Origin of the sequence: Actinophytocola xanthii (genome assembly GCF_001921205.1) — a bacterium.
Taxonomy (GTDB): domain Bacteria; phylum Actinomycetota; class Actinomycetes; order Mycobacteriales; family Pseudonocardiaceae; genus Actinophytocola; species Actinophytocola xanthii.
In genome coordinates, this window is record NZ_MSIE01000054.1 from 1 (window position 1) to 57,671 (window position 57,671).

The 57,671-nt window shown below is 71.9% G+C and carries 46 protein-coding genes (1 of these 46 running past the window's edge); 28 read left to right on the forward strand and 18 right to left on the reverse strand.

From position 1 onward, the window contains the following. Window positions 1-1,199: FG-GAP repeat domain-containing protein (locus tag BU204_RS26685; RefSeq protein WP_075128515.1), on the reverse strand; the 1,199-nt coding region annotated here is incomplete at its 3' end. A gap of 165 nt (window positions 1,200-1,364) precedes the next feature. Here BU204_RS26685 and dhaK point away from each other — a divergent pair. The 7 genes from dhaK to BU204_RS26720 all read left to right on the forward strand — a co-directional run bounded on the left by dhaK (window position 1,365) and on the right by BU204_RS26720 (window position 7,428). Next, entirely contained in the window at window positions 1,365-2,366 is a 1,002-nt protein-coding gene (gene dhaK / locus BU204_RS26690; RefSeq protein ID WP_075128516.1) for a dihydroxyacetone kinase subunit DhaK, read from the forward strand. After that, window positions 2,366-2,995: a dihydroxyacetone kinase subunit DhaL gene (dhaL, locus tag BU204_RS26695; protein ID WP_075128565.1), complete on the forward strand. Its 630-nt coding sequence runs from the start codon at window positions 2,366-2,368 to the stop codon at window positions 2,993-2,995. Before dhaK ends, dhaL begins: the two co-directional genes overlap by 1 nt. After that, window positions 2,992-3,690, forward strand: coding sequence for a dihydroxyacetone kinase phosphoryl donor subunit DhaM (gene dhaM / locus BU204_RS26700; RefSeq protein ID WP_075128517.1), 699 nt, complete (start codon window positions 2,992-2,994; stop codon window positions 3,688-3,690). Before dhaL ends, dhaM begins: the two co-directional genes overlap by 4 nt. 45 nt (window positions 3,691-3,735) lie before the next feature. Beyond that, complete coding sequence (locus tag BU204_RS26705; protein WP_075128518.1) at window positions 3,736-5,685, forward strand: Xaa-Pro dipeptidyl-peptidase; 1,950 nt, start codon at window positions 3,736-3,738, stop codon at window positions 5,683-5,685. 54 nt (window positions 5,686-5,739) lie between these two features. Then, complete coding sequence (locus BU204_RS26710; protein WP_075128519.1) at window positions 5,740-6,636, forward strand: DUF3800 domain-containing protein; 897 nt, start codon at window positions 5,740-5,742, stop codon at window positions 6,634-6,636. 95 nt (window positions 6,637-6,731) lie between these two features. Next, window positions 6,732-7,031 (forward strand): hypothetical protein, encoded by a 300-nt coding sequence (locus BU204_RS26715; RefSeq protein ID WP_075128520.1) that lies wholly within the window; start codon window positions 6,732-6,734, stop codon window positions 7,029-7,031. A 7-nt stretch (window positions 7,032-7,038) separates the two neighbouring features. Next, a complete protein-coding gene (locus BU204_RS26720) occupies window positions 7,039-7,428 on the forward strand; it encodes a MerR family transcriptional regulator (RefSeq protein WP_075128521.1) in 390 nt (129 codons plus the stop codon). Between the two features lie 6 nt (window positions 7,429-7,434). On the opposite strand, the gene BU204_RS26725 is transcribed toward BU204_RS26720, so the two are convergent. Continuing rightward, window positions 7,435-9,342, reverse strand: a complete 1,908-nt coding sequence (locus BU204_RS26725; protein ID WP_075128522.1) for an ATP-binding protein — start codon at window positions 9,340-9,342, stop codon at window positions 7,435-7,437. A 259-nt stretch (window positions 9,343-9,601) separates the two neighbouring features. Between BU204_RS26725 and BU204_RS26730 the strand changes: the two genes are divergently transcribed. The 9 genes from BU204_RS26730 (at window position 9,602) to BU204_RS42005 (ending at window position 20,565) form a co-directional block, all read left to right on the forward strand. Further along, complete coding sequence (locus BU204_RS26730; RefSeq protein ID WP_075128523.1) at window positions 9,602-11,413, forward strand: MBL fold metallo-hydrolase; 1,812 nt, start codon at window positions 9,602-9,604, stop codon at window positions 11,411-11,413. After that, window positions 11,410-13,080 carry an alpha-amylase family protein gene (locus BU204_RS26735; protein ID WP_075128524.1) on the forward strand — a complete coding sequence of 557 codons (1,671 nt, stop codon included), beginning with the start codon at window positions 11,410-11,412 and terminating at the stop codon, window positions 13,078-13,080. The genes BU204_RS26730 and BU204_RS26735 overlap by 4 nt, the downstream gene beginning before the upstream one ends. Window positions 13,081-13,161: 81 nt before the next feature. Continuing rightward, window positions 13,162-14,511: an extracellular solute-binding protein gene (locus BU204_RS26740; protein WP_075128525.1), complete on the forward strand. Its 1,350-nt coding sequence runs from the start codon at window positions 13,162-13,164 to the stop codon at window positions 14,509-14,511. A 4-nt stretch (window positions 14,512-14,515) separates the two neighbouring features. Beyond that, entirely contained in the window at window positions 14,516-15,469 is a 954-nt protein-coding gene (locus tag BU204_RS26745) for a carbohydrate ABC transporter permease (RefSeq protein WP_075128526.1), read from the forward strand. Then, window positions 15,469-16,377, forward strand: coding sequence for a carbohydrate ABC transporter permease (locus tag BU204_RS26750; protein ID WP_083661667.1), 909 nt, complete (start codon window positions 15,469-15,471; stop codon window positions 16,375-16,377). Before BU204_RS26745 ends, BU204_RS26750 begins: the two co-directional genes overlap by 1 nt. After that, window positions 16,374-17,330 carry an ROK family protein gene (locus BU204_RS26755; protein ID WP_075128527.1) on the forward strand — a complete coding sequence of 319 codons (957 nt, stop codon included), beginning with the start codon at window positions 16,374-16,376 and terminating at the stop codon, window positions 17,328-17,330. The genes BU204_RS26750 and BU204_RS26755 overlap by 4 nt, the downstream gene beginning before the upstream one ends. Further along, window positions 17,327-17,893 (forward strand): D-sedoheptulose-7-phosphate isomerase, encoded by a 567-nt coding sequence (locus BU204_RS26760; RefSeq protein WP_075128528.1) that lies wholly within the window; start codon window positions 17,327-17,329, stop codon window positions 17,891-17,893. The genes BU204_RS26755 and BU204_RS26760 overlap by 4 nt, the downstream gene beginning before the upstream one ends. 9 nt (window positions 17,894-17,902) lie before the next feature. After that, window positions 17,903-20,446, forward strand: a complete 2,544-nt coding sequence (locus tag BU204_RS26765) for an alpha-mannosidase (protein ID WP_075128529.1) — start codon at window positions 17,903-17,905, stop codon at window positions 20,444-20,446. Beyond that, window positions 20,443-20,565, forward strand: coding sequence for a hypothetical protein (locus BU204_RS42005; RefSeq protein WP_269844663.1), 123 nt, complete (start codon window positions 20,443-20,445; stop codon window positions 20,563-20,565). Before BU204_RS26765 ends, BU204_RS42005 begins: the two co-directional genes overlap by 4 nt. 3 nt (window positions 20,566-20,568) lie before the next feature. On the opposite strand, the gene BU204_RS26770 is transcribed toward BU204_RS42005, so the two are convergent. The 3 genes from BU204_RS26770 to BU204_RS26780 are packed head-to-tail and all read right to left on the reverse strand — an operon-like array spanning window position 20,569 to window position 23,858. After that, window positions 20,569-21,645 (reverse strand): LacI family DNA-binding transcriptional regulator, encoded by a 1,077-nt coding sequence (locus BU204_RS26770; RefSeq protein ID WP_198943008.1) that lies wholly within the window; start codon window positions 21,643-21,645, stop codon window positions 20,569-20,571. A 3-nt stretch (window positions 21,646-21,648) separates the two neighbouring features. After that, the gene (locus BU204_RS26775) at window positions 21,649-22,503 is read right to left on the reverse strand and encodes a hypothetical protein (RefSeq protein WP_075128530.1); all 855 of its coding nucleotides are present in this window, start codon (window positions 22,501-22,503) and stop codon (window positions 21,649-21,651) included. After that, on the reverse strand, window positions 22,500-23,858 hold the full coding sequence (locus tag BU204_RS26780; RefSeq protein ID WP_075128531.1) for an FGGY-family carbohydrate kinase: 1,359 nt from the start codon (window positions 23,856-23,858) through the stop codon (window positions 22,500-22,502). Before BU204_RS26780 ends, BU204_RS26775 begins: the two co-directional genes overlap by 4 nt. Window positions 23,859-23,999: 141 nt before the next feature. Between BU204_RS26780 and BU204_RS26785 the strand changes: the two genes are divergently transcribed. Together BU204_RS26785 and BU204_RS26790 are read left to right on the forward strand one after the other, a co-directional pair. Further along, window positions 24,000-24,419, forward strand: coding sequence for a DUF6098 family protein (locus BU204_RS26785; protein ID WP_075128532.1), 420 nt, complete (start codon window positions 24,000-24,002; stop codon window positions 24,417-24,419). Window positions 24,420-24,453: 34 nt separating this feature from the next. Further along, window positions 24,454-25,950, forward strand: coding sequence for an FAD-dependent oxidoreductase (locus tag BU204_RS26790; RefSeq protein ID WP_075128568.1), 1,497 nt, complete (start codon window positions 24,454-24,456; stop codon window positions 25,948-25,950). Here the strand turns inward: BU204_RS26790 and BU204_RS26795 are convergent. The 4 genes from BU204_RS26795 to BU204_RS26810 form a co-directional block, all read right to left on the reverse strand. After that, window positions 25,931-28,597, reverse strand: coding sequence for an ATP-binding protein (locus tag BU204_RS26795; RefSeq protein WP_075128533.1), 2,667 nt, complete (start codon window positions 28,595-28,597; stop codon window positions 25,931-25,933). The genes BU204_RS26790 and BU204_RS26795 overlap by 20 nt on opposite strands. Window positions 28,598-28,663: 66 nt before the next feature. After that, window positions 28,664-29,896, reverse strand: a complete 1,233-nt coding sequence (locus tag BU204_RS26800; protein WP_075128534.1) for an ATP-grasp domain-containing protein — start codon at window positions 29,894-29,896, stop codon at window positions 28,664-28,666. A gap of 14 nt (window positions 29,897-29,910) precedes the next feature. Then, window positions 29,911-30,636, reverse strand: a complete 726-nt coding sequence (locus tag BU204_RS26805) for an esterase family protein (protein ID WP_075128535.1) — start codon at window positions 30,634-30,636, stop codon at window positions 29,911-29,913. Continuing rightward, window positions 30,636-31,661 carry an alpha/beta hydrolase gene (locus BU204_RS26810; RefSeq protein WP_198943009.1) on the reverse strand — a complete coding sequence of 342 codons (1,026 nt, stop codon included), beginning with the start codon at window positions 31,659-31,661 and terminating at the stop codon, window positions 30,636-30,638. Before BU204_RS26810 ends, BU204_RS26805 begins: the two co-directional genes overlap by 1 nt. A 594-nt stretch (window positions 31,662-32,255) precedes the next feature. On the opposite strand from BU204_RS26810, the gene BU204_RS26815 reads away from it, so the two are divergent. The 3 genes from BU204_RS26815 to BU204_RS26825 all read left to right on the forward strand — a co-directional run bounded on the left by BU204_RS26815 (window position 32,256) and on the right by BU204_RS26825 (window position 39,519). Further along, complete coding sequence (locus BU204_RS26815; protein ID WP_408608048.1) at window positions 32,256-33,290, forward strand: multicopper oxidase domain-containing protein; 1,035 nt, start codon at window positions 32,256-32,258, stop codon at window positions 33,288-33,290. A gap of 51 nt (window positions 33,291-33,341) precedes the next feature. After that, on the forward strand, window positions 33,342-37,310 hold the full coding sequence (locus tag BU204_RS26820) for a ThuA domain-containing protein (protein WP_075128537.1): 3,969 nt from the start codon (window positions 33,342-33,344) through the stop codon (window positions 37,308-37,310). Between the two features lie 76 nt (window positions 37,311-37,386). Continuing rightward, window positions 37,387-39,519, forward strand: a complete 2,133-nt coding sequence (locus BU204_RS26825; protein WP_075128538.1) for an OmpL47-type beta-barrel domain-containing protein — start codon at window positions 37,387-37,389, stop codon at window positions 39,517-39,519. A 50-nt stretch (window positions 39,520-39,569) separates the two neighbouring features. Here BU204_RS26825 and clpX read toward each other — a convergent pair whose 3' ends face one another. Together clpX and BU204_RS26835 are read right to left on the reverse strand one after the other, a co-directional pair. Next, window positions 39,570-40,724: an ATP-dependent Clp protease ATP-binding subunit ClpX gene (clpX, locus tag BU204_RS26830; protein ID WP_075128539.1), complete on the reverse strand. Its 1,155-nt coding sequence runs from the start codon at window positions 40,722-40,724 to the stop codon at window positions 39,570-39,572. Further along, window positions 40,725-41,918, reverse strand: coding sequence for a cytochrome P450 (locus tag BU204_RS26835; protein WP_075128570.1), 1,194 nt, complete (start codon window positions 41,916-41,918; stop codon window positions 40,725-40,727). Window positions 41,919-41,974: 56 nt separating this feature from the next. On the opposite strand from BU204_RS26835, the gene BU204_RS26840 reads away from it, so the two are divergent. Further along, on the forward strand, window positions 41,975-43,045 hold the full coding sequence (locus BU204_RS26840) for a TetR/AcrR family transcriptional regulator (protein ID WP_075128540.1): 1,071 nt from the start codon (window positions 41,975-41,977) through the stop codon (window positions 43,043-43,045). On the opposite strand, the gene BU204_RS26845 is transcribed toward BU204_RS26840, so the two are convergent. Then, window positions 43,016-43,360 (reverse strand): hypothetical protein, encoded by a 345-nt coding sequence (locus tag BU204_RS26845; protein WP_075128541.1) that lies wholly within the window; start codon window positions 43,358-43,360, stop codon window positions 43,016-43,018. The genes BU204_RS26840 and BU204_RS26845 overlap by 30 nt on opposite strands. Before the next feature lie 177 nt (window positions 43,361-43,537). Between BU204_RS26845 and BU204_RS26850 the strand changes: the two genes are divergently transcribed. From BU204_RS26850 to BU204_RS26860, 3 genes are all read left to right on the forward strand, one after another. Beyond that, window positions 43,538-44,242 carry a Crp/Fnr family transcriptional regulator gene (locus tag BU204_RS26850; RefSeq protein WP_075128542.1) on the forward strand — a complete coding sequence of 235 codons (705 nt, stop codon included), beginning with the start codon at window positions 43,538-43,540 and terminating at the stop codon, window positions 44,240-44,242. Between the two features lie 70 nt (window positions 44,243-44,312). Continuing rightward, the gene (locus tag BU204_RS26855) at window positions 44,313-44,510 is read left to right on the forward strand and encodes a hypothetical protein (protein WP_075128571.1); all 198 of its coding nucleotides are present in this window, start codon (window positions 44,313-44,315) and stop codon (window positions 44,508-44,510) included. Continuing rightward, the gene (locus BU204_RS26860; protein WP_075128543.1) at window positions 44,510-46,333 is read left to right on the forward strand and encodes an HEXXH motif domain-containing protein; all 1,824 of its coding nucleotides are present in this window, start codon (window positions 44,510-44,512) and stop codon (window positions 46,331-46,333) included. The genes BU204_RS26855 and BU204_RS26860 overlap by 1 nt, the downstream gene beginning before the upstream one ends. Window positions 46,334-46,349: 16 nt before the next feature. Here BU204_RS26860 and fxsT read toward each other — a convergent pair whose 3' ends face one another. From fxsT to BU204_RS40265, 3 genes are read right to left on the reverse strand one after another with little or no spacing between them, the layout of a single operon-like run. After that, the gene (gene fxsT / locus BU204_RS26865) at window positions 46,350-50,795 is read right to left on the reverse strand and encodes an FxSxx-COOH system tetratricopeptide repeat protein (protein ID WP_143229763.1); all 4,446 of its coding nucleotides are present in this window, start codon (window positions 50,793-50,795) and stop codon (window positions 46,350-46,352) included. A gap of 1 nt (window position 50,796) precedes the next feature. Then, complete coding sequence (locus BU204_RS26870; RefSeq protein ID WP_075128544.1) at window positions 50,797-51,885, reverse strand: AAA family ATPase; 1,089 nt, start codon at window positions 51,883-51,885, stop codon at window positions 50,797-50,799. Between the two features lie 13 nt (window positions 51,886-51,898). Continuing rightward, entirely contained in the window at window positions 51,899-53,752 is a 1,854-nt protein-coding gene (locus BU204_RS40265; protein ID WP_158073517.1) for a VMAP-C domain-containing protein, read from the reverse strand. Window positions 53,753-54,013: 261 nt separating this feature from the next. Between BU204_RS40265 and BU204_RS40920 the strand changes: the two genes are divergently transcribed. From BU204_RS40920 to BU204_RS26890, 3 genes are all read left to right on the forward strand, one after another. Next, the gene (locus BU204_RS40920; RefSeq protein ID WP_075128545.1) at window positions 54,014-55,513 is read left to right on the forward strand and encodes an RNA polymerase sigma factor; all 1,500 of its coding nucleotides are present in this window, start codon (window positions 54,014-54,016) and stop codon (window positions 55,511-55,513) included. 93 nt (window positions 55,514-55,606) lie between these two features. Beyond that, the gene (locus BU204_RS40270; RefSeq protein ID WP_075128546.1) at window positions 55,607-56,146 is read left to right on the forward strand and encodes a hypothetical protein; all 540 of its coding nucleotides are present in this window, start codon (window positions 55,607-55,609) and stop codon (window positions 56,144-56,146) included. Between the two features lie 56 nt (window positions 56,147-56,202). Beyond that, window positions 56,203-56,835 carry a response regulator transcription factor gene (locus BU204_RS26890; RefSeq protein ID WP_075128574.1) on the forward strand — a complete coding sequence of 211 codons (633 nt, stop codon included), beginning with the start codon at window positions 56,203-56,205 and terminating at the stop codon, window positions 56,833-56,835. Here the strand turns inward: BU204_RS26890 and BU204_RS40275 are convergent. From BU204_RS40275 to BU204_RS26900, 3 genes are all read right to left on the reverse strand, one after another. Continuing rightward, on the reverse strand, window positions 56,832-57,179 hold the full coding sequence (locus BU204_RS40275) for a hypothetical protein (RefSeq protein WP_075128547.1): 348 nt from the start codon (window positions 57,177-57,179) through the stop codon (window positions 56,832-56,834). The two genes, BU204_RS26890 and BU204_RS40275, sit on opposite strands and share 4 nt — an antisense overlap. Before the next feature lie 146 nt (window positions 57,180-57,325). After that, window positions 57,326-57,460, reverse strand: coding sequence for an LPFR motif small protein (locus BU204_RS42010; protein ID WP_269844664.1), 135 nt, complete (start codon window positions 57,458-57,460; stop codon window positions 57,326-57,328). Between the two features lie 198 nt (window positions 57,461-57,658). Then, window positions 57,659-57,671: the end of a D-arabinono-1,4-lactone oxidase gene (locus BU204_RS26900; protein WP_075128548.1), read on the reverse strand. It continues 1,208 nt past the right edge of the window; the window shows 13 of its 1,221 coding nt (coding positions 1,209-1,221); its start codon lies beyond the right edge, outside the window — the gene reads right to left on this strand; the stop codon is at window positions 57,659-57,661.

Consider the following 57,671-nt stretch of genomic DNA (forward strand, 5'->3'; position numbering starts at 1 on the left):
GCGTTGCCGTAGTCGTAGAAGACGCCCAGGTCGGCCCGTCCGTCCCCGGTGAAGTCCCCGGCCACCGGCTTGGATCGGGTCTGGTCCCACGCTCCGACACCCGAGTCCCACGCCATGGTCGGCGCGGTGAAGCCGCCGGTGGTTCTGGCGGTCCAGGTCCAGAGGGCGGTGCGGGCGTTGCCGTAGTCGTAGAACACGGCGAGGTCGGTGCGTCTGTCGCCGGTGAAGTCTCCGGCGACGGGCTTGGATCGGGTCTGGTCCCAGGCTCCGACACCCGAGTCCCACGCCATGGTCGGCGCGGTGAAGCCGCCGGTGGTCTTGGCGGTCCAGGTCCAGAGGGCGGTGCGTGCGTTGCCGTAGTCGTAGAACACGGCGAGGTCGGTGCGTCTGTCGCCGGTGAAGTCTCCGGCGACGGGCTTGGATCGGGTCTGGTCCCAGGCTCCGACACCCGAGTCCCACGCCATGGTCGGCGCGGTGAAGCCGCCGGTGGTCTTGGCGGTCCAGGTCCAGAGGGCGGTGCGGGCGTTGCCGTAGTCGTAGAACACGGCGAGGTCGGTGCGTCTGTCGCCGGTGAAGTCTCCGGCGACGGGCTTGGATCGGGTCTGGTCCCAGGCTCCGACACCCGAGTCCCACGCCATGGTCGGCGCGGTGAAGCCGCCGGTGGTCTTGGCGGTCCAGGTCCAGAGGGCGGTGCGTGCGTTGCCGTAGTCGTAGAACACGGCGAGGTCGGTGCGTCTGTCGCCGGTGAAGTCTCCGGCGACGGGCTTGGATCGGGTCTGGTCCCAGGCTCCGACACCCGAGTCCCACGCCATGGTCGGCGCGGTGAAGCCGCCGGTGGTCTTGGCGGTCCAGGTCCAGAGGGCGGTGCGTGCGTTGCCGTAGTCGTAGAACACGGCGAGGTCGGTGCGTCTGTCGCCGGTGAAGTCTCCGGCGACGGGCTTGGATCGGGTCTGGTCCCAGGCGCCGGGGCCCGAGTCCCACACCATGGTCGGCGCGGTGAAGCCGCCGGTGGTCTTGGCGGTCCAGGTCCAGAGGCCGGTGCGGGCGTTGCCGTAGTCGTAGAGTCCCGCCACGTCGTGGAACCCGTCGCCGTTGAAGTCGCCACGAGCACCGGGTACCGACGCCTGGGCGACCGACAGCCCGGCCGCCGAGAGCGTCAGCGCGGCGAGCACCGCGAGGGCGCGGTTCAGAGTCGTCATGCTGGGCTGTCGTGCTGGAGGCCCGTACCGCGAGGGGCACGATGTCACCCGGACGGGTCTTACTGGCGGTCGCGGCCACGATCGTGGCATCGTGTCCGGGCACGGCCTGAGGCGGCCCACCACGGTCAACCTCGGCGCACTCGCAGGTCAGGACGGTGGTTTGGCGTGAAGAAGATCATCAATGACCCGTCCACAGTGGTCGCCGAGTCGTTGCGGGGGCTGGAGCTGGCGCACTCCGACCTGCTCACGGTGGTGCCCGAGCCGGCGGTCGTTGTCCGGGTGGACGCACCGGTGCGGGGCAAGGTGGCCGTGGTGTCCGGTGGGGGATCGGGGCACGAGCCGATGCACGGCGGGCTGGTCGGGCCGGGCATGCTCGACGCGGCCTGCCCGGGACCGGTGTTCACCTCACCCACGCCCGACCAGGTCCAGGCCGCGATCGAACGCGTCGACGGGGGCGCCGGGGTCCTGCTGATCGTGAAGAACTACACCGGGGACGTGCTGAACTTCGAGACGGCCGCCGAGCTCGCTCAGGCCGAGGACGTCGAGGTCGCCACGATCGTGATCGACGACGACGTGGCGGTGAAGGACTCGCTCTACACGGCGGGCCGGCGCGGTGTCGGCGGCACCGTCCTGCTCGAGAAGATCGTGGGGGCGGCCGCCGAGCGCGGGGACGACCTGGCCGCCTGCGTCGCGCTCGCCGAGCGGGTGGTCGCCGGGGTCCGGTCGATGGGCATGGCCCTCGCCGCGCCGACGGTCCCGCATGTGGGTGAGCCGAGCTTCGACCTGGGCGAGGACGAGATGGAGGTCGGCATCGGCATCCATGGCGAGCCCGGTCGGGCGCGGCTGCCGGTGGACAACGCCGAGGGGATCGTGGCCCGCCTCCTGGAGCCGATCCTGGAGGACCTCCCGTTCACCGAAGGCGACCGGGTGCTGCTGTTCACGAACTCGATGGGGGGAACCCCGCTGCTGGAGCTCTACCTGGCCCACGGGATCGCCGAGCGGCTGCTGGCGGATCGGGGCATCGTCGTCGAGCGGCGGCTGGTGGGCCCGTTCGTGACGAGCCTGGAGATGCAGGGCATGAGCCTGACGCTGCTGAGGCTCGACGACGAGCTGACCGAGCTGTGGGACGCACCGGTCCGCACGGCGGCGTTGCGGTGGGGGAGCTGATGGGCTGCACGGCCGCCGACGTCGCGGCGGCGGTGCGCGCGGCGGCCGAGGTCGTCGCCGAGCACCGGGACGAGCTGGTCGAGCTGGACCGCGCCATCGGCGACGGCGACCACGGGGAGAACCTCCGGCGCGGGTTCAACGCCGTCGTGTCCGCCCTGGACACGTCCACACCGGACACTCCGGGCGCGGTGCTCAAGCTGGTGGCCAAGACACTGATCTCCACTGTGGGCGGTGCGGCAGGCCCCCTGTACGGCACGGCGTTCCTGCGCGCGGCCACCGCGCTCGGCGACGCCGCAGAGCTGGGGCCCGCGGAGGTGACGACCGCGATCGAGGCGGCGCTGGGTGGCGTCGTGGCGCGCGGCAAGGCAGCCGTGGGGGACAAGACGATGGTCGATGCCCTGGACCCGGCGGTCCGGGCGGCGACGGCGACGTCCGGCTCGGTCGCCGAGGTCCTCGCGGCCGCGGCGGCGGGGGCGCAGGCCGGTGCGGCGTCGACCGTGCCGTTGGTCGCGCGCAAGGGGCGGGCCTCGTACCTGGGTGAGCGCAGCGCCGACCACCTCGACCCGGGCGCCCGCTCGACGGCACTGCTGCTCGCGTCCTTCGCGAGGTCGGCCGGGGCGGGCCAGTGAGCCTCGTCGGCCTCGTCGTCGTGTCGCACAGTGCGCGGCTGGCCGAAGGCGTGGTCGAGGTGGCCGCGCAGATGGCCCCCGACGTCGCCGTGCTGGCCGCGGGCGGCACCGCCGACGGCGGTATCGGCACCGACCTCGATGCGGTGTCCGCCGCGCTGACCAGCGCCGACGCCGGCGCCGGAGTGGTGCTGCTCTACGACCTGGGCAGCGCCCGCATGGTCGCCGAGATGGCGGTGGAACTCCTTGCCGACCCGGACCGGGCCGCGCTGGTCGACGCGCCGCTGGTGGAGGGGGCGGTGGCGGCCGCCGTCGCCGCGCAGGGCGGTGGCGACCTGACCGGCGTCGCGGCGGCCGCCCGCACCGCACTGACGACGACGGACGGCCCGTCGGCGGCGGCGGAGCTGCAACAGGCTCCACGCACCGAGGAGGTCCCGGTGCTGGGGCGGTTCCGGCTGACCAACGATATCGGGCTGCATGCTCGGCCCGCGGCCCTCCTCGCCCGAACGCTGGCCGGTCTGGATGCCTCGGTGACCGTTCGGTTCGGCGGCCGGGCCGCCGACGCCACCAGCGTGCTCGCGCTGATGTCGCTCGGCGCGCGTGGCGGGGACGAGATCGAGGTGTCGGCGGTAGGCCCGCGCGCGCAGGAGGCGCTCGGCCGGGTGGCGGAACTGGTGGAACGCGACTTCGACGACTGACCGCCGGGTATTTTCACACCGGCCGGCTCGTCGTAGGTTCGGTCCATGACCTCGCCTTCCCGGCGCCGCGGGGCTCTCGCCAGGGCGTTGATCGGTGCCGCCGGTCTGCTGCTCGCCCCGCCGGCCGCGGCCGAGTCGCGGGTGCCGCCACACGTCCAGGGGACCCGCACGGTCCCCGTGTACGACTACGCCGGCGCCATCCGCGAGAGCGTGTGGGTCAGCACCGGGCTGGACAACGACGGCGACGGGGTCGGCGACCGCGTCGCCGTCGACCTGGTCCGGCCGCGGGAGACGGCGCGCGCCGGCGTCCGCATCCCGGTCATCATGGATGCCTCGCCGTACTACCAGTGCTGCGGACGCGGCAACGAGAGCGAGCGCAAGCAGTACGCGGCGGACGGCACCGTCACGAAGTTCCCGCTGTTCTACGACAACTACTTCGTCCCCCGCGGGTACGCCTTCGCCGCGGTCGACTTCGCCGGCACCAGTCGCTCCACCGGCTGCGGCGACGTCGGCGGGCGCGAGGAGATCCTCGGCGTCAGGGCAGTCGTCGACTGGCTCAACGGACGGGGCCGGGCCACCTACGCCGACGGCACCCCCGCCCGGGCGACCTGGACCACCGGCCAGGTCGGCATGATCGGCAAGTCCTGGGACGGCTCGGTCGCCAACGGGGTCGCCGCGACCGGCGTCGAGGGGTTGGAGACGATCGTGCCGATCTCGGCGATCTCCAGCTGGTACGACTACTACCGCCACAACGGCGCGCTCTACACCACCGACTTCGGCCCGGCCTGGCTGTCCGGCTACGTCGACGGTCGCCCGGACCCGGTGTGCCAGCCGGTGCGCGACGCCCTGCTCGCCGGATCGGACAACGCGACCGGGAGCTACAACGCGTTCTGGGCCGAGCGGAACTTCCTGCCCGACGCGCGCAGGGTCCGGGCGAGCGTGTTCGTCGCCCACGGGCTGAACGACCTCAACGTCGAGACCAAGCACTTCGCCCGGTGGTGGGAGGCGTTGGGCCGAGGCGGCGTCCCGCGCAAGCTCTGGCTCGGCCAGCCCGGCCACGTCGACCCGTTCGACTTCCGGCGGGCCGAGTGGGTCTCGACGCTGCACCGCTGGTTCGACTACTGGCTTCAGGACCTACCCAACTCCGTCATGCGCGAACCGGCGGTGACGATCGAGCGGGAACCGGACGTCTGGGTGAACGAGCGGAGCTGGCCGGCCCGGGGCACGGCGCCGGTGCCGGTGTCGCTCGGGGCGGGCGACGGCACGACCGGCACGCTCGGTCCGCGTCCCGGCCGCGGCACGACGACCCTTGTGGACGCCCCGGAACTCACCGAGAGCGCCGCTGTCGCACAGCCCGACGCCGACGTGCCCGGGCGGCGGGTCTTCCTGTCCGCGCCGCTGGACCGCGACCTGCGGATCAGTGGGACAGCGACGGTGACCCTGCGGGTCCGGGTGTCCCAACCGAACACCCAGCTCTCCGCGCGGCTGGTCGACTACGGGACCGCGGCCAGGATCAACTCGCTCGCCCCCGGCGAGGGCGTCCGCACGCTCGACACCGAGTCGTGCTGGGGCGTGTCCACCGCGGCCGACGACGCCTGTTACCGCGAGACCGAGAAGAACGTGGTGACCTCCGACTACGGGGTCCTCACCCGGGGCTGGGTCGACGCCGCCCACCGCGACTCGCTCACCCGGCCGACCCCGTTGACCCCTGGGCGCTGGTACACGGTGACCTGGCCGCTGATGCCGCACGACACCGTGCTCCCGGCCGGCCGCACCCTGGGCCTGGTGCTCACCCTGTCCGACAACCAGTTCACCGTGCCCGGGAGCCCGGGCGCGACCGTGGACGTGGACCTGCGCCACAGCCGCCTCGACCTGCCGGTCACGCTCCCGCCGGGACTCGGTGCCCTGCCGGAGCCGCGGGTCGTGCCGCGGGTGTCCACCCGGGAGGCACCGGCCGTGCTCGACCGCGGGAAGGAGTGGACCGAGTTCCGTTGACCCGCCGGGAAAATGTCGCCTGACAACGGCCTCCGGCCGACGTAGCGTTGGGCGGTGCTCCCCGAGGTCGCCTGCGACGAGTCCGGCTCGGAAGGGGAGAAGCTCGTCGGTGGGGTGACCGACGTGTTCGTCCACGCGAGCGTCGACCTCGAGATCGACGACGCCGAGGCGGTCGTGCGGGAGGTCCGTGACCGGATCCGCTCGCCCGCGGTGGAGTACAAGGCGAACCACCTGCTCCGGGAGAAGCACCGCGACGTCCTGCTGTGGTTCCTCGCCGCCGACGGACCGGTGTACCGGCACGCGGCCGTCGAGGTGATCGACAAGACCGCGTTCCTCGTCGAGCGGATGGTCGAGCTGCTGGTGGGCGCCGCGGACGTCGGCATGGCGGCGGTGTTGTACGACCGGGGACCGGTGGTGTTCGGCCCGAACAGGTGGGTCGCGTTCCTGGCGGCGTTCAACGACCTCGTCCGCGCCAGGAACCGGCGTGACGAGGACGTCTCGGCCGACTCGTTCTTCCGAACCGTCGACCACCTCCTGCGCTTTGACGTGCCGGCCGACCTGGCGGCGGCGCTGGACGTGCTGGGGCAGGGCCGGGAACGGGCCGAGGCGTACCGGTCCAGGGACCCGCGCGCGGTCTCCGCGTTCGACCCGATGGTCCCGGCCATCGTCGCCACCGTCGCCCGCTGGAGCGACGGCGAGGCCCTCGCCCTCGTCCACGACGAGCAGCTCTCGCTCACCGAGGCACGCATCGACCAGCTCAAGCGGCTCTGCGGCGGCCGCCTGGCCAGCCTCCGCCTGGTCGACTCCCGCCACGACGCCCGGGTCCAGATCGCCGACTTCCTCGCCGGCGTCACCCGCCGCATCGCCTCCCACGCCCGAGCCGGCGCCGGCGACGACGAGCTCGTCGACCTGCTGACTCCCTACGCCCGCTCTCCACAGCCAGAAGGGTGACGCCGGTCGGCCGGCTCCTCCCACCCCGACCGGGGGATCGCAGGCGGAACAGCGGACTTGCAACCGGTACTCGGGTACGGGGTTACCTTCTGTTCATGGTGGAGATCGCGTGCTCGCTGACCGGCGGTGAGCCCGCCCTGCGGCGGCGGGTGGGCCAGTGGCGGGCGGTGGCCGGCGGGGCGACCGCACGCTGCGCCGTGTCTGGCGGGGTGGCGTTGACCTACCGCCCCGACCAGGCCGCGGCGGTGGAGCTGGCCCGCCTCGCCGCGGCCGAGGTCGCCTGCTGCCCGTTCTTCGTGTTCACGCTGACCGTGGACGCGACGGGGGTGCGGTTCACCGCGACCGCTCCGCCCGAGGGGCAGGAGCTGTTGGCCGCGGTCCTCGGGGAGGGGTGAGGCCGAGGTGCGTACTGGTGAGGTGGCCGCGCTGGCCGGGGTGAACGTGCAGACGCTGCGGTACTACGAACGGCGCGGGCTGATCGCCGAGCCGGTGCGCGGTCCCGGCGGGCACCGCGACTATCCCGGCGACACGGTCTCGCTGCTCGGCCTGATCAAGACGGCCCAGGGCCTCGGGTTCACCCTCGACGAGGTGGCCGGGCTGCTCGGCGCCGCCCGGCGCGGGCGGCCGGGGGACCGCCTGCGCGAGCGCGTGGTCGCCAAGCTGGCCGAGGTCGACCGGCGGCTCGCCGAGCTGGCCGCGGTGCGGGAGACGCTGGCCAGGCTCGTCGACGCCGAGTGCGACAGCCTGACCGACTGCACGCGCCCCGACTGCCCGCTGTCCGCCGCGCCGTGAAAGCCGTCAGCCGTGCTGGGCGGCCAGGTGCTCGGTCAGCCGGCGGACGGCCTCGGTGAGGCGGCGGAAGTAGGTGGCCTTGCTCATCGACAGGGCGCGGGCGGTCGCGGCGGAGGTCGGTCCCGACTCGACGAAGCGCTGCCAGAGCACCGCCCGCAGCTCCTCCTCGCGCGGGCTCGAGCCGAACGCCGCGCCGATCCCGTCGCGCAGCGTCGAGCGGACCGACTCGGCCCGCTGCTCGACGCCGATCCCCACCGCCAGCGGGTGCTCGGCCAGCGCGGCGGCGACGCCGAAGGACTCCAGCGCGGCCCGCACCTGCTCCACGCTCAGCGCCGGTGGCACGCCCATCTCGCGGTACACCTGGTCGCGCTGGTGCCCCCGCAGGCCGTCGGGACCGTAGTCGATCCAGTACGCGCACAGGGGACGTCCGTCGATCGTGCGGTCCAGCTCCGGGATCACCGTGCCGCCGACCGCGAGGCAGAACTCGTGCAGGCGCTCGTTGTGCTGGAACAGCGGGACTATCGCGTGCCGCGGGTTGGCCACGTCGGCCCGCATCGCGACCGCGATGTTCAGCATCGCCAGCGCGGCCCACGAGTCGGTGGTGAGGTCGATGCTGTCGCGCCAGATCACCACCTCGGTCGAGGCACAGGTCTCGGCGGCGAAGCGCAGGCAGTCACGGCCGAAGGGGTCCTCGGCGAGGGCGGCCCTGGGAGCCGAGCCGGGCGTGAGCCACACGGCGTGCCCGACCGGCGTGCCGGCCCCGTCCCGGGCGACGACCACGTTGCGCGGGGAGAGCCGGTGGTAGGGCTCGGTCCAGGACCACCACCGCGGGTAGCCGCGCTCGTCCATCGCGGCGGCCAGGACCTCGGTGTCGCCGGGCCGGATGCGGTCGGCGTGGTAACGGGAGCTGCCGTCCCAGCAGTAGGTCCAGCGCAGGACGGGGTTGCGCACCAGGTGCGCGAGGTCGGTGAGCACCGACCGGTCACCGAGCGTCCCGCGCCGGTAGAGGTGGTCGGTGATCCGCCGGCGCAGCTCCCGCTCCCTGGCCGGCCGGCTGCCAAGCAGGCTGGTCCGCATGGGCTTGCGCACGGCGTCGTGCAGGGTGACGGCGTCGCCGACGCGGTCCACGAACGGCAGCGCGGCGAGCCACTCGAACGCGGTCTCGGCGTCGGCGCCCGGTTCCAACGCGTCGGCCAGGAGCTCCATCGTCGTCCGCCGGGCGATGGCGCACGTGGCCAGCGCGTCGAAGTGGGTCGTGCCCCAGCGCACCGCCGTCGTCAGCCTGACCAGCGTGGCGACCAGGCGGGGCTCGGGCGTGATCCGGCCGTGCCGCTGCCAGGCGGTCGCCGCGAGCACGAGCGCCAGCGGTGACCCCGCGGCCCACTGGGCGATCTCCCGCGCCGGCTCGGGCGGCACACCGTGCACCCCGAGCAGCTCGACCGCGCTCGGCGTGTCCAGCGCGGCCAGCTCCAGCACGAACGAGACGCGGGCCCAGCCGCCGGCCATCCATCCCGAGTCCGGACGGTCCCGCCCCGCGATGACCACGACGGCGTCGCCGGGCATCCGGGGCACCACGTCGTCGCGCAGCTCCCTGGCTCCTGCGGCGATCCGCTCGAAACCGTCGAGGAACACCACGGTGGCGGGGGCGACGTCGGCCAGCGCCGCGGCGATCGCGGCCGGCAGCGGCTCGATGGAACGGGCGTCGATCCACCGCGTCGGCCGGCCGGCCGCGGTGGCGGCGGCCGACCAGGCGCGCAGCAGCTGGGTCTTGCCGATGCCGCCGGGCCCGTGCACCAGCAGCACGTTCCGGTCCAGGTCGCGGCAGAGGACCCGGTCGAACAGGGCGAGTTCGGCCGACCGCCCGACCAGCCCGGCGGTGCGCCCGGCCACCCGGTCACCGATCGTCACGTCCATCAGCTCGTCCCGTCCTCAGGTTCCCCGCGCCCGTCCTCCCGGCCAGGTGCCTGGCCAGCTCGAGTCGTCTCGAATCACCCGGCCTGAAGGGGATAATGTCGTGTCCTACTGCTGTCAGGGAAGCGCATACAGTAAGAAATTCTCCGATATGCGTGCACGAGCTCACAGCCGCCGCGCCGGAGTGACATGTCACTGATCGTCTACTGAGGACGAGAAATGCGCACTTCCTGTGCCCACTGGGTTGTGGCAACGTTGCCACATGGAGATAGCCCCCGGCGTCCACCGGTTCCGGGACACCTGCAACGTCTACGTGCTGGTCCGCGACCGGGACGCGCTGCTGGTCGACTTCGGCGATGGTGCCGTGCTCGACCACCTCGCCGAGCTCGGCGCCGACCGGGTCACCGACGTCCTGGTCACCCACCACCACCGCGACCAGGTGCAGGGCCTGGCCAGGGCCGTCGCCCACGGGGCCCGGATCTGGGTGCCACCGGCCGAGCGGGACCTGTTCGACCGGGTCGACGCGCACTGGCAGCAACGGGTCCTGACCAACTACTACGACCTGCGCCAGGACCGGTTCTCGCTGATTGAACCGGTCCCGGTCACCGGCACCGTTCCGGAGTACCGCACCCGGCGCTTCGGCGGGTTCGACGTCACCACGGTGCCCACCCCCGGCCACACCCTCGGCTCGGTGTCCTACCTGGTGGACGTCGCGGGTCGGCGCCTCGCGTTCACCGGTGACCTCATCCACAGCCCGGGCAAGGTCTGGTCGCTCGCCGCGACCCAGTGGTCCTACAGCGCGGTGGAGGGCGTCCACGCGACGGTGCTGTCGCTCTACGAGCTCGCCGAGCACGCGCCCGACCTCGTCCTGCCCTCGCACGGCGAGCCGATCGCCGAGCCGGTGCCGGCGTTCGACCTGCTCGAGCGGCGGCTGCGGGCCTTCGCCGACTCCCGGCGGGACACGCCCTGGAACGCCCGCGGGCAGTGGGACCACCCCTTCGAGGAGCTGAGCCCGCACCTGTTGCGCAATGTGAGCAGCTTCGCCACCAGCTACGCCCTGCTCTCCGACACCGGGGCCGCGCTGTTGATCGACTTCGGTCTCGACATGATCGTCAACCTGCCGACCGGCGACGACCGCTCCTCGCGCCGCCCCTGGCTGCCGTCGCTGCGGGTGCTGCGCCGCGACTTCGGCGTCGACCGCGTCGAGGTGGCGGTGCCCACCCACTACCACGACGACCACGTCGCGGGGTTCAACCTGCTGCGGGAGGTGGCCGGCACCAGGGTGTGGGCGGAACGGTCCATCGCCGACGTGCTCGCGGTGCCGACGCGGTACGACCTCCCCTGTCTGTGGTACGACCCGATCCCGGTCGACCGGGTGCTCGAGGCCGGTCGACCGGTGCGCTGGCACGAGTACGAGCTGACCCTCTATCCGCTGCCCGGGCACACTCTCTACGCGGTCGCCATCGCCTTCGAGGTCGACGGTCGACGGGTGGTGGCCACCGGCGACCAGCAGACCACCACCTGGCAGCCGGGGGAGCGGGCCGAGGTGCTGAACCTGCAGTACAAGAACCGCTTCCGGATCGACGACTTCACCGCGAGCGCGGCGCTCTACCGCAGGCTCCGTCCGGAGCTGATGATCAGCGGGCACTGGGCGCCCCGCCTGGTCGACGACGCCTACCTCCACCTGCTCGCCGAGAAGGGCGCTGAGCTGGCCAGACTGCACCGGGAGCTGCTGCCGCTGGCGGAGGTGGACTTCGAGGCGGAGGGCGTGGGCGCCTGGATCCGGCCCTACCAGGCGACCACGGGCCGGGGGGAGCCGTTCGCGGTGGAGGTGGAGGCCCGCAATCCCTTTGCCGGTAAAGAGGAGTTGACCGTGCGCCTGGTGGTACCCCACGGGTGGCGGGTCGAACCGGCGGTGTCCACCGCTCCCGTGCCCGGGCGGGCCACCGAAACGTTCGAGTTCGTGGTGACCCCGGGCGGTGAGCGCTGTCGTCGTGCCCGCCTGGCCGCCGATCTCACTGTCGGCGCGACCAGGTTCGGCCAGCACGCGGAGGCATTGGTGGACGTACGGTGAGCTACTCGATCGAAATCGACGAGCGGCGCCTGGTGGCCGCGGTCGGCGACGCCCACGGCCTGTGGTTCCGGCTCCGCCTTCTGTCCTCATTGGACACGATGCACGGCCCGGACGAGACGCTCGGGGATCCCGAGGTGCGCCAGGTGGCCAACCGCGTGGAGGTGCGTGCCGCCAGCTCCCGGTGGCACGAACGCACGACGGTCCTCGAGCTGTTCGACGACCGGATCGAGCTGCGGACCACGGTGCGGGGGATAGGCCGCCTGCTGACCGCGCACCTGCTGGGCGGCCACCGCCCGCCAAGCGGCTTCCTGCCCACAGGTTCGGCGCTGCATACCGTTTTCTCGCCCAACCCGGACCATCCGCGCCGGGTGGAGCGGCCGGCCGGCGAACCGGCGGTGATCGGTGTCGTCGGTGACGGCGCCGAGCCCGGCGTCGGACGGTGGCTGTTCGCGCCGGCGCCCTGGTGCCTCGCAGGGCGCCGCGAGCGCGGGGACTGGGTCGCGCTCGGGCTCGCCGCACCGGTGGACGAGCAGAACTTCACCTCGATGCACTACACCGGGGGCACGGACGGGTTCTCGGTGCGCTTGGACTACGAGGGACACACCATTGTGGACGGCGAGTTCAGCACGCCGACACTGGTCATCCAGTTCGGGCACGAGGACGCTCAGGCGGCGTTGCGGGCGCATCGCGACCTGCTCGTGGAGCGTGATCTGGCCCCCGAGCCCGGATCGGTCCGGCGGGAGTGGCTCGAGCCGATGTTCTGTGGCTGGGGCGCCCAGCACCACCTGGCCCAGCGCACCGACAGGTCCACCAAGGACTTCTGCACCCAGGTGAACTACGACCGGTTCCTCGGTCACCTCGCCGAGCACGGAGTGGTGCCAGGCACGGTCGTCGTCGACGACAAGTGGGCGCAGCGGTACGCGACCTGCTTCCCCGACCGGGCGAAGTGGCCCGACCTGGCCGGCTGGATCTCGCGGCGGCACGAGGCGGACCAGCGGGTACTGCTGTGGTGGAAGGCATGGGACCCCGAAGGGGCGCCGCCAGAGGCCTGTGTGACCGCACCGGACGGCACGCCGGTCGCGATCGACCCCGAGCACCCGACCGGCCGCGCCGTGGTGACCGACGCGGTGGAACGGATGATCGGCGAGTTGGGCGCGGACGGTCTCAAGGTCGACTTCCTGGCCCGGACGCCGAGCGGGACCTCCCTGCTGCACGCCGGAAGCAGGTGGGGCGCCGCGCTCCTGCACGAGCTGCTCGCGCTGGTCTACGACACCGCCAAGCGGGTCAGGCGGGACGCGCTGATCGTGACCCACACGCCCAACCCGGCCTTCGCCGACGTCACCGACATGATCCGGCTGAACGACATCCGGATGCTCGACGCCGTGGACCCGGAGGGGCCGGTCGTCGAGCACATGCGCTACCGGGCGTCGGTCGTCGCCGCGGCCTGCCCTGGCGTGCCGGTCGACACCGACGGCTGGTGCCTGCCCAACCGCGCCGAATGGGTGTCCTACCTGCGGATACAGCCCGAGCTGGGGGTGCCCGCGCTCTACTACGCCACGCACGTCGACCTGAGCGGCGAGGAGCTGAGCGGCGCCGACCTGCGCGAGGTCGCCGGGGTGTGGGCGGCGTACCGGCGCACCCTTGACGAAGCCCCACCGGCGGCCTAGGTTGTGGCAACGATTCCACATGGGATCGTTGCCACATGCCGACCGGAATCCTTTCCCCTCGATGACGCGGAGGAACTTCGGATGTCCAAGCGATACTCACGGTCCGTCGCCGTCGCGGCGGCGGCCGCGCTCGTCCTGACCGGATGTGGCGGCGTCGGCGGTGGCGACGACGAACCCGCCGAGGGCGGTGCGGTCACCCTGACCACCATGGGCTTCGGCGTCGGCGACGAGATCGCCTCGACGCGGGTCGACCTCGCCGACAAGACGGTCGGTGGCAAGGCCAAGATCGGCAACAATGCCTTCGACGCGCAGCAGTTCCTGTCCGCGGTCGCCTCCAACAACCCGCCTGACCTGGTTTACATGGACCGCCAGCTGCTGGGCACCTACGCCGCGAGGGGCACCCTCGAGCCCCTGGAGAGCTGTGTGGAGTCCGAGCAGATCGACCTCGACCAGTACCGCGATCCCGCGCTCGCGGAGGTCACTCTCGACGACAAGCTCTACGGGCTGCCCGAGTTCTACAACAACCGCGTCCTGATGGTCAACGACGCCTCGGTGCAGAGCGCCGGCCTCACCCCGGACGCCATCGACCCCGGCGACCGCGACCTGCTCTCGCAGTCGGCCACGAAGCTGACCAAGAAGAACGGCAGCGACCTCGCCCGGATCGGCTTCGACCCGAAGATCCCGGAGTTCCTTCCGATCTGGGCCAAGGCCAACGGTGTGGACATGCTCTCCGAGGACGGGAAGACGGCCAACCTCGACGACCCGAAGCTCGTCGCCGCGCTGGAGTACGCGGTCGGCCTGATCCAGGCACAGGGCGGCTGGGGCTCGTTCAAGGCCTTCCGCGACTCGTTCGACTTCTTCGGCGAGGAGAACCCGTTCGCCGCCGACCAGCTGGCCTCCTTCCCCATGGAGGACTGGTACCTCAACGTGCTGGCCGACGTCTCGCCCGACCTCAAGTTCACCGTCGCCCCGTTCACCGACGAGCAGGGCCAGCCGGTCGACTGGGTCACCGGCACGGCGTGGGCGATCCCGGCGGCGAGCGAGCACAAGGAGCAGGCCTGCAAGTGGATCAAGACGATGACCGACTCGGAGACCTGGATCGCCGCCGCTGAGGCACGGCGGGACAAGCGCGATGCCGAGAACAAGCCGTTCTCCGGCGTCTACACCGGCAACGAGGTGGCCGACGAGAAGATCTTCGGCGAGATCGTGGACCTTGCCGACACGCCGGTGTACGACAAGGCGGTCAAGAACGTGCTCGAGGCCCAGGAGTCGGCGTTCTCGATGCCGTCCTCCCCGGCCGGCTCGGAGTTCCGCACCGCCTGGCAGGACGCGGTGAACAGGGTCCTGTCCGGACAGCAGGCACCGGCCGCCGCGATGGCGCAGGCGCAGCAGGAGGCCCAGGCGGCGCTCGACAACGCGACCGGGAACTAGGTCGATGCCGGCGCCGGCCAACGACAGGAAGGCCCGGACCCGGCGGTGGTTCGCCGGGTTCCGGGAGCGGGAGACGTGGGCTGCCTACGCCTTCCTGTCGCCGTGGATCATCGGGTTCCTGGTCTTCATGGGCGGGCCGATGGTCATCAGCTTCGTCCTCTCGCTGACCGACTACGACGCGATCGGCGACACGCGGAACGTCGGGTGGGCGAACTACGAGAAGCTGTTGTCGGACCCGAAGATCCGCACCAGCCTCGCCAACACGATGATCTACACGGTGCTGGCCGTGCCAGCGACGATGATCGTGTCGCTGACCCTCGCCTCCATGCTGCACCGGGTCGGCCGCCGCTCCGCGGGCGTGTTCCGCACGCTGTTCTACCTCCCCGAGGTGACCCCGAAGGTCGCCGTCGGCGTGCTGTTCCTGCTGCTGTTCAACGGTCAGGTCGGCCTCGTCAACGGCGCGCTCGGCCTGGTCGGCATCGATGGTCCACAGTGGAGTACCGATCCGAACTGGGTGAAGCCGGGCTTGGTGCTGATGGACATCTGGTCGGTCGGCGGCACCGTGATCATCTATCTCGCCGCGCTGAACAACGTGCCGCGGGACCTCTACGAGGCCGCTGCGCTGGACGGGGTGTCGGCCTGGCAGCGGTTCCGGCACATCACGCTGCCGATGATCTCCGGCGCGCTGTTCTTCACGCTGATCGTCCAGACCATCTACAAGCTACAGACGTTCGACGAGGCGTACACGGCGTTCTACGGCAGCGCCGCCTCGGCCCAGTACTCCAACGACGCGGCGCTGTTCTACCTCGTCTACCTGTTCCAGCAGGCGTTCCAGTTCCTCCACATGGGGTTCGCCTCGGCCATGGCCTGGCTGCTGTTCGTGGTCATCATGATCATCACGATCATCCAGGTCAGGGTGAGCAACCGGTTCGTCTACTACGAGGGTGGTGACCGCTGATGGCCACCACGAGCACCCCGTCGAGGACCGCGGTCCCGCCGGTGCCGCCGTCGGGGGAACCCCTGCCCGGCTCGGGATCCCGGCGGCGCCGGACCCGGGTGCTGTTCTGGATCGGCCTCACGGTCGCCTCCGTGCTGTTCCTGTACCCGTTCCTCTGGCTGCTCGGCGCCTCGCTCAAGCCCCGTACCCAGGTCTTCGACAACGCGCTGATCCCCAAGAGCTGGGCGTGGAACAACTACGTCAAGATCTGGGACGCGGTCCCGGTCTTCGACTGGTTCGTCAACAGCGTCACCGTCGCGATCGCCGCGGCGCTCGCCGCGACGATCTCCAGCGCGCTGGTGGCGTTCGGGTTCGCGTACTTCCGGTTCCCCGGGCGCAACGCGTGGTTCGGGCTGGTGCTCGGCACGATGATGCTGCCGACGGCGGTCACGATGATCCCGGTCTACCTCATCTGGAACAACATCGGTCTCGCCACGACGCAGGTCCCGCTCTGGGCCAACAACCTGTTCGGCAGCGCGTTCTACATCTTCCTGCTGCGGCAGTTCTTCCTCGGCCTGCCGCGCGACCTGTTCGAGGCGGCCCGGATCGACGGGGCGAGCTACTGGGCGCTGTTCTGGCGGATCGCGCTGCCGCTGTGCCGCCCCGCGTTGATCGTGACGTTCGTGTTCGAGCTGCGGGCGAGCTGGTCGGATCTCCTCAAACCGCTGATCTACCTCCGCGACGTCGAGCTGTTCACCCTCCCGCGCGGGCTCAAGGCGATCTCCGACCAGTTCGGGCAGGCCGGTGAGCAACAGTGGGAGATCGTGCTCGCCGGCAGCGTGATCACCACCCTGCCGATGGTGATCGTGTTCTTCCTGGCCCAGCGCCACTTCGTCTACGGCATCGCCACACAGGGGCGCAAGGGATGACCTCTGCCGTGCTGGCACTGGACATCGGGGGGACCAAGCTCGCCGCGGGGCTCGTCGCGCCAGACGGCCGGGTGCGCTCGTTCCTGGTCGCGCCGACCCCGGTCGGGGTCCGCCTGGTGCTCGAGGCCTTGTTCGCCCTCGGCCGCAGGGCGGCGACCCAGGGCGGTGTGGACCTGCCGGACGTAGACGCGGTCGGCATCGCCTGCGGCGGTCCGCTCGACGCGGCCCGCGGCGTGTTGCTCTGCCCACCGCACCTGCCGGGCTGGCGGGACGTGCCGGTGGCCCGGCTGGCCGAGGAGGCCTTCGGGGTACCGGCCGTGCTCGACAACGACGGCACCGCGGCCGCCGCGGCCGAACACCGGTTCGGCGCCGGCGTCGGCACCCGGCAGATGGTCTACCTGACGCTGTCGACCGGCGTCGGCGGCGGCGTCGTGGTCGACGGGCGGGTCTACCGCGGTGCCACCGGGAACGGCGCGGAGCTGGGGCACGTTGTCGTGGACTGGCGCGGCCGGTCCTGCCGGGGCTGCGGAGGCCGAGGGTGCCTGGAGGCCTACGTCTCCGGCACGTCGATCGCCGAGCGGGCGCGGGAGTCCCTCGAGCCGGCGAGCACGCTCGCCGCGGTGGGCTCGTTCACCGCGGCCGACGTGGCGGCCCACGCGGCGGCCGGTGACGGGTTCGCCGGCCGGGTCTGGCGACGGACCACCGAGGCGCTCGGCACGGGGCTCACCTCGATCGTCAACATGCTCGAGCCGGAGCTGGTGGTGCTTGGGGGCGGGGTCACCCGCGCCGGTGAGGCACTGATCGGTCCGGCCAGGCAGGCCGTGCGCATGGCGGCGATGACGCCGGGCGGGCGGGCGGTGCGGATCGAACGGGCGGCGCTCGGCGACCGCGTGGGCGTGGTGGGTGCGGCCGCGGTGGCGCTGCGCTCCCCGGTGGGGAAAGGGCTGGCGTGAGCCTGGGCGAGCAGTTGGCGGACCACCTCGACGTCGCCGAGCGGGCACGGGCGCTGTTGCCCGAGCTGTCGGCGGTGGCCGACCGCCTCATCGAGGTCTACCGGTGTGACGGACGGCTGTTCACCTTCGGCAACGGCGGCAGCGCGGCCGACGCCCAGCACCTCGCGGCCGAGCTGATCGGCCGCTACAAGCGCACCCGCCGCCCGCTGCCGGCACTCGCGCTGACCGTCGACCCCTCGGTGCTGACCTGCGTGGCCAACGACTACGGCTACGACGACGTGTTCGCCAGGCAGGTCGTCGGGTTCGTCCGGCCGGGGGACATGGTCGCCGCCTTCTCCACCAGCGGCCGGTCGGAGAACGTCGTCCGAGGGCTCGAGGCGGCCCGCAAGCAGGGCGCCATAACCGTCTACTTCGGAGGGTCCGGCGGTGGTCCGGCGGCTGCGTACGCGGACCACGCGCTCGTCGTCGACTCGGCCGAGACCGCACGGATCCAGGAGATGCACCTGCTGCTCCTGCACCTGCTCTCCGAGCGGGTCGACGCGTGGGCCGCTGGCGAGGACTGAGGAGGAGGCGTGGGGACACCCGCCGAGCAGCGGCTGCTGCACATGATCGGGAACGCGCACATCGACCCCGTCTGGCTGTGGCAGTGGCCGGAGGGCTACCAGGAGGTGCGGGCCACCTTCGCCTCGGCGATCGACCGGATGACCGAGTACCCGGAGTTCGTGTTCACCAGCGACTCGGTGCTGTACCTGGCCTGGGTCGAGGAGCACGACCCTGAGCTGTTCACCGAGATCGCGCGGCGGATCGCGGACGGCCGCTGGCAGGTCGTCGGCGGTTGGTGGGTGGAACCGGACTGCAACCTGCCCGGTGGCGAGTCGTTCGTCCGCCAGGCCCTGTACTCCCAGCGCTACCTGATGGACCGGTTCGGCATCACCGCGACCGTCGGCTGCAACGTCGACCCGTTCGGCCACAACGCGTCCCTGCCGCAGATCCTGCGTCGCTCCGGCATCGACGCCTACCTGTTCATGCGACCGGGCCCGCACGAGATGGCGCTGCCCGGGCCGTACTTCTGGTGGGAGTCGCCGGACGGGTCCCGTGTCCTGGCCTACCGGATCCCGCACGAGTACTGCAGCTCCGGTGCGGACCTCGGGTACCAGATCGACAAGTCGCTGGCCCAGCTGCCGCCGGACGCGCCGGAGCTGATGGTGTTCTACGGCGTGGGGAATCACGGCGGCGGGCCGACGAAGGCGAACCTGGAGAGCATCCGACGGCTCGACGCGACGGGCGGGCTGCCGCGGTTGCGCTGCGGCTCCCCGCGAGACTTCTTCGACCGGCTCGTCGCCTCCGGGCGTCCGGTGCCGACCCACGCCGGTGAGCTCCAGCACCACGCGGTCGGCTGCTACTCCGCGCACTCGGGCGTCAAGCGGTGGAATCGGCGCGCGGAGAACCTGCTCGCCAGGGCGGAGAAGTGGGCAACCGTCGCCTCGGTCGTCACCGGCGCGCGCTACCCGGCCGCGGAGCTCGAGCAGGCGTGGAAGCTGGTGCTGTTCAACCAGTTCCACGACACGCTCGGCGGCGCGGCAATCGAACCGGCCTATGAGGACAGCCGGGACCAGTTCGGGCACGCGGTCTCGTTGGCCGGTGAGGCCTTCAACCGCGCCGTGCAGTCGATGACCAGGCGGATCGACATCGCACCCGAGCCCGAGATGACCCCGCTCGTCGTGGTGAACCCGCACCCCTGGCGGCTGGTGGCCGACGTCGAGTTCGAGTTCGGCGGTTTCCCCGCCCCGTCGGCCAGAGCCGTCGACGACCGGGGGGAGCCGGTCGCGGTGCAGCGCACCCGGTCTCTCGCGACGGTCAGCGGCTGGCGGCGCCGCATCGCGCTCGCCGCGGACGTGCCGCCGCTCGGTTACCGGGTCTACCGGATCCACCCCGACGGCGACCGGGTGGCCGACCCCGCGCTGGCCGTCACGGACACCCGGCTGGAGAACGACTTCCTCGCCCTGGAGGTCGACCCGGAGACCGGGTGGCTGCGGTCACTGCTCGACAAGGTGTCCGGAGTGGACCTCGCCGGGGGCGCGGCGCATGCCGTCGTCGTCGATGACACCTCGGACACCTGGGGCCACCGGGTGCGGGCCTACGACCGGGCGATCGGCACCTTCACCCCGCGGTCGGTGCGCGTGGTCGAGCAGGGGCCGGTGCGCGCGGTGCTGCGGGTGGTCAGCGTCTACGGCGGGTCCACGCTGACCGAGGAGTACGTCCTCGGTGCCCGCCACCGCCACGTCGACGTCCGGATCACGCTCGACTGGCAGGAGCGCCAGAAGCTGCTCAAGCTGCGGTTCCCCACCCCGCTGACCGGGGTGCGGGCGACCTTCGAGATCCCCTACGGCCACCTGGAGCGACCGGCCGACGGGAGCGAGGAGGCCGCGCAGGCCTGGGTCGACGTGTCCGGCGAGCTGCCGGACGGCAGGCCGGCCGGGCTCGCGGTGCTCAACGACGGCAAGTACGGCCACGACGTGCTGGACGGCGACATCGGCATCACGGCTGCACGCAGCCCCGTCTACGCCTGGCACGAGCCCAAGGAGCTCGAGCCGGACGAGCGGTACAGCTTCCAGGACCAGGGGCGCCAGGAGTTCACCTACCGTCTGGTCCCGCATGCCGGCGACTGGCGGGACGCCGACGTGGTGCGCCTTGCCGCCGAGCTGAACCAGCCGGCCTTTCCCCTGCTGGAGTCCTACCACGACGGTGACCTGCCCCAGGCGCGGTCGTTCATGTCGGTCAGCGGCGGGGACGTGCTGGCCTCGGTGCTCAAGGTCGCCGAGGACGACCCGGGCGCGGTGGTGGTGCGTGCCTACGAGACGGCCGGCCGCGGTGGCGAGGCCACGATCGAGGTGCTGGGCCGCTCGGTGACCGCCCGGTTCGGCCCGGCGGAGATCAGGACGTTCCGGGTGCCGACCGACCCCGGGGCACCCGTCGTCGAGACCGACCTCGTGGAGTGGGAGGACCGGCCACGGGGGCAGACCGCACGCACCGAGGAGCCGCGCCGCGACGCCCCGCCCGTCGCGGCGGGACCGGAGGAGCCGCCGCACGTCTCCCGGGCCGGGATCGAGACGTGAACGAGCCGCCTCCGGCCCGGATGAGCGTGGTCCGGATGAGCGTGCTGTCGGCGGGCCTCGAGGCCCACCCCTGGTGCGTCGGCGTCCTGCTGCCGGCCCGCGAGGCGCGGCTCGGCTGAGCCTCAGCTCGCCAGGGGGCGAGTGGAGCCCCGGCGTTCGAACCGCGGTTCCAGCCAGACGGTGCGGGGTTCCCCGCGCAGCTCCCCGGACAGGCGGGCCAGCAGCAGCTCCGCGGCCCTTGCGCCCATGTCGACCACCGGCTGGGACACCGCGCTGACGCCCGGTTGCACCATCGTCATCCACGGCAGGTCGTCGAAGGCGACCAGCGAGATGTCGTCGGGGACCCGCCTCCCGCCGCGGCGCAGCTCCTGCCAGACCGCCTCGGCCATCAGGTTGTTCGCCGCGAACACCGCGGTGACCTCGGGGTGCGCGGCCAGCAGCGCGGCGGTGGCCGCCGCCGCGCTGCCCTCGCCGAAGCCGACCCGCACCACCAGCTCGGGGTCGAACCCGACCTCGTGGTCCCGCAATGCCTGCTGGTAGCCGGCCAGCCGGCCCACACCCGTCGTCCATTCCAGCTCGTCGATGACGAACGCGATCCGGCGGTGGCCCAGCTCCAGCAGGTGCGCGGTCGCCATGCGGGCGCCGTGCTCGGAGTCCACGAGCACGGCGTCGCACCGGTCGTGCGCCATCTGGCGGTCCACCTCCACCACGTGCACGCCCTGTGTGGTCAGCAGCGCCGCCGCCTCGGGCGACAGCGGGGTGACGATCGTGCCCGGAACCCGCATCGCCAGCAGCGTGCGCACTCCGGCCAGCTCGCGGTCGGTGTCGCCGTCGTCGTTCACCAGCACCATCTGGTAGCCGGCGGCGCAGAGCACCTGCTCGATGCCGGCGGCGAGGTCGGCGTAGAACTGGTTGCGCAGATCGGAGATCACCACCCCGACCAGCCGGTTGGTGCGCCGCTTGAGGCTCCTGGCGAACTCGTCCGGCACGTAGCCGAGGCGGTCGGCGGCGGCGAGCACCCGCGCCTTGACCGGTGCCGCCGCGTAGCCCTGGCCGGTGAGCGCCCGGGACGCCGTGGACGGCGACACGCCGGCGGCCCTGGCGACATCGCCGATGGTCGGCCGGCGCCGCGGCGGGCTGTCCTCCCCGCCGGCTCGCTCACGGCCCGGCGCGCTCACCGCCGGCTGGACCTCGTCCACGTCTCAGGCCGCTTCCTGCCAGGGTCGCGCCGTGGTGTCGACGACCTCGGCGAGCGCGCGGAGCCGGTCCACCGCGCGGGTCCGCAGCAGCGGCACCGGGTCGGGCAGGGTGTCGCTCCACACCGCGCGCCCGGCGAGGAACCCGGAGGCACCCGCCGCGCACGCGGTGCGCACCGCGCCGGGGAAGTCGGCGATCGAGACGCCCTGCGAGAGCACCACCCACGGCACCGGGAGCGCGGCCGTGACCCGCTCGCAGAGGCGCCCGACCTCCACCGGGTCACCTTTGCCGTGCCGGGGGACCTGTGCCTTGTAGAGGGTCGGGCGCAGCGCGCCCAACTCGGTCGCCGCCTCCAGCAGCAGCTCGTCGAAGTCCTCGCCAGGCGCGGGGCGCGCCACGCCCTCGAGGATCGAGACCAACCCCGCGCTCGCGCAGCGGTCGACGAACTCGGCCGCCATCGCCAGCCGAGCGTCACGGTCCTCGCGCCGCCAGAGCAGCAGCAGCTTCAACGCGCTTGCGCCGGTCGTCCTGGCCCACCCCGGGTCGATGCCCTTGTCGATCTCGGTGCGTGCCACCGGCCCGCCGCCCGGCGGGTGGACCAGCGTGTCCGCGGCGAGGATGAGCCCGCACGGCAGCCCGCGCGCGGCGACCTGCTCGAACCCGTAGGTCCGGTCGATGAGGAAACCGCTTGCGTGCGGCCCCAGCTCGTCGGCCACGGCCAGCTTGAACCGGACGAGGTCGGCGTCGGCCGCCGGCTCGCCGGTGCGCTCGGCGAACATCGTGCGCAGGCTCTCGCGCTGGTCCATGGCCACCATGGCCAGGCCGCCGGAGGGTCGGGACAGGTCTGCCAGGTTCGTCATGCCGCCTCCTGTGCCCGGGACAGGAAGTCCCGGTAGATCGGGTCGTACCGGTCGGCGAGAACGTCGTCGCGGGGGAGGGGGGTGCGCTCGAGCACGGGTGCCGGCAGCCCGACCGCGCGTCCGGCCAGCAGTGCGGCGCCGGTGCAGGCCGCCTCGCCCGCCGTGCACAGGCTGGTCGGACCCGGCATCACGTGTGCCTTGATGTCCACCAGTGCCCGGCCGCGGCTGGGTCCACCCAGGACGGTGAGCGTGCCGAGCCCGCTGCCGGCGTGGTCGGCTTGGCGCTCGGCCATCCACCGGACGTGGAAGCACGCGCCTTCGAGGACCGCGACGAGCATGTCGGCCAGGCCGTGTTCGCGGCCGAGGCCGTGCACCGAGAGCCGGCGGTCCGGGTCGGGGTCGGGAGCGGCGCGGCCGGAGAGGTAGGGGAGGACGACGATGCCGGTCGGACGGCGCACGGCGTCGGCGAGCCGCTCGAGCGTGTCGTAGTCGCCCGCGGTCAGCGAGCGCAGCCACTCCACCAGCCGGCCGCTGTGCGGGAACCCGGAGACCATGGCCCAGGCGGCGCCGTCCGCGGAGCGGTTCCAGGACATGCCCGTGCCCGCGGCCTCCGCGCCGGGGGGTTCGGCGGTCGTGGTGACCACGGCCTCCGCGGTGCCCAGGGAGTCGACGACCGCACCCGGGGCGCGGGCACCCGCGGCGTGTGCGGCCACCAGGTGGTCGTGGCCGGCCACGACCACCGGGATGCCGGCCGCCGTTTCGGCCTGGACCAGCCCGGGTAGCTGGGCCGGGCGGATCCCGGCCAGCGCCAGCAGGTCCTCGTCCCACCGGTCGGCGCGCTGGTCGAAGGCGCCGGTCCGGCCGGCGAGCGTCCGGTCGGTCAGCGGTGAGCCGCACAGGGCCGTGGCGACCAGGTCCGGCACGCTCGTCCAGCAGCGCATCCGGTCGAGGGAGTCTGGCTCGTTGTGGCGCAACCACAGCCAGGTCGCGAGCGGCGTCTTGGCCGCGACGTCGACGCCGCTCGTGGTGAAGATCGGGGTTCGGCCCACGCGGCGGGCGAGCCAGCGCGCCTGCTCCTCGGCCCGGTCGTCGTGCCACCAGAGCAGGGGGCGCAGCGGGCGGAGCTCGGCGTCCAGCGGCACCCCGCCCTCGGCAACGCCGGTTACGCCGATGGCGAGCGGCGGCCCCGCCTCCTCGACGCAGTCGCGCAGGTCCTCCAGCACGCCGGCGACCAGCTCCCCGGCATCGGCGGGGGTGGGTCGGCGACGCTGGACGACGGGGGTACCGTCCACGGTGTACAGGCCGACCTTGCAGTTGGTCGTCCCGACGTCCACCCCCGCGAGCCGTTGCGCCACGCCTCCTGGTCCCCTTCCGACCGGTGTGGCAACGTTGTCACACCCTCGTCGGCCATCCTCGCCACTCGTACCGCCGCTGGTCAAGTGGCGACCGGAGTGACCTGTTGTTTCACCGGGAATGCCGGGGGCATACCCGGGGCCATGGACGCCCTGGGGATACCGACGCTGCACCGCCTGGACGAGCTCGCGGACCTGATCGAGCAGGGAGTGGACCTGTACCTGAGGTACTCGCCGGGTCCCGCCGCGGACACCCAGCACCCGAGTAAGGACCACGAGAGCGGCCTGCTCATGCCCGGCCTGTCAGCCAACCCGCTGAAGGTGCCGCGCTGGTGGTCGCTGCCGCCGGAGGACTGGCTGGCCCGCCGGATCTGCCAGTACCTGCGCGAGCTCGCCGAGGGTGCCCGACCCTGGGTGCTGACCGGCCGGGTCGTCGACTTCGGACCCGACAACGAGCCGCTGCTCGACGAGATCCAACCGGTCGCCTGGCTGTCCAGCGAGCTGGTCAGGAACGCTCAGCGGCGCTACCACGAGCGGCTCGACGCCGGCCGCGCCACGCACTGAGTTTCAGGTTCGACCGGTGGGGCACCCGCTCGGCATGGACTCTCGCTCCTTGTGGGTGGCGACCGCCCAGGCACCGGACCGTTCGGCCGCGCTCCCCTCGAAGGCGGACGTGGTGGTGTTGGGGGCCGGCATCGCCGGTTTGACGACGGCGTACCTGCTGGCCGAGGCCGGTCGGACGGTGACGGTCATCGAGGCCGACCGGGTGGCGGCCGGGGTGTCGGGCCACACGACCGCGAAGCTGACCTCCCAGCACGGGTTGCGCTACGACCAGCTGACCAGGAGCAAGGGCCGGGCCGCCGCGGCGAGCTACGGCGCGAGCCAGCTCGCGGCGCTGGAGTGGGTTCTCCGGGTCGCCGCGGAGCAGGGCATCGAGTGCGCCCTGGAGCGAGTGGACAGCTACGTCTACTCGACCAGGCCCGACCAGCGCGACACCCTGCGTGCCGAGGCCGAGGCGGCGCTGAACGCCGGCCTCCCCGCGTCCTATGTGGACATGGTGGACATTCCGGTCAGCGCGGTGGGCGCGGTGCGCTTCGCCGACCAGGCCCAGTTCCACCCCCGCCAGTGGCTGCTCGGCCTGGCGGCCCTCGTGGAGTCGCGCGGTGGCCGCATCGTCGAGGGCGTGCGCGCGACGAACGTGACCGAGGCCAACCCCATGCGCGTGCACACGACGGCCGGCACCATCCAGGCCGAGGCGGTCGTCGTGACGACTCACTACCCGATCCTCGACCGGGGCGTGTTCTTCGCCCGCCTGGAGCCGACGCGCGATCTCGTGGTGGCCGGCCCCGCGCCCAAGGAGGTGACCGGGACCTACCTCGACGCCGACACCCACTACTCGGTCCGCGCTGCGACGGCGGGCGGCCGGCGCTACTTCGTCGTCGGCGGCGAGGCCTACCGCGTCGGCGCCCGGCTCGACGTGAACGCGAAGTACGAGAAGCTGGCCGAGTGGGCGGCCACCCACCTCGGCCTGACCAGCATCACCCACCGCTGGTCGGCCCACGACATGTCCACACTGGATGGAGTGCCCTACGTCGGCCGCTACCACCCCGGCGCGAAACGCCTCTTCGTCGCGACCGGCTTCGGCCAGTGGGGCATGACCGGCGGTACCGCGGCCGGGCTGTTGCTCCGCGACCTGGTCCTCGGCGAGAAGAACGACCTGGCGTCGCTCTACGACCCCAACCGCGTGTCGCTGCGCTCGGTCCCCTCGTTCGTCTCCGCCAACGCGACGGTCGCCAAGCACCTGGCCGGCGACCACGCCCGCGCCCTGCGCAGCGCGGACGCGTCGACGCTGGAACCGGGGTCCGCGCGGGTGGCCCGACGGGGGGCGGCGATGGTCGCGTCGTACCGGGACGAGACGGGGGAGCTGCACGAGGTGAGCGCCCGCTGTACGCACCTGGGCTGCCTGGTCGCCTTCAACAACGCCGAACGCAGCTGGGACTGCCCCTGCCACGGTTCGCGCTTCGGCGTGGACGGCTCGGTGCTGCAGGGCCCCGCCGTGCGCCCCCTCAAGAAGATCACCGACGAGAAGTCCTGACAGGAGGACCGGTAGCCGACAGCAGGCGGGCTTCCACCCGGCTCGCGGCGGGGTGGCGGATCTTCTGGTAGATCTTCAACGCCGCCCGCAGGCCGGCGACCCGATCGGCCGCGTCCGGGTGCGTCTCGGCGAGCCGTTCGGTCGCGACGGCCTCCCAGTACCTGTCGCCCAGGATGCGGTCCAGCTCCAGGGAACGTCGGTAGAACTCGCCGGCCGCGGCGAGGTCGAGCGCGCGCTCGGCGTCGCCCAGGGTGAGCAGGACGTCGGCCTGGCCTTCGAGATGGCCGATGGCGGTGTACAGCTCCAGGGCGCGCACGGCCAGCGGACGAGCCTCCTCGAAGCGGTCCAGGACGGTCAGCTGAGCGGCCAGGGCGGCCAACCCGTCGGCGCGTCCGAGGTCGTCGTCGTCGAACCGGCGGATCAACGCCCACGCCGCCTCGGCATGGGCGAGAGCCTCGTCGTACCTGCCCCACGCGTCGAACACGCGGACGTAGGCGAGGTGGTTCCTGAACGCGCCGCGCTCGTCGGCGGTACGGCGGTAGATCGCGGCCGCCCGGTCCAACAGCTCGACGGCCTCCTCGTACGGGCCGAGGTCCACGCCGATGATCACGCCGAGCCCCTGCCTGGCCACGGAGACCGCCAGCCCTCGACAGGTCGTCGCCTCGCCGAAGGGGTCCTCGGCCTGCCGCACCGCCGCCAACGCCGCCCGGTGGATGGCGACGCGCTCGGACCACCTCCCCGTGCGGCGGAGGAACGTCGTGGATGCCCAGGCGATTCGCCAGGCGTGGTCGCAGAGACCGGCGGCCGCAGCGAACCCGACCATCGCCAGCAGCGTCGGGTGCTCATGGGTGAACCAGTCCATGGCGCCGCCGTAGTCCGCCAGCTCCATCCCGCCGTCCCGGTACCCCTCGGTCACCGTCTCCCGGCCGTGGCGGTGCGGCAGGAGCAGACGATCAGCTCGGATCGCGGTGCTGAGGCAGTGCCCGACCACCCGCCTCCTGGCGTCGTGACGCTCCGGGTCGTTCGCCACCAGTTCGGCGGCGTAGGCCCGGAGCAGATCGTGCAGACGGAACCGGTTGGGCAGGTACTCGCCGACCAGGTGTGCCTGGGTCAGCTCTCGCAGCGCCCCACGTGCCCCGGCGCCCCCGACCAGAGCGTCGCAGGTGGACACGTCGATGTCCGCCCCCGGGTAGAGACCCAGGAGCCGGAACAGATTCGCGGCCCGCGGTGAGAGCACGGAGTACGACCACGAGAACACCGCCCGGAGGTCGAGGTCCGGTTCACCCAGATCCAGCGCGTCCAACCGGCGCCTCTCGTCGCGGAGCTCCTCGACGAGGTCGCCCAGGGACAGCATCGGCTGGCTCGCGGCCCGGGCGGCCGCCACGCTCAGCGCGAGGGGGAGGTTCGCGCAGAGGCGGACCAGCTCGGCTGCGGCGTGCGGGTCCGCGTCGAGCCGGTCGGCGCCCACCCGCTGGGCCAGCAGCGCCAGTGCCTCCTCGTCGGACAGGACGTCCAGCACCACCCGGTGTGCGCCGTGGCGGACCAGCAGGCTGTCCATCCGGTTCCGGCTCGTGACCACCACGGCGCAGGTGGGGCTGCCGGGCAGGAGCGGACGCACATGGTCGCTCGAGCGTGCGTTGTCGAGAACGACCAGCATGCGCCGGTCGGCGAGCAGACTGCGGTAGAGCGCCGACTTGCCGTCCAGGTCGGTCGGGATGGCCTCCGGCGAGACGCCGAGGGTCTGCAGGAAGCTGTCGAGTACCTGGCTCGCGTCCATGGGCTCCTGCTCGTCGAAGCCCCGCAGGTTGACATGCAGCTCGCCGTCCGGGAAACGGCCGCGTACACGCTGGGCGAGCGCCAGGGCGAGCGCGGTCTTGCCGATACCCGCTGTGCCGTTGATCGCCGTGATCACGACCGTGGCGTCGCGACCAGGCGACATCGCCGCGTCGACCAGCTCGGTCAACCAGGTCAGCTCCGCCTCCCGGCCGACGAACTGCCGGGAGGTCGGCGGCAGTTGGTGGGGAGCCGCCGGCCGGGCCACCAGGGGCTGCTCGTCCACCGCTGCCGGTTCGCCGTCCACCAGTCGAACCCAGGCCACCGTGTCGGTCTCCTTGGTCGTGACGTGGACGCGGCGGTACGCCTCGCGGGCGGCGGTGGCGCTGTGCCAGACCACCTCCTCGAAGAACCAGGCGGAGGTGATGATGCTGAGCAGGCCCGAGGACCGGGCATGCGCCGCGGTGAACGCCGGGGAGTCCAGCAGCCGGAACGCCAGGTTCACCGCCCGTCCGACCACGCCGTGCTCGTCGTAGTGGATCTCCCCGGCGTGCAGTGCGAGCCGCAGGCGGATCTGCTCCTCGGCTGGGCGGGCCTGGTTGTGCGCCCGCAGCCCGGCCGCCAGCCGTTCCGGCAGCAGTTCGACGAACACGCCCTTGCCGACGGTCGCCGGAATGACCACGAGCACGCCGTCGCCGCGATCCTCGTGATCGCAGTCCGGCCAGGAGACGCCGATCTCGGCGAAGACGCGCTCCAGCACCCCGTACAACCCTCGCCGCACGGTCAGCTGGTGGAGGTTTGTCCGCCGCCGGTCCCCGAACGCCGACACGTCGACCACCAGGACGGTCCGGTGAACGGCGGCCGGCGGGGTCATGTCCCCATGAACCCACTTCGCGGCACCGACGGCAAGCGGTGCCGGCTCCCGCGCCCGGCCGGCGCCTCAGGCGTTGTCGCGGACCCAGAGGCCGAGCAGGCCGCGGAAGTGCGCCAGGAACCGGTCCTGCTCGGCGGCCGGGTAGGTCGTCCGGACCGTCTGCACGAGGAGCTCGTCGAACGCCGCGGACGTGACCCAGTCCCGCACCAGGTCGTCGACCCGGGCGAGTGAGGTCGCGCAGAAGTCGTGGTAGCGGTCGGTCTCGAAGTAGTCGTCGGCGAGGCGGCGGTACTCGGTGAGCTTCTCCTCGTAGCTGCGCTCGGAGTCGGCGACCTCGAAGTACAACCTGGTCGCCAGGTCGAGCCGCGGCCGGCGGCCGGACACCGCGCAGTAGACCGACCACTTGAGCAGGGTCGAGATCGCCCACGGGAAGTAGTAGTGCAGCGAGGTGATCGAGATGTCCGGGCAGGCGTTGGCGTAGTCGATGGGGTGCACCGACTCGCCGATCACCAGGCTCTCGCAGGAGTTGAACTCCCAGCGGAAGAACGCGTTGATCAGCCGAGAGATCGTCAGCACCTCCGCCCCCGCCTCGGGGGAGAGGAACTCGTGGTCCACGGCGTACCGGTCGTGCATGGGCTGGTCGGGCCGGAAGCGCATCACCATGCTGTCCGGGCCGATCGTCAGCGACCGGGCGAACACGTCGTAGCCCTCGACCGACGCCTGGAGGTGCATGAGCATCTCGCCGGACTGGTCGTAGGCCTGGTGCAGGGTGGCCGCGTCCTTGATCCGGGAAACGCCCCGCCACGCCCCGCCGTCGTAGGGCTTCATGTACAGCGGATAGCCGATCCGCTCGGCGATCTCGTCGAGGTCGAACGGCCGGTTGTACCGCCCCGCCGTGTAGACGTAGCGGGCGTTGTCGAGCGGGTTCTTGTACGGCACCAGCCACGTGTCCGGCACCTTGAGGCCAAGCCGGATCATCGCGCAGTACGCGGCGTGCTTCTCCATCGACTGGAAGGTGAACGGGCTGTTCAGCAGGTACACGTCGTCCATCAGCGCGATCTTCTTCAGCCACTCGCGCGGGTGGTAGTACCAGTAGGCCAACCGGTCGATCACGAGGTCGTAGCGCGGCTTCGCCCTCAGGTCGAACGGTTCGATCGTGATGCGCTCGGTGTGCAGCGTGTGCTCGACGCCCTGGTGGCTGACCCGGCCGAGCCGTCGCACCAGCTCCTCGAACGCGCGCGGCCAGTCCTCCTCCGTCCCCAGCAGCAGACCCAGCAGGTGTTCGGTGCGGTCGGGCACGGGCAAGCCTCCTCTTAGCAGAACCGGGGCAGGTGGTGGGCGAGCTGTGCGCGCCAGGACGGCCAGTCGTGCGGTACGTCGTGCCCCCACACGTCGAGCTCGCACCGCAGCCCCTTGTCCCCCAGCAGCCCGGCCAGGCGCCGGGTCGAATCCAGGGCGCCGGTGGTGTCCTCCCACTGGCCCTGGCCCACCACCAGCAGCACCGACAGCCGGCCGCGTAACCAGTCGAGGTGCTCGCCGTGCAGGTTCGGCACGAAGTCGAACGGGTTGGCGAAGTAGGCCGCGTCGCCGCGCTCACCCCACCCGTGCCAGGCGGACGGGTCGTAGTTGCCGGACATCCCGATCGCGAGGGGGAACAGGTCGGACCGGCGCAGCGCGAACAGCACCGCGTGGAACGCGCCCATCGAGGCGCCGACCGCGGTGATCTCCCGCGGTCCGCCGCAGTCGGCGTGGATGAGGGGAACGACGTGGTCGAGCACCCACGACTCGTACCCACCGTGCGCCAACGCTCGCTGCTCCATCGGCGCGGAGCGGTTCGACCAGGACGCCGAGTCGTTCGCGTCGACGCAGTACAGCTTGACCCGCCCGGCGTCCAGCAGCTGGCGCACGGCGTCGATCATGCCGTTGCTCTCGAAGTCCCACGCCCGGCCCTGCTCGGCGGGGAACACCAGCACCGGTCGCCCCCAGTGCCCGTAGGCGATCACGGTGCCGCCGTGCAGCTCGAACTGGTCGCGGCGCATCAGGATGTCCAGACCTGGGTCAGCAGGTCGACCAGCGCCGGGTCGAACGCGTCGCGCCAACCGACGTAGTTGTGCGCGTCGGGAACCTCCACCAGCCGCACCGGGTAGTCCTGCCGGTCCAGGACCGCGGCCATCCGGCGGTTGTTGGCGAGGTTCTCCTCGGCCAGCCCGCAGGTCAGCACGGTGGGCACGGTCCGGGACGGACGGCGCCTGCGCACCCGGCCGACGAACGCGTCCACCCGCTCGAACCGGCCGAAGCGCTCCGCCTCGTGCGCGTCGACCGCGATGTCCAGGAACGACGCGGACTGCAGGAACAGACCGCCGAACAGGCCCGGGTGGCGGCGGTGGGCGTGCAGCATGGCGAGCCCGCCGAGGCTCGCGCCCATCCCGACGACGGGACCGCGCACCCGCGCCGCGGTCCGCAGCGCCGGGAGGATCGTCCTGCGCAGTGCCGTCGCGTGCGCCGGGTTGGCCGAGTACTCCTCGTCGCGGTCGCCGGGGGAGAGCAGGGCGACGCGGTGCGACGGCAGGCGACCGGCCTGGATCATCGCGGCGGAGAAGAGGGTCAGCCCGGCGAGCTCGTCGTACTCGGGCCCGTCGTGCGCGACCAGCAGTGGGAGCGGCTCGTCGGGGCCGGCCGGGCTCCACAGCGTCACACCGTCGCGGACCTCCAGCCGCTCGCCCTCGACGCGGTCGGCCGCCAACCAGCTCGGCGCGGTGTAGTCGGGGAACTCGACGACGGACTTGTCGCCGAAAGCTCCCGGAGCGCGCAGGGGGTTGGCCGGGTCGCAGACCTCCTCGAGGTCCCCCGAGGGGTGGCGCAGCTGGAAGCGGTACTCCATCCGATGGACGGGTGGCCGGTCGAGCGTGAGCCGCCAGGTGCCCTCGGTATGGGTGAAGTCGAGCTCGGTTTCCGGCGGGAGCGAGAGGGCGGGCAGTAGCCGTGCGCCGTCCAGGTCCGGCCCGTCGTCGGGCAGCCGGAAGGTCACCGAGTCGGCGGTGACGATCGGCCCCGTGTCGATCACCACCCCATTCCAGCCACCGGGCGGGGGGGAGTCAAGTGCACGGCCGTCGGCCGACCTGAGCAGCGCGGACGATCCCGCTCCGCCCGACCCCCGGTCAGTTGTTGTCCAACCGAGACATTAGGGTGCGTACCGGTGACGAGCCCGGTGCGGCAGGGTGGTGCCGCCGGGGCGCCGATCACCCGCCGTGTGCGGCGGAGCGGCCGGCAGTGGCATTTGACGAGTGGGAGGACGGCCTCCTCACACAGCGTGCCACGGACCGATTTGATCAGGGCTTGAACGAAAGCTGCGTTCCTGCCCCCTGCTGCGACCCCTGGAGTGGTATGTGAATCCCCCATTAAGCCATTTGGCCCTTAACTTTTGTCGTTCCGCGGCATAAGTTCGACTCGTTTGATCAGAAGCGGGCCGAAGGGCGTGGCAGCATGACAAGGATGTCATCGCGGCGGGAGCACGGGGGTGTTCGATCCCTGTGCCAGCTGCGCGCATGGTGAGCCGACCTGGCCACGGCGCGAAAACCCATCCGGCCTCGACCTGGCGCTTCCCGGGGCCGACCGGCCAACACCCCTGCTCGCCTGCATCCCCGCCAACTGGAGATCCATGATGGACAAACGCGCCCCGTTCCCCGTCTCCCGCCGCTCCATGCTGGCCGGCGCCGCCGTCGTGGCCGCCGCGCCGGTGGTGGTGGCCAGTGCCACCGGGTCGACGGCCAGCGCCGTACAGGGCCGCGTCCGCCGCGTGACGATTTACGCGGAGGCGCTGCCGAACAACCAGTTCGGTTACGGCCTCGCGCCGGGGGAGGCGACCATCCCCGGGCCCCTGCTGGAGATCTACGAGGGCGACACCCTCGAGATCGAGCTGGTGAACACGACCAACCAACGCCTCTCGATCCACCCGCACGGCGTCAACTACGACACCGCGTCCGACGGCGCGCCGTTGAACGGCTCCTTCAACGAGCCGGGGCAGACCCGCACCTACATCTGGCGCACGCAGACCCAGTACAAGGCCAGCGGTGGCTTCTACATGCCCGGTAGCGCGGGCTACTGGCACTACCACGACCACGCGATGGGCACGAGCCACGGCACCGCCGGTGTGGCCAGAGGGCTCTACGGCGGGCTCATCGTGCGCAGGCGCGGTGACCTGCTGCCCGACCGCCAGTTCACCGTGGTGTTCAACGAGATGACCATCAACAACAAGGTCGCTCCGGACACCCCGATGTTCGAGGCGCGGCACGGCGAGCGCGTCGAGTTCGTCTGCATCGGGCACGGGAACCTGCCGCACACCTTCCACCTGCACGCGCACCGCTGGGCGGACACCCGCACCGGCATGCTCCGCGGCGAGAACGACCACGCCAACGTCGTCGACAACAAGAACCTCGACCCGGGCAGCTCGTTCGGGTTCCAGGTGCTCGCCGGCGAGGCGGTCGGCCCAGGCGCCTGGATGTACCACTGCCACGTCCAGTCCCATTCGGACACGGGCATGGCCGGCATCTTCCTGGTGCGCAACGCGGACGGCACGATGCCGGCCGGTGCCCAGGAGGCCATCGACCGCTTCCACGGACACGACCACGGTGGGCACGCCGCAACTGAGCCGGCCGCGGCCACCGCCCCGCACACCGCACACGGCGGCCACTGAGCCGTCCGACACAACCAGACAACCCCCCAACCACCAACGAAGGAGCGAGGGATGGGACGAAGAGTTCCCAGTGGCTTGGCCCGGCGCCGACCATGGCGACGGGCCGGGGTGGTGCTGACCAGCGCCGCGCTGTCGTTCGGCACGCTGGTCGCGCCGGCGCTTGTCGGCCAGACCGCGCCGGAGGCCGCGGCCCAGGCCGCGGCGCCGGTCAACGTGCTGGTCTTCCACGGGCCCGAGGACGCCCAGAAGGACCCCGTCGTCCGGGCGACCGACGCGATCGCCGGACTCGGCCAGCAGAACGGGATGAACGTCGCGGTCACCAGCGACCCCGCCGCGTTCACCCCGCAGAACCTCGCCCGGTACCGCGGCGTTGTCATGCTCTCCGCGGAGGGCGCGGCGCTCAACGCCGCGCAGGAGGCCGCGCTCCAGAGCTTCATCAAGGCCGGCAACGGCTACCTGGGTGTGGCCGACGCGGTCAAGTTCCAGCCCGACTCGACCTGGTTCACCGGCCTGCTCGGTGCGCGTCCGGTCGGCTCGCTGCCCCAGGCGCTGCCGGCCGCGACCATCACCGCCAGCGCGGAGAACCCGCCGAGCGAGACCAAGGACAAGCTCAACGACGGCCAGTCGAGCACCAAGTGGCTCGCCCGGGCGACCACGGGCTGGGTGACCTACCGGCTCGCCACCCCGGCCGTGGTGACCAAGTACGCGCTGACCTCCGCCAACGACTTCGACGGCCGTGACCCGCGGAACTGGACGCTGCAGGGTTCCCAGGACGGCACGACCTGGACCGACATCGACAGCCGGACCAACCAGGTCTTCCCGGAGCGCTTCCAGCGCAGGGAGTTCGAGGTCACCAACACGACGGCATGGGCTCACTACCGGCTCAACATCACCCAGAACTCGGGTGAGCCGCTGACCCAGCTCGCCGAGTGGAGCCTCTACACGGCCGAGTCCGCGCCCCCGCCGGAGCCGACCCCGGTGCAGTCGGTCGTCAACATCACCGACCGCCACCACCCGGCCAACGCGGGCCTGCCGTTGAACGTCACCCGGACCGACAAGTGGTACAACTGGGCGACGAACCCGGTCGGCACGGTGCACACCGTGGCCCAGGTCGAGGAGCGGCACTACAACCCAGGCCCCGGCGCGAACGGACCGTTCCACCCGGTGTCCTGGTGCCGTGACTACGACGGTGGTCGGTCCTTCTACACCGGCATGGGCCACACGGACGGCAGCTACAGCGAAAGCGCGTTCCGCAAGCACCTGCTCGGCGCTCTCAAGTGGACCACCGGCATGGTCCGTGCCGACTGCAAGGCGACGATCGCGTCCAACTACAAGATCGAGCGCCTGACCGCTCCGAACCAGACCGGCCAGCTCGACCAGGTCGGCGAGCCGCACGGCCTGACCGTCGCGCCCGACGGCAAGGTGTTCTACGTCGGCAAGGCGGCCTGCCCGACGGCTCCGATCGTGGAGTGGGAGAACCCGAACGTCGGCAAGGGCTGCGGCACGATCCACCAGTGGGACCCGGCGACCAAGCAGGTCAAGCTGCTCACCACCCTCGAGGTGATGGGCCACCGCGGCAGCGGCGACGAGCTGATCAAGAACGAGGAGGGCCTGCTCGGCATCGTCCTGGACCCGAACTGGGCGGACAACGGCTGGGTCTACACCTACTGGATGCCGCACGCCTCGATCGACCGGGACAAGCGGATCGGTAAGCGCACCATTTCGCGCTTCACCTACAACTTCCAGGCCCAGACTCTGGACCAGGCGACCCGCAAGGACCTGCTGTCCTGGGACGTGCAGATCCACAGCTGCTGCCACGCCGGTGGTGGCATGGCCTTCGACAAGGACGGCAACCTCTACGTCGGGTCCGGCGACAGCAACTCCTCGCAGGGCTCGGGTGGGTACTCCGGCAACAACTGGACCGCCGAGTACAAGGGTGTGTCCTTCCAGGACGCTCGCCGCACCGCGGGTAACACGAACGACCTGAACGGCAAGATCATCCGGATCCACCCGGAGGCCGACGGCACCTACACGATCCCCGAGGGCAACCTGTTCCCGCCGGGGACCGCGAAGACGCGGCCGGAGATCTACGTGATGGGTGTGCGGAACATCTCGCGCCTGCAGATCGACCCGGAGCACAACTGGCTGACCGCGGCCTGGGTCGGGCCGGACGCACTCACGCCGAACCCGAACCTGGGGCCGGCGAAGTACGAGACCGCCACGATCATCACCGAGGCGGGCAACCACGGTTGGCCGTACTGCATGGGCAACCGGCAGCCCTACCGCGACCGCAGCAACTCCAACGCCGAGGTGCTGACCGGGTGGTACGACTGCGACAACCCGCTGAACACCTCGCCGCGCAACACCGGTCTGATCGAGCTGCCGCCGGTCAAGGACAACATGATCTGGTACTCGCCGGACGGTGGCGGCCCGGTCTTCCCGAAGCGGCCGGGTAGCTCGATCCCGACCTACAACGCCGCGGACGCCACCTACACCCAGCCCTACCTCAAGGGTGGCAGCCAGGCCGTCATGACCGGTCCGACCTACCACTACGACCGGGTGAACACCAACAGCGGTGTCGCCTGGCCGAAGTACTGGGACGACAAGTGGTTCATCGGTGACCAGTCCAACAACCAGAACCGGATCGCGGTGACCGTCGACCCGGCCGGCGTCCCGACGGCCCAGCCGCCGGTGTTCGCCGAGACCATCCGACCGATCATCCCCGGTGGTGGCGGCAGCGACCGGCTGCAGGACTGGATGGACGCCAAGTTCGGTCCGGACGGTGCGCTCTACCTGCTGGACTACGGCGGCGGGTTCTTCTCGCTGACCCAGAACCAGAAGCTGATCAGGGTGTCCTACACCGGTGGCGGTCCGACCCCGGCCGTGACCACCAACTCGGTCGCGGTCCAGGACAGGGCGTTGACCTACCGGTTCAACGGCCTGCGTGCTGGCGGTGTGTCCTGGGCGTGGGACTTCGGCGACGGCACCACCTCGACCGAGGCCAACCCGGTGCACACCTACAAGCGGGTCGGTCCCTACACCGCCACGCTGACCGTGACCTACGCGGACGGCGAGACGGCGACGACGAGGACCAACGTCAACGTCGGCTGCGTGGTGTCCGATCCGAACACCACGGTGACCTTCCTCGACGCGAACACGACGGTGCCCAACCGCAACGTCGGCGGCGGCTGCAAGGTCGACGACCTGATCGACGACGAGATCACCTGGGCCAAGCACGGCCAGTTCGTCAACCACGTCAAGGCCGTCACCAAGCAGCTCCAGCAGCTCGGCATCCTGAACGCCAACCAGAAGGCCAAGCTGGACACGGCGGCGCAGGAGTCCACCATCGGCAAGCCGGGTGTGCGGGGCTACGACACGCTGTACAACGGTCTGCCCGAGTCGCTCTACGACTGGCGTCAGGCGCCGTCCGGGTCGTTCGCGATCCAGCCGGACGGTGTCCTTCGCTCCAGCGGTGGGCTGGGCATGCTCTACTACACGGGCAAGGCCTTCGGTGACTTCTCGGTGAAGGCGCAGTTCCGGGACTCCTCCCCGGAGGGGACTCGCGCCAACAGCGGGATCTTCACCCGGTTCCCGGACCCGAGGACGCCGCTCGCGCAGCGCCCGCCGGGCAGCTGCGGGACCGTCGGTTCGGCTCGGACCTCCGAGGCGTGGGTCGCGATCTACTGTGGACACGAGATCCAGATCTACGACGGCGACACCGGCGAGCCGCAGAAGACAGGGTCGGTCTACAACTTCGACCCGGTCGGCCTGGACGTGGCAAACCCGACCGACAAGGGCGTGTGGAACGAGTACGAGGTCAAGGTTGTCGGCCAGCACTACACGATCATCAGGAACGGTGTGGTGATCAACGAGTTCGACAACACCCCGGGCAAGCAGTCCTCGCGTCCGGGTGACCCGTCAACGGATCTGCGCCAGTTCCTCAGCGGCTTCATCGGGCTGCAGAACCACGGCACGAACGATCTGATCGATTTCCGCAACATCCGGGTGCGGGAGCTGTAGTGAGGTGGGCCGGCCGGTGCACCGCGCACCGGTCGGCCCGTCTTCCTCCCCCACACCCACTTGGAGGCACCCAGACATGTTTCGACCATTAGTCGCCGCAGCCGCCGCGGCGCTGACCGTGCTGGGGCTGGTGGCGGCACCGGCCTCGGCCACGCCGGAGGCGGCACCGCCGAAGCCGGCGCCCGCCGCCCCGCAGGCGGCGGCCGCGGCGCAGACCCTGACCTGGACGGGCACCGACAGCACCACCGAGTACGGCATCGAGCCGACCAGTGCGGTAGCCGGTCAGACCACGATCGTCTTCGAGAACAGCACGGCCACCGGCAACACCACCGGCATGCCGCACACCCTGACCTTCGACCGGTCCACCCCGGGCTACAACCACGACGTCTCGCTGAACATCCTGGCCAACCCGTTCGACGCGAACAACGGCCGGCACGAGGCCACGGTCACGCTGACCCCCGGCAAGTACCGTTACTACTGCACGATCCCCGGCCACAGCACGATGGCCGGCGAGTTCACCGTGACCAACGGTGGTGGCGGGGACACCACACCGCCGACGGTCTCCGCGCAGGTGACCGGCACCCAGAACACCGAGGGCGACTACGTCGGCAGCGCCACGGTGACGATCAACGCCACCGACACCGAATCCGGTGTGGACACCGTCGAGTACCAGCTCGACGGTGGGGCGTGGACCCCGTACACGGCACCGGTCGTGGTGAGCGCGGCCGGCGACCACATGCTCCACTACCGGGCAACCGACGTCGAGGGCAACGCCTCGCCGGATGGCATGGTCTCGTTCTCGGTCGTCGAGGAGGGCAACGAGGACACGACGCCGCCGACCGTGACCGCCGAGGTGAGCGGGGAGCAGGACGCCGAGGGCAACTACGTCGACAGCGCGACGGTTACGGTGACCGCGACCGACGACGGGTCCGGCGTGGCGCTTGTCGAGTACGAGATCGACGACACCGGCTTCCACGCCTACACCGGCCCGGTGACGGTCACCGAGCCCGGCGACCACACCGTGCAGTTCCGGGCCACCGATGCCGCCGGCAACGAGTCGCAGACCGGCTCGGTGCCCTTCCGCGTCGTCGAGGGCGGCGAGGAGGACACGACGCCGCCGACCGTGACCGCCGAGGTGAGCGGGGAGCAGGACGCCGAGGGCAACTACGTCGACGCCGCCGTGGTGACCCTGTCCGCGAGCGACCAGGGTTCCGGCGTGGCCTCGGTGGAGTACCAGCTGGACGGTGGTGCCTGGACCGCGTACACCGGCCCGGTGACCGTCAACACGGCCGGTGCGCACATGCTGCACTACCGGGCGACGGACGTCGCGGGCAACGCCTCGCCCGAGGGCATGGCGCACTTCACCATCGTGGAGCAGGACACCACCGCGCCGACCGTGTCGGCGACCGTCGTCGGCCAGCAGGACGCCGAGGGCAACTACGTCGGCAGCGCGTTGGTCACCCTCTCCGCGTCCGACGAGGGTTCCGGTGTGGACACCGTCGAGTACTCGCTCGACGGTGGGCCGTGGACCAGGTACTCGCAGGCGGTGCAGGTGAGCGCGGCGGGCGAGCACACGCTGGCCTACCGGGCGACGGACCTCGCCGGCAACACGTCGGCACAGGGCTCGGAGTCGTTCACCGTCGTCGAGGACCCGAACGAGGACACCGTCGCACCGAGCGTCTCGGCCGTCGTCACCGGTGACCAGGACGCCAGCTGGAACTACCTGGACACGGCGACCGTCACGATCTCCGCGCTCGACGTGGACTCCGGTGTGGCCTCGATCGAGTACAAGCTGGACGACGGTGCGTGGACCGCGTACACCGAGCCCCTGTCGGTCGGCGAGGGCTCGCACACGGTGTGGTACCGGGCGACGGACAACGCCGGCAACGTCTCCGCGGAGCTGTCCGGCTCGTTCACGGTGGTCGCCGCGAACAACGACGCCTGCCCGGACTCCGACACCCGCGCCACGGTGATCATCGGCTACGAGAACACGTTCATCGCCAACGTGGACACCGGGAACGGCTGCACGATCAACGACCTGATCGCGGAGGACGCGGAGTACGAGACGCACAACGCGTTCGTCAGGCACGTCAAGCAGGTGACGAGGAACCTGGTCACGACCGGGGTCCTGCTCTCGGTCGAGCGGGACATCATCGTCCGGGCGGCCACCCGCTCGGACATCGGCACCAACGGCGCCAACGCGGCCTGAGCCGGTGACGGACGAGGGCCCCCGGTCGCACGACCGGGGGCCCTCGCCGTTCAGGCGGACCGCTCCCGCCTGGCGACCGTGATCGGCCTGGCGTTGGCCAGCACCACCTGCTCGGTGACGACCAGCTTGGCCACGTCCGCCCGGCCGGGGACCTCGAACATGAGCGGCCGCAGCACCTCCTCCATCACCGCCCGGAGCCCACGGGCACCGGTGCCCCGGAGGACCGCCTGGTCGGCGACGGCCTCGAGGGCGGTCCGGGTGAACTCCAGCTCCACGCCGTCCATGGCGAACAGCGCCCGATACTGCTTGACCAGCGCGTTGCGCGGGGTGGCGAGGATGTCCACAAGCGTGTCCCGGTCCAGTTCGGACACCGTGGTGATCACCGGGAGGCGTCCGACCAACTCGGGGAGCATCCCGGCCCGGATGAGGTCCTCCGGCCAGACCCTGGCCGGCGGCGCGGATCCGGCGCCGAAGCCGATTCCCGTGCTCTGTCGGGGTTCGCGCACCAACTCCGGGAAGGCGCCGCCGACGATGAACAGGACGTTGGTCGTGTCGATCTGGATGAACTCCTGGTGCGGGTGCTTGCGACCACCCTGCGGCGGCACCGACGCCGTCGTCCCCTCCAGAATCTTCAACAACGCCTGCTGAACACCCTCACCCGACACATCCCGCGTGATCGACGGATTCTCCGACTTCCGCGCGATCTTGTCCACCTCGTCGATATAGATGATCCCCGTCTCCGCCCGCTTCACGTCATAGTCAGCGGCCTGGATCAACTTCAACAGGATGTTCTCCACATCCTCACCCACATACCCCGCCTCCGTCAGCGCCGTCGCATCCGCGATCGCGAACGGAACGTTCAACAACTTCGCCAACGTCTGCGCCAGATACGTCTTCCCACACCCCGTCGGACCCAGCAACAACACGTTCGACTTGGCCAGCTCGGCCCGGGTGCGCTTGTAGTGGTTGTAGACGGCGACCGCGAGGGTGCGCTTGGCGTTCTCCTGCCCCACGACGTACTGGTCGAGCAGGGCGTGGATCTCCGCCGGGGGTGGCACCCCGGCGGGCTCCGACGCGGCCGCCTCGGCCTCGGCGACCATCTCCGTGCACTGGGCCACGCACCCGTCGCAGATGAAGACCCCACCGGGTCCGGCGATCAGCCGGCGGACCCGGTGCTGCCGCGCGCCGCAGAAGGAGCACGCCATCTAGCGCCTCACCGGTAACCCGGTCAGCCGGTAGGTCCCCGGGTCGGGCGCGCGGAGGTCGGCGAGGTCCGCCGCCGCGGCCAGGTCGGGGTAGCGGCGCAGCAGGGCGGCGAGGGCGACCTCGGTCTGCACCCGGGCCAGCGCCGCGCCGAGGCAGAAGTGCGGCCCATGACCGAAGCCGAGGTGACCGGGCGGACCGAACGGGCGCCGGACGTCGAGCCGGTCCGGGTCCTCGAACACCCGGGGGTCGCGGTTGGCCGCGGTGACCGCGGCGGTGATGGCGTCCCCGGCGCGGACGAGCTCGCCGTGCAGCTCGACGTCCTCGCGGGCGCGGCGCGGGATCGTCAGCACGGTCGGCCCGCACCAGCGCGCCAGCTCGTCGACGGCGCCGGGCAGCAGGGTCGGGTCCTGCCGCAGGGCCTCGAGCTGGTCGGGGTGGGTGAGCAGCGCGGCGAGCGCGTTGAGGATGAGGTTGGTCGGGGTCTGCCCGGCGATCACCAGGTGCCAGACCAGCGTGACCAGCTCGGTGTCGGAGATCTGGTCGCCCGCGCCCAGAAGGGTGGAGAGCACGTCCTCGCCCGGCTCCGCCCGCCGGCGCGCGACGGCGGCCTCTGCGCCGGCCATGATGGCCGGGATCGCCGCGACGAAGCCCGGCCCATAGCCGACCGCGACCGCCGCCCCGTGCTCCCGCCACCGCGGCCGGTCGGGCTCGGGGATGCCGACCAGCTCGCAGATCACGTCCATCGGGAGCGGCCGGGCGAAGTGGGGGAGCAGGTCGACCGGGTCGTCGTCGGGCAGTGCGTCGAGCAGGGCGTCGACCAGCCGCTCGATCGTGGGGCGGAAGCGGTCTGCGTGCCGCACCGAGAACGCGGGTGTGACCAGGCGCCGCAGGCGCTTGTGCTCGGCGCCGTCCATCTCCGACATCGTCCGCATGTAGCGCAGGCAGTGCTCGGGCACCTCCGGGCGCAGGAAGCTCTGCCCGGTGAGCTCGAACCGGGGGTCGGCGAGGACCGCCCGGCAGTCCTCGTGCCTGGTCACGACCCAGACCGGGCCCATGCCGGGGATGGTCAGCCTGGCCAGTGGGCCCGCCTCCCTGGCTCGGCCGTAGGCGGTGAAGGGGTCTCGCGACACCTCGGGGTCGGCGAGGTCGATCTCGTTCACACGCACTCCAATGTTCACATCATATGACGTCATCATCTGAATGGTGACGGTATCCTGCCCTGTCGGACGTGGCAATCGCGGGAGGGTGCGTGGGTCGCCTGAGCAGGGTGGAGCTGCGGGAGCGCAACCGCGCGCGGGTTCTGGAAGCGGCGCGCGCGGAGTTCGCCGAGCGCGGCTTCCGGGAGGCCAAGGTGGACCTGATCGCCGAGCGCGCGGAGCTGACCAGGGGCGCTGTCTACTCGAACTTCCCCGGCAAACGCGCGCTGTACTTCGCCGTGCTGGCCGAGGAGGTGGCCCGGGCCGGGCCGGACCCCACCTCGGTCGCCCCCGGCGACACCCCCGCCGCCGCCCTGGGTGTCCTGGCCCGGGCGTGGGTGGCCCGGCTGCCGCTGGCCACCGACGAGCGGCAGGCCCGGCTGACCCGCGACCTGCTGCCCGAGATCATGGCCGACGAGCGGATCCGGCGACCGTTCGCCCAGCTCATGCGGTTGAACGCGACGCTGCTGGGCCTGGCGCTGGAGAACCTGGGCCGGGGCGGCCGCCTGGTGCGGGTGGCCGAGGCGGCGCTGACGACCCTGCACGGCGCGGCCCAGCTCGCGGCCGCCGCACCGGGGTTCCTCGAACCGTTCACCGTGGTCCGCGCGTGCGAGCGGCTGGGGGAGCTGGACCTGGACGACTACTGGCCCCAGCCCACCCTGTTCCCCCGGACGGAGCTGGTGGACGAGCCGTGGGCGCCGCCGGCGATGGAGGACCTGGTCGCCGGCGATCCGGTCGACCTCTCCCGCGACGGGGTGGTGGCCGTGCTTGGCCTGAACCGGGCGTCGGCCGCGGAGGACGCCGTTCGCGCGGCGGCTCCCGGCGAGCAGGTGACCGTCGTCCTGGTCACCGCCGATCCCCCCGAGTTGGCCCCGCTGGCCCGGCTGGCGGTGGCCGACCTGATGTCCTGCCTTCGTCAGGCGGTCCCCCGGCCGCGCTGGCCGGGCCTGCGGGTGGTGTGTGACGAGCCGGCCGCGGTGGCCGCCGCGGCCGGTCTCGAGGTGGTCACCGACTCCACGGAGACCGCGCTGCGGGTCTCCTCGGGCCGGGTGGTCGCCCGCGCGACCGGCGTCGGCGCGGGCCACGCGATGGTGTCAACGGCTACTCGTCGCCTGGAGGACTGACAGCACCATGGTGAGCGGCCAGATGACGGCCAGCGGCAGGGCGCTGCCGGCGAGGACGACCGCGGTCGCGGTCAGCGCGGTCGCCACCAGGCCGGCCGGCACCGCGAGGTAGCAGAGCCCGAGTGGCCCGAAGAGGAGGGTCCAGAGCAGCGCGGCACCCGCGGTCCTGTCGCCGACCGGGCGCTCCGGGTAGGCCAGCGGGGGGTGCGGGGAGACCACGAGCGGGATCCTCGCCGAGGACTTCGGGGTCCACGGGGCCGGGACGGCGAGCGGGTGGCTGCCGTACGTGGTGGGCATGCTCTCGGCACTTCTCATGGCCATCCTCCCCAAAATTTCGCGCGCTGGCGATTCCAGCAATCGCCTGGCAGAATTGTTGGCTGCGGTCAAGCTGGTTTCCTGCCCGACGACCATGCTGGCTGTTCGGGGGAGCGAGCGATGCGTCAAATGGAACACGGGCTGAAATTCGAGCGACGGAACTGGGGAGGCCAGCCGATGGGCTCCTCGGCCGGGAACGAGGGCGAACGCCGCGCCTGGTTCCGGCTGACCGAGGCCGAACGAGCGGCGCTCACGGCCGCGGGCTACGTCAAGGTGTGGCAGCCCGGGGACATCCTCGCCCTCCAGGGCAGCCCGCCCAGCAGCATGTTCGTCATCCTGCACGGCTGGGTCAAGATCAGGGCCAGCAACTACCGCGGCGAGGACGCCCCGCTCGCCGCCCGCGGCCCGGCCGAGATCGTCGGGGAGATGGCGCCGATCAGCGGCCTGCCGCGCACCGCGACCATCGAGGCGATCGACGAGGTGCACGCGCTCGTCATCGCCCGGGACCGGCTGATGACCGTGCTCGAGGCACGTCCGCACATCGCCCAGGAACTGCTCCGCACCGCCGCGATCCGCCTCCAGCAGTCCGACCGCCTCCGCCTCGAGTCGGGCGGCCCCGACTTCACCCATCGGCTCGCCGCCGTGCTGCTCGAGCTGGCGCTCCAGTACGCCCCGGACTGGGACGAGGGAAAGCAGGTCGACCTGCCGTTCAACCAGGGCGAGCTCGCCAGCCTCGCCCGGGTCTCCCGCAGCACGCTGGTCCGCGGCCTGGAGGAGCTGCGCCGCCTCGGCGTGGTGCGCACCGCCCGCCAACGGATCACGATCATGCACCCCGGGATCCTGCGCGAGCTGGCCGCCGGCCGCCCGCCCGTGCAGCCCTGATTCTGTTTGGCGGTCGGACAACGGCGAACTACCATGGGAATACCTGATCCTGGCGGAGGGAATGAACCACATGAATTCGTCCCCGGCCGATCTCGAACCAGGCATCGAATCCCAGCTGGTCGACCTGAGCGCCGTGCCATTTACCAGACTTCGCGACCTGGACACCGAGGCCCTGCGCCGTTCCCAGAACCACGTCGTCGAACGCACGCGCGGCGTCCGGGCGTCCTATCCCAGCAACGAAGACGGGGGTGGCGAGCGGATCGACTGATGGCCTCGTCCGCCCAGACGCGCGGTGGGTTCCACCGGCTGACCTGGCAGGACTTCGACGCCCTCGCACGTCTCGATGCTGGCGAGCGAGTGATCCGCGGCCTACGCCGGGCCGAACGCAGCAGGCGCAAGCTGTTGCTCCACGCACTGCTCGCGGAGTCCGGGAAGACGCCGGAGCTCTACGGGCCGCTGCCGCCGCCGGATGCCGCGTGGGAGCTGCTCGCGCGGGTCGAGGCCAGGGCACCCAAGGCACTCGACCGGGTCCTCACCCACCCCTACACCGGAAGCTGGGCGGGCTACACGACTCGCCTGCTGCGCAACCGAACCGACGGTGTAGGTCCTCTGTGGACACATCTCGGCCACGTACACGCGCTCGCGGCCGCCGCCGCGGTCCACGCCGGCCTCGACTTCGAGGCCGTCGTACCGGCATGGGAAGGCGACGTCGTCCTCCCCTCGCTCGGACTGGCGCGCCTGCCCGCCGCCGGCTCGGAGCCCTCGTCGACCGCGGTCGTGGCAAGTGCCGGAGGACGGGTGACGGTCGAGGGCGGTGACGGCGTGGTGGTCCTGCCCACGCCGCTGGACGTGGACACCGAGGGCTGGTGGAGCGTGCGGCTGGTGCGCACCAGCGTGGGCTCCCGGCGGTTCTCGCTGCGGCTCGACGACGTGGACCCGTACCGCGGGCTCTACGAGCCGGTGCGCCCACGACGCCTGTCTCCGGCCGAGTTCCAGGCCTGGCGAGGACTGATCGACCGTGCGTGCGAGCTGGTCGTGACCCACCTGCCGGAGTTCGCCGAGGTCATGCCCTACGGTCTGCAGTCGCTCGTGCCTCGGCCGCCGGTCCCGTTCCGCAGTCCCAGCGCCTCGACCGGGGAGGCGTTCGGCAGTGCGTTGGTCGGTCGTCCCTCGGACGGGGCGGAGCTCGCCGCGACCCTGGTGCACGAGTTCCAGCACATCGTCCTCGGCAGTGTGCTCCACCTGACCCCGCTCTACGCCAGCGACCCGCGTGCCCGGTTCTACGTGGCATGGCGGGACGACCCCCGGCCGCTGGGCGGTGCGTTGCAGGGCGTCTACGCCTTCCTCGGCGTGACGGCGTTCTGGCGGGGGCTGGCGTCGGCCCCGGTCGGCTCCCGGCGCTCGGCGTTCGAGTTCGCCTACTGGCGGGAGCAGACGTGGCGCACCCTCTCCGCGCTGCGGGACGATCCGGCGCTGACCGAGGCGGGGCGCCGGTTCACCGAGGGGATGGCCGAGCGCCTCGGCCCCTGGCGGGACGAGCCGATCCCCGAGGCCGTCGCGAACCTGGCCGCGGCCGCCGTGCTCGACCACCGGGCGGGATGGCGGGTGCGGCACCTGCGGCCCGCGCCGACGACCGTGGCGTCGCTGGTGGACGCCTGGCTGACCGGCCGGGCCCGCCCACCCGCGACCACCGACACGACGGCCGTGCCGCCGACGCCGGTCGCCGACGGGTCGTGGTCCCATGCCCGCACCGACCTGGTTCGGCTGGCCCTCGGTCGGCCCGAGTCGCGGGGGCCGGGCGGCTGGCTTTCCGTTCCCGGCACCACCGACGGCGACCTCGCCTACGCCGAGGGCAGGTACGCCGAGGCGGAGCGTCGCTACCGCGCGGAGCTGACCGCGGACCCGGACCGCCCGGCGGCCCTGGTCGGTCTGGGCCTCGCACTCGCCGCGGCGGGTCCCAACCCCGGTGCCCGGGCACTGCTGCACTGCCCGGAGCTGGTGCGCGCCGTACACCGCGGCCTCCGCACCGCGGCCTCGCCGACACCCACACCGGAGGCGGTCGCCTCCTGGCTGGGACAGGTCGTGCCATAGGGCCGGCTACCGGCTGCTACATCAGGATCGGATCCATGTCGCAGTTCTCGCGAGCGCCGCGTGCGGCGGCCTGAGTTGCCGGATGTGCCTCTCCCAGGACCCGGCGGTACGCCCTGACAACCGGCTCCTGGCAGGGCTTCGCGTCCTCCTCGCGGCCGACGGCGACCAGGTCGAGGCCGAGGTTGAACGCGGCAGCGAGGGTCGTCGGGTGGTCGCCGCCCAGGGTGCGCGCGGCGCGCTCCCACGTGTCCCGGCCGAGCTCGACGGCCTGTTCGTGCTGGCCGAGGGCGGCCAGGTCGCTGGCCAGGTTCACCGCCGCGACGATGGCATAGGGGTGGTCCGGGCCGAGTACGGCACGGAGGTGCTCGACCGCGCGCTCGTCGAGCTCCCGCGCGCTCTCTACATGGCCCTGCAGCCGCAGGGTCACCGCCAGGTCAACGCTGGCCACCATGGTGTGGGGGTGGCTCTCCCCGAGGGCGCGCCGGTAGCGCTCGAAGGTCGCCTCGCCCAGCTCGCGTGCCTCCGCCAGCTCGCCGGCGTGCCTGAGGTCGATGGAGTGGGCGAGCGCGCAGGCCATCGTGGTCGAGTGCTCGTCGCCGTCGCTCACGCGGAGGTGGTTGAGAGCGTCACGCGCCAGCGGCAGCGCACCGCTGTGGTCGCCGTCCTTGCGGCGTGCGATCGACAGCATCAGGTTCGGCGTCACCGCTCGCCTGCTGTCCGCGCCGAAGCGGATGCGGACCTGCTCGGTCAGCGTCTCCTGCAGCACCCTCGCCTGCCCGTACTCGCCCGCCTCGCGCAGGTCCACGATCGTGGCTGTTTTGGAGCTGAAGGTGCCGATGTGGTCCGGGCCGAGCACCTCGGCCCGCCGCCGGTAGGTGTCCTCGTCCAGCTCGGCGGCGGCCCGGTACTCCCCGGACAGCCGGAGGCTGATCCCGTGCTGGTGCGCTGCGTGCAGCGTCTCGGGGTCGTCCTCACCGAACATCCGCCGACACTTGTGGAAGATCTCCTCGCTCAGCTTCGCCGCTCCCGTGAAGTCGCCCTGGGCACGCAGGTCGATCACGATGTTGCGTTGGAGGGCGAAGGTCTCCTCGTTCTCCTCGCCGGAGACCTGCAGCCGCAGCGCGAGCGTGCGCTGGTTGAGCTCGGCCGCCTCGGCGTAGCGGCCGACCGACCACAGGTAGAGCCCCAGCCGCGAGGACACCTCGAGCGTCTGCGGATGGGTGGGGCCGAGCATGCGGGTGAAGTGCTCGCGTGCCTGCTCGGCGAGCCGCGCGGCCTCGTCGTGGTCCCCCGACTCGAACAGGAACCGCATCAGGTTGACGACCAGCTGGCGGGCCCAGCTGTCGTCGCAGTCGACGACCTCGGCGGCGTAGGCGTGTGGCAGGAGCTCCCGGTACCGCGGCCAGTTCCGGCTCGACTCGGGGTCGTTGGGATCGAGGCTGGCCAGCAGCTGGTGCGCGCCGTGCTGCATCTGCCGGTGGATGTGGGGTGCCATGACCCGCTTGCGCAGCACCAGCTGGACCAGCCGGTGCAGCTGCAGGGTGTTGTTGCCGTGGTCGATCTTGGCCAGGCCGTACCGGTTGATGTCGCGGATGGCTCTGGCGAGCTTGATGGGGTCGCGCAGCGCCGCGTCCAGCTCGGGGGAGATCGAGACCCGGCTCACCCCGGTCAGCAGGTCGCGGGAGATCGGCTCCGGCGAGAAGAAGGCGCAGATGTGCAGGATCTGGTGAGCGGCGGGGTTGCGGGTCTTCAGCTCGTCGAAGGAGACGTTCCATGCCGCCGCCACCGAGACCTCGTAGTCCGGCGCGCTCGCCGTGTCCAGGATCTCGGCCACCGACTCGTCGAACAGGCGCAGGTACTCCCGTACGGGCATCCCGGTCACCGCGCGCCAGGCCGCGGCCTGCTCGATCGCCAGCGGTAGGTCGCCCAGCCGATCCGCCAGCGCGTTCGCGTCGGCGACCTCGATCTCCGGACCACGTCGGCCGAGCAGCTCGATGCTCTCCTCCCGCTGGAACACGGCGAGCTCGAGCGGACGCGCGACGCCTGCCCAGTCCGAGTTGCGCGAGGTGATGAGGATCTTGCCGGGGCCGTTGCGCGGGAAGAACGGAAGTACCGCCTCCGGGCTGTCCGCCGCGTCGAACACCAGCAGCCACCGGCGGAACGGCCGTCCCGTGCGCAGGGCCTCGATCACCGCCGGCACGGCGACGCTGGAGTCGGCGGGGAGGCCGAGCGCCCGGGCCAGCTCGGTGAGCCCGGCGCGGATCTGGGTGGGGTGGGCGGCGTCGATCCACCAGACGACGTCGTAGTCCTGCAGGTGGCGGTAGATGTACTCGGTCGCCATCTGGGTCTTGCCGATACCGCCCATGCCGTGCAGGGCGGAGGGGAGTACGGCCGTCGTGCCGCCCGCGGTCAGGCGTTTGTCCAGCTGCTCGAGCAGCTCCGCCCGGCCGGTGAAGTTCGGGTTGCGGGGCGGGACGTTTCCCCAGACCGGTGGTGGGTCGTCGGGTTGACGCCGGAGGAAGGTCCTCGCTCCGCTCGCCGCGGGGTGCACCATCGGCGTGGTCACGGGCTCGGACGGGTCCGCGGGGGTCAGGCCGGCCGGGCCGCTCTCCCTCGCGTACGCGACTGCGGGTGGGTGGTCGGCGCGGGCGGCCGTCTCGGACATGGTGACGCTCTCAGAGTTGTCGGGGCGGGTCGTGGTGGGGACGACCGGTGGTCCGCCGGAGGCCCCGCGCAGTACGGCATTGCGCAGGCGGTCCGCCCGGGACAGGTACGGGCCGGAGAGGGCCCGCATCACCGCGCTCTCTAGTTCCACATCGGCGACCGACTCGGCGGTCAGCTCCGGGTCCGGCGTGTTGTTCGGGTCGGCGACGGCGTCTCGGAGGTGACCGAGCACCGGGATCCGCTTGCCGAACTGGGCGGCGGCCGCGCGGATGACACCGGCGGTTTCCGAACGCCGCGCGCCGCCGAGCAGCACTTCACGGATTGCCTGCGGAAAATGGAAGACCCCACTTCGGTCCCAAGTGGACTTCCCTTCTCCGCTTTCCGGTGCGTAGAGGATACCGGACAGCAGGAGTTCGGCAAGGTGCATATTCTCACCGAGAAAACGTCGATTTATTGCCTGGACGACGTCCAGCCGCGCTGGTAGCGCGGCCAGCAGGGTGGCCAGGCGCAGCGCGGAGGGCGACGCGACGCTGCGGAAGCGCTGCACCAGCTCGTGCGGCGAGAGGGTGGGCGGCCGATCGGAGAGCTGGGGCGGCCGGGGCCGGTCGCAGGCCAGCAGGACCGCTCCGCCGGTGTCCCCGTGGTGCTCGCCGGTGATCAGCCTGGCCCACCAGCCGAACCAGCGGGGCTGTAGCTCGATGACCGGGATCGGCACCGTGCCGGGTGGGGCCAGCAGGTTCGGGTCGGCCGAGAGCCAGGCGTCGGGCAGGCCGAACTCCCAGTGGCTGTTGGGTTTCAGCGCTCCCACGACATCGAGGCTGGCCCGGTGGATGGTCACCCCGCTGCGTCCCCAGAGCCAGCGCGGGAGCAGGTGCACCACGCTCACCGGCATGACCCGGCCCCACCGGGCGAGCACCGGGTGCAGGACCTCCTTGCGCCAGAGCTGCGCGACCCCGTCGGTCACCACCAGGACCGTGCGCCGACCCGAGGAGTCGGCTACCTCGTCCGGGTGACGGGCGGCGGTGTCGGGCGCGCCGCCGCGCAGGACGACGCTGCCGTCGGCCTCGACGTCGAGAAGGCGCACCTGGATCGAACGAAATGCGCCGAGCTGCTGCAGAAGCTCGAGAAATGCCCTGGTCCTGGAATGCCACAGACGCATCGACGGAGAATTGTCGAGAACGACCGTCACATCGAGCCAGCGTTCGGCCCTGGGCGTGACGACCGGCCACCACAGGCCTGTTTCCGCCGCGCGCTCGGCCGTGGCGACCTCGTCCAGCACGACGTCGTCGTCGCGCCGCGACGGGACCTTCCGCTTCAGCGCGCGTAGGGCGCGGAAGAAGCCGAGGGACTCGGCGATGCCGGGCGACACGGCCAGGTCCGGCGGTGCCGTGTCGTCTGTCCCCGCGCCGTCCCCGTCCACCACCCGCAGGTCCGGCCGGGACCACCGCGGTGCGGGCACGAGGGCCGGCTCGGGGGGCAGTGGCTCGGCCACGTGGTCGGTCACCTGGTCGGTCGCCTGGTCGGTCACCCGGTCGGCCGACGCGCCCCGGGCTCCGTCCTGACTGCCGCCGGCGCCATCGTCGTGCGGCCGGCCGCCGGCGAGGGACGCGGGCGGGTCGGGTGCGGGGGCGGTGCTGGGCGCTGCCGGGCCGATGGCCGACGCCAGCCAGACGATGTCGGCCACGTCGGTCCAGGAGAGGTCGTCGAGGTCGACCGGGCTCGGGCCGGGTGTGCCGAGGTGGGGCGCCTCCGTCAGGGGGACGGGGCGGTCGTCGGGCACTCCGGCCGGCCGACCCACGTCAACGCACCGTCAACCGGTGCCAGAGGGCGTCCACCAGGCGGGGCCAGGCGACGTGGTCCGGCTGGTACGCACCCGAGGTGGCGAGGTAGACCGCGTCGAGCAGGCGGTCGGTCGGCAGGCCGCCCTCGGCCTTGCTCCGCTCGACGAACTCACGGATCAGCCGGTCCCGGTGCTCGCCCGCCTCGTCGAGGACGTGGTTGGCGACGATGGCCGCCAGCTGGTTGACGTCCGGGTTCTGGATCCGCAGCTGGAGGCAGCGGCGCAGGAACGCCGGCGGGAACTCACGCTCGCCGTTGCTGGTCATCACGACCACGGGAAAGGCCCGGCAGGCCACCCGTCCGTCGAGCACGGTCGCGGCGCGCTGCGGGTCGGCCGTGTGCACGGTCACCTCGGGGTGACGGGTGCGCACCCTGGCGAGCTCGGGGATCGTGAACTCCGCGTCCTCGAACAGGCTGAGCAGGTCGTTGGGCAGGTCCGCCTCGGACTTGTCGAGCTCGTCCACCAGGAGCACCCTGGGCAGCCGGCTCGGCAGGAACGCCGTACCCAGCGGGCCGAGCCGCACGAACTCGCCGATCGGGAGCTCCTCGCCGTCGGTGTCCCGCTGGGCCTGGGCGGTCGCCGCCGCCTGCGCCCTGCCGATGGCGTCGTAGCCGTAGAGCCCGGACTGCAGGGTGGTGTGGCTGCTGATCGGCCAGCGCAGCACGCGCCCGAGCGTCAGCTCCCGGGCGATGCGGTAGGCAAGGCTCGACTTGCCGGTGCCCGGGTTGCCGGTGACCAGCAGCGGGCGGCGCAGGTAGAGCGCGGCGTTGACCATGTCCAGCTCGTGCGGGTCGACGTCGTGCTCGGACAGGTGGAACTGCGAACCGAGCCGCCGGTCCGCCTCGCCGTCGTCCGCCGGGGGCACGTCCGGGTCCGGTATCGGGCCGCCGTGGAAGGTGCGCCAGGAGGGCGGCGGCGGCAGGATCTCGGTGAGGTCGATGTCGTGCATGGGACGACCGGTGCCGCGGTAGATCCACCAGTCGGGTGCCTCGCGGTGCGAGGTCCGCCGCTGCCGCGTCGTCGCCGGGTCCTGCTCGTTCACGCTCATCCGCGGTATCCCCTCACCCTCGGTTCGGGATCAACGGTTGGTCGAGAACGATTACCCTTTTCGGATCTTCCCACATTACCACCAAGTCGTGTGCCAGCGAGTCGCCGGGCAACCAGGAAGTCGGTAAGCCGGCTAATTTTCTCCGGGCGGGCAGGTCGATGAAACCGCTTTCGCCGCCGAGTACCCAGTCGAGCAACTCACGCAACTCCTCCGGACCGGCTTCCGGGTGCCACAGCACGACCGGGAGACCACAGCGCAACGCGGCGAGGAACTCGTCCGGTCCGGCGCTGGCCTCCGGCCTGGCCGCGGGCTTTTCCCGCATTACCAGGCCCACCCAGTGCGGGTCGCTCAGCACGGCGTCGATGGGATGCTCCTCGAACTCCGACGACCCCGAATAGTGGAGTCGGTCCGCCGACGGGTCCTCCAGCATAGAGTCCCAGCGGCGGTGCCAGATGCGGTGCCAGTATCGTGCGCGCATCCGCTCGAGCGACCTGATATTGATCCGGTAGTCGTACCGCAGCGGGTGGGGTTTTCCCGAGACGTGCTCCTTGCGCCACCGGAGCACCGGGAGGTGCAGCAACGTCCGGGGGAGCACGAATTCCACGGCCGCGGCCGTCCCCTGTTCCCACCACGCGTCCTCGGCGTCGAGAATCGCCTCGTCGACCCGGTACTCGAGCTCCTCCATCGCGACCTCGCGCACCCCGCCCAGCGGCGGCGGCCACACCTCCGGGTCGTCCTGGCGCCAGGAGGCGAGGACGCACCGGCTGGGGTCGATCGGGTCGAGATCGACCATGAGCGTCAGGTGCAGGTGCGGCTCGTCGGGCAGCGGCGTCCGGGTGAGCCGCTGCTTCTCCAGGGCCGGTCCCAGCCGCCACCGGCCCGCCTGCTCACCGATCCAGTGCGCGAGCGCCTCACCCGCCTCGCCGTCCAGCTCGCCGGCCAGCAGCTCCAGGAACAGCACGGCGGGTGGGATCCCGTCGGGGCCGGCGTTGAAGTCCATCAGGTACTCGAACGCCTCCCAGGCGTCGTGGACGTCCTCCCGGCGGGGCAGCGGGATGGCGGGGCCCGCCGCCCTGCTCAGCAGGATCGCCAGGCGCGGTACCTCGGTGACCGAGAGGTGGTCGCGCAGGGTGCGGAGCTCCGCCGCCGGGATCACCTCCAGCACGTCCCCCCGCGAGCTCGGGGGTGCCGGGGGACGGGTGGCGAGGGTGCCCGTCGGGGCGGACTTCGGGGCAGACGTGGAGGTCGCCACCGGGGCGAGGGTCGGCGGTTCGCCCGCGGTGGGCTCGCCGAGCAGGCGCAGGTGGGCGGTGCCGGTGTAGGTCTTCACCGTGACCGGGACCTGCTGGTAGCTCTCCGGAAAGGTGCCGGGGTCGCCCGCTATGACCTCTTGGAAGAAACTCTCCGAGGAGATCAGCGCGACCATTCTCGCCGAGCTGGTGAGCAGCGCCTTGGCATCGGGACAGTCCAGAATCCGGAAAGCGGTGTCGATCGCGGTGCCGAGCCAGCCGTTGCCGTCGTGGACGACGTCGCCGGAATTCAGTCCGACCCGAAGCCGGAACTGGGCCCACGCTTTCCGGGTCCAGTTGTAGCGCCGCAGCGCGGCGACGATCCGGTCCGGCAACCGGTCGGCCACCGTTCTTCTGGGGACCTGCTGGGGAACCAGGATCAACGCCCCGTCGCCGCGGTCCTCGAGGTCGCACAGACCGAGGTCGATATCCGACTCGGCGAAGGCGGTCTCCAGGATCTGGTACAGCCCGTGCCGAACGGCCGACCGGTCCTCGGAGGTGCGACGAGGATCGGTGAAACCGACGACGTCGACGACCACGATCGTGCGGTAGCCGGGAGCGGTCAACCGTTGCGTCACGAGCAAGATTCCTCCCACTACCCCGGAGTCGACCCGGCGGCCGGTCGACAGGGTCGATTATGGGCTTCTCGGGTGGTGGGTGACCGTGTCAATTGAGTCATTTGGACAATCGCCGTGAGATGGCGGTTACCAATGGTATTTAGTCGGTCACGCTCCGTGTAGCGTTCCGGGTCACATGGGAGAAGTCGTAAGGTTCTCCCGCCTGTCGGGCTCCCAGCCCGTGCGAACCGTTTCACCTCCGTCGATCGAAGGGCACCTGACGTGGACCGCACCGATGCCGAACTGGTGGCCGGTGTGCTGGCGGGTGACCGGGAGGCTTTCGCGGCCGTCTACGACCGCTATGCCGACCGGCTGCACGACTTCTGCCACTCGGTGCTCCGCGACCGGGAGGAGGCGGCGGATGCCGTGCAGGACACCTTCGTCCTCGCCGCGCAGCGGCTCGCGCAGCTCAACGACCCGGAGCGGCTCCGTCCCTGGCTCTACGCCGTCGCGCGCAGCGTGGCGTTGCGCCGGCTGCGGGACCGCCGGCGGGTCGTGCTCGACGAGGTGGAGGACATGGCCGACGGCGATCCCGGGCCGCACCGTGCGGCGGAGCAGACCGCGTTGCGCGACCTCGTGTGGTCCGCGGCGGCGGGGCTCTCCGACCGCGACCGCGCGCTGCTCGACCTGCACGTGCGCCAGGGGCTGGACGGCGCGGAGCTCGGCGAGGCGATGGGCGTGTCCGCCAACCATGCCTACGTCCTGCTCAGTCGGCTGCGCGACCAGGTCGAACGGTCGCTGGGCGCGCTGCTGATCGCCCGGCTCGGGCGCGATGACTGCACCGAGCTCGACGGGCTGCTCGCCGGGTGGGACGGGAGGTTCTCCCCGGTCATGCGCAAGCGCGTGGCCAGGCACGTCGACGGGTGCGAGGTCTGCGGCGACCGGCGGCGGATCATGGTCAGCCCGTTCGCCCTGCTCGCGGCCGTGCCGCTGCTGCCGGCGCCGCCGTCGCTTCGCGACCGCGTGCTCGACGAGGTCCAGCTGGTCGCCCACACCGGGACCGGGGGACCGATCCCGGTGCTCGCCCCGGTCTCGATGGGCGCGGCCGCCGGCAGCGGGCGGACCGCCACCCCCAGCCGTCGGCTGCGGGTGCTCGCGGCCGCGGCGGCGGTGCTGGTGCTGCTGGCCCTGCTCGGGACGACCGTCTACTTCCGGGCGGACCCCGTCCCCGGCGAACCGATCGCGCTGGACGTCCCGGCCGTGCCCGGCACCACGTCGGCGCCGTCCTCGGCACCGCCATCGAGCCGGCCGTCGAGCAGCCCGCCGCCCTCGGCCACGACGACCACGGTGCCCACCCCGACCACTACCACCGAGCCGCAGGAGCCCCCGGCGCCGCCACCGCCGCCCGCCCCCGAGGCGCCGGACCCACAGGAGCCGCCCGACCAGCCCGACCCACCCGGCGACCGAACGGCGCCGGTGGTCACCGATGCGGCGGCCGCCGACCCCGGCCTTTACGTGGAGGGGTGCTGGCCGCCGACGCAGACCTCGGTGTCCGCGGCGGCCGGCGACGACGTCGGGGTCGTCTCGGTCGTGCTCAGCTGGAGCGGGCCGGACGGCTCGGGCAGCAGCGCGATGTCCCAGGACGGCGACCGGTGGTACGGCACGCTGGGTTCCTTCGCGCAGACCGGAACCGTGTCCTGGTCGGTCACGGCGACCGACGCCGCCGGCAACGCCTCCGCGCCCGCCGGCGGGTCGACCGACGTGGACTACTGCCTCGGCTGACGAGGACGGAAAAAACCTCTCCGGAAAAGTTGTAAGGCGCCGCCGCGGCCGTGGCTCCTACCGGGCGACACACCGTCACCCAGGAGGAACACGATGACCAACCGCTCCGCCGTCGTCCTGCTCGCCGCCGGCGCACTGCTCGTCGCCGCCCCGGTCGCCGCGCCCGTCGCCGCTGCTGCCCCGTCCGCCCCACCGGAGCCGGCCGTCCTCGCGCCGATGACCGACGTGGTGGCCGAACCCCCCTGCTGGACCCTCGACGGCTGCGTCACCGAGCCGCCGACCGAGGGCCCGGACACCGATCCCTCCGCGGCGCCCTCGTCGGAGCCCTCCCCGGAGCCGCCCGTCGAGCCGTCCGCCGAGCCGCCTGTCGAGCCGTCCGCCGGGCCCGCCCCGGCCGCGCCCACCACCGGTCCGGCCGTCGCGCGGGGCGAGGTGGTGGTGCCCGTCGCCGCCGAACCGAACGACAGCCTGCGGCCGGCACCCGCCGACCAGCCGGACCGGGCCACCGCCGAGCCAGACGCGACCGAGTGGACCCGGCTCGCCTTGCCGGCCGCCGCGTTGCTCGTGCTGGTCGTGCTCGCCGCCGTCGGTGCCTACCGGTGGATCCGGCGCACCGAGCGCCTCCACCGCTGACCTTGCCAGGACGACACGCGATACCTCGACACACCGAAATGTGGGGAACAGCCATGATGACAACGACAACCCGTACCCAGGTTCTCGCCCGCGCGACCGACCCGATCCTGCAGAGCGGTGTGCAGCTCGCCCTGCGCACCAGGCCGGAGCTGTGGCTCGTCGACGAGGACGCCGACCCGGCCCAGACCGTCGCCCTGGTCGTCGCCGACCGGTTCGACGAGCACACCACCCGGCTGCTGCGCGGCCTGCAGGGACGGGGTTTCGGACGCATCGTCCTCGTGGCGGCCGAGCTGGACGACGCGGAGATGCTGACGGCGGTCGAGTCCGGCGTGTGCGCGGTCGCGAGGCGGGCGGACAGCACACCGGAGGTGCTGGTGCGGCTGGTCACGGCGGCCGCGGCGGGGGAGGGCGCGCTGCCGCCGGACCTGCTCGGCCGGCTGCTCACCCGCGTCTCGCGGTTACAGCGCCACGTACTCGAGCCGCGCGGCCTGCGGCTCGGCGGGATAACCGACCGCGAGGGCGAGGTGCTCCGGTTAGTCGCATCCGGACTGTCCACTCAGGAGATTGCGGACAAGCTCTGCTACTCGCAGCGGACGGTCAAGAGCATCCTGCACGACGTGACGAACCGGTTCCAGCTGCGGAACCGGGCACACGCCGTCGCCTACGCGTTGCGGGAGGGCCTGATCTAGAAGGAGATGCCACCCTGGATGTCACGCGCCTGCACGACGTTCCCGCGAACCGAGCCCGAGACCTGGTTGGTAACCCCGCCCCGGTCGGCGCGCTGCTCCACCGACGCCGCGTGCCAGCGGGCACGCAGCTCGATCCCGAACTCGGGATCAGCTGCCTCGGCCGTGGCCAGTACCTCCCCGAGCGCGACCACCTCGGCGGAGTCGGGTTGGGCCCCGGCCGCGGCCTCCAGTACCTCGGTCGCGCCGGGTCGGTTCGCCAACCGGTCGCGGACGAAGTCGTAGAGGCCGGTGACCGCCTTGGCTGCCAGCGCGGCGGCGATGGAGATCAGGACGGGCTCTGGCATCGCGGAGTACCCCCAACTTCGTGGCCCGCGCGGATGTGGGCCGTCCTGGGCGACGATACGCCCCCGTGCGCCTCCCGCCCGGTGACGAGACGCGGACGTGCGACGGGGGACCCACCGCGAGCGCGGCGGGTCCCCCGTCGAGGAGATCAGTGGGCTCTGGTCTTCCGGCGGCTGCCGCCGAAGAGCCTGCCGATGACGCGGAAGGGCAGGGTCACTACGTTCGCGGCGGTGTCGGCGATGGCGCCGAGTGCGCTCTTGCCCCGACGTGCTGGCCTGGCCATGGAAAAGCCTCCTTCGCGTGGTTTCGGACAACCCGGGAGTACCCGGGCGGGGCGTCACCCAAACGGGGTACGAGGGTGGGCGCATGTCGCCGCGTGCGTTGGTCCGCCGCGGTGCGCGCCGCCGGTTACCGAGTCGCCAGGATCACCGCCCGGCACCCTCGACTGCGTCACGTGTCTGTCGGTGCGGCTGCGCTGAGCTCAGGTCAGCGAG

Coding starts and splice junctions, on each gene's coding strand:
- BU204_RS26775 (WP_075128530.1), bottom strand. CDS start 22,503: ATGACGAACCTGGCAGACCTGTCCCGACCCTCCGGCGGCCTGGCCATG.
- BU204_RS26725 (WP_075128522.1), bottom strand. CDS start 9,342: ATGGACGTGACGATCGGTGACCGGGTGGCCGGGCGCACCGCCGGGCTG.
- BU204_RS26890 (WP_075128574.1), top strand. CDS start 56,203: ATGACAACGACAACCCGTACCCAGGTTCTCGCCCGCGCGACCGACCCG.
- BU204_RS26750 (WP_083661667.1), top strand. CDS start 15,469: ATGGCCACCACGAGCACCCCGTCGAGGACCGCGGTCCCGCCGGTGCCG.
- BU204_RS40270 (WP_075128546.1), top strand. CDS start 55,607: ATGACCAACCGCTCCGCCGTCGTCCTGCTCGCCGCCGGCGCACTGCTC.
- BU204_RS26860 (WP_075128543.1), top strand. CDS start 44,510: ATGGCCTCGTCCGCCCAGACGCGCGGTGGGTTCCACCGGCTGACCTGG.
- BU204_RS26825 (WP_075128538.1), top strand. CDS start 37,387: ATGTTTCGACCATTAGTCGCCGCAGCCGCCGCGGCGCTGACCGTGCTG.
- BU204_RS26805 (WP_075128535.1), bottom strand. CDS start 30,636: ATGCGCCGCGACCAGTTCGAGCTGCACGGCGGCACCGTGATCGCCTAC.
- BU204_RS26730 (WP_075128523.1), top strand. CDS start 9,602: ATGGAGATAGCCCCCGGCGTCCACCGGTTCCGGGACACCTGCAACGTC.
- clpX (WP_075128539.1), bottom strand. CDS start 40,724: ATGGCGTGCTCCTTCTGCGGCGCGCGGCAGCACCGGGTCCGCCGGCTG.
- BU204_RS26845 (WP_075128541.1), bottom strand. CDS start 43,360: ATGAGAAGTGCCGAGAGCATGCCCACCACGTACGGCAGCCACCCGCTC.
- BU204_RS26790 (WP_075128568.1), top strand. CDS start 24,454: ATGGACTCTCGCTCCTTGTGGGTGGCGACCGCCCAGGCACCGGACCGT.
- BU204_RS26835 (WP_075128570.1), bottom strand. CDS start 41,918: ATGACGTCATATGATGTGAACATTGGAGTGCGTGTGAACGAGATCGAC.
- BU204_RS26815 (WP_408608048.1), top strand. CDS start 32,256: ATGATGGACAAACGCGCCCCGTTCCCCGTCTCCCGCCGCTCCATGCTG.
- BU204_RS26745 (WP_075128526.1), top strand. CDS start 14,516: ATGCCGGCGCCGGCCAACGACAGGAAGGCCCGGACCCGGCGGTGGTTC.
- BU204_RS26795 (WP_075128533.1), bottom strand. CDS start 28,597: ATGACCCCGCCGGCCGCCGTTCACCGGACCGTCCTGGTGGTCGACGTG.
- BU204_RS26785 (WP_075128532.1), top strand. CDS start 24,000: ATGGACGCCCTGGGGATACCGACGCTGCACCGCCTGGACGAGCTCGCG.
- BU204_RS26870 (WP_075128544.1), bottom strand. CDS start 51,885: ATGAGCGTGAACGAGCAGGACCCGGCGACGACGCGGCAGCGGCGGACC.
- BU204_RS26755 (WP_075128527.1), top strand. CDS start 16,374: ATGACCTCTGCCGTGCTGGCACTGGACATCGGGGGGACCAAGCTCGCC.
- BU204_RS42010 (WP_269844664.1), bottom strand. CDS start 57,460: ATGGCCAGGCCAGCACGTCGGGGCAAGAGCGCACTCGGCGCCATCGCC.
- BU204_RS26820 (WP_075128537.1), top strand. CDS start 33,342: ATGGGACGAAGAGTTCCCAGTGGCTTGGCCCGGCGCCGACCATGGCGA.
- dhaL (WP_075128565.1), top strand. CDS start 2,366: ATGGGCTGCACGGCCGCCGACGTCGCGGCGGCGGTGCGCGCGGCGGCC.
- BU204_RS26850 (WP_075128542.1), top strand. CDS start 43,538: ATGGGCTCCTCGGCCGGGAACGAGGGCGAACGCCGCGCCTGGTTCCGG.
- BU204_RS26715 (WP_075128520.1), top strand. CDS start 6,732: ATGGTGGAGATCGCGTGCTCGCTGACCGGCGGTGAGCCCGCCCTGCGG.
- BU204_RS26705 (WP_075128518.1), top strand. CDS start 3,736: ATGACCTCGCCTTCCCGGCGCCGCGGGGCTCTCGCCAGGGCGTTGATC.
- BU204_RS40275 (WP_075128547.1), bottom strand. CDS start 57,179: ATGCCAGAGCCCGTCCTGATCTCCATCGCCGCCGCGCTGGCAGCCAAG.
- BU204_RS26855 (WP_075128571.1), top strand. CDS start 44,313: ATGAATTCGTCCCCGGCCGATCTCGAACCAGGCATCGAATCCCAGCTG.
- BU204_RS26740 (WP_075128525.1), top strand. CDS start 13,162: ATGTCCAAGCGATACTCACGGTCCGTCGCCGTCGCGGCGGCGGCCGCG.